This window comes from Blastopirellula marina, assembly GCF_002967715.1.
GTDB lineage: Bacteria > Planctomycetota > Planctomycetia > Pirellulales > Pirellulaceae > Bremerella > Bremerella marina_B.
Genome location: NZ_PUIA01000038.1, coordinates 230,687 through 288,357 on the forward strand (window position 1 = coordinate 230,687; position 57,671 = coordinate 288,357).

General features: G+C 54.3%; 44 protein-coding genes and 1 other RNA gene (2 of these 45 running past the window's edge). 16 read left to right on the forward strand and 29 right to left on the reverse strand.

All coding sequences use genetic code 11. From position 1 onward, the window contains the following. Nucleotides 1–3,135, reverse strand: the 5' end (the start) of a protein-coding gene (locus C5Y96_RS14750) for a tetratricopeptide repeat protein (RefSeq protein ID WP_105354725.1). It extends 5,103 nt beyond the left edge of the window; only the first 3,135 of its 8,238 coding nucleotides appear in the window; the start codon lies at nucleotides 3,133–3,135; its stop codon lies off the left edge, out of view. Between the two features lie 316 nt (nucleotides 3,136–3,451). Between C5Y96_RS14750 and C5Y96_RS14755 the strand changes: the two genes are divergently transcribed. The 3 genes from C5Y96_RS14755 (at nucleotide 3,452) to C5Y96_RS14765 (ending at nucleotide 8,394) form a co-directional block, all read left to right on the forward strand. After that, entirely contained in the window at nucleotides 3,452–5,242 is a 1,791-nt protein-coding gene (locus C5Y96_RS14755; RefSeq protein ID WP_158261245.1) for an alpha/beta hydrolase, read from the forward strand. Nucleotides 5,243–5,694: 452 nt separating this feature from the next. Beyond that, a complete protein-coding gene (gene ftsH, locus C5Y96_RS14760; protein WP_105354729.1) occupies nucleotides 5,695–7,758 on the forward strand; it encodes an ATP-dependent zinc metalloprotease FtsH in 2,064 nt (687 codons plus the stop codon). 141 nt (nucleotides 7,759–7,899) lie between these two features. Further along, the gene (locus C5Y96_RS14765) at nucleotides 7,900–8,394 is read left to right on the forward strand and encodes a hypothetical protein (RefSeq protein ID WP_105354731.1); all 495 of its coding nucleotides are present in this window, start codon (nucleotides 7,900–7,902) and stop codon (nucleotides 8,392–8,394) included. 8 nt (nucleotides 8,395–8,402) lie between these two features. Here C5Y96_RS14765 and C5Y96_RS14770 read toward each other — a convergent pair whose 3' ends face one another. Further along, nucleotides 8,403–8,804: a response regulator gene (locus tag C5Y96_RS14770; RefSeq protein ID WP_105354733.1), complete on the reverse strand. Its 402-nt coding sequence runs from the start codon at nucleotides 8,802–8,804 to the stop codon at nucleotides 8,403–8,405. A gap of 465 nt (nucleotides 8,805–9,269) precedes the next feature. Here C5Y96_RS14770 and C5Y96_RS14775 point away from each other — a divergent pair, with 465 nt between their 5' ends. The 4 genes from C5Y96_RS14775 (at nucleotide 9,270) to C5Y96_RS14790 (ending at nucleotide 14,043) form a co-directional block, all read left to right on the forward strand. After that, the gene (locus tag C5Y96_RS14775; protein WP_233198972.1) at nucleotides 9,270–10,115 is read left to right on the forward strand and encodes a succinate dehydrogenase cytochrome b558 subunit; all 846 of its coding nucleotides are present in this window, start codon (nucleotides 9,270–9,272) and stop codon (nucleotides 10,113–10,115) included. A 79-nt stretch (nucleotides 10,116–10,194) separates the two neighbouring features. Next, nucleotides 10,195–12,174 (forward strand): succinate dehydrogenase flavoprotein subunit, encoded by a 1,980-nt coding sequence (gene sdhA / locus C5Y96_RS14780; protein ID WP_105354737.1) that lies wholly within the window; start codon nucleotides 10,195–10,197, stop codon nucleotides 12,172–12,174. An 83-nt stretch (nucleotides 12,175–12,257) separates the two neighbouring features. Then, complete coding sequence (gene sdhB / locus C5Y96_RS14785) at nucleotides 12,258–13,115, forward strand: succinate dehydrogenase iron-sulfur subunit (RefSeq protein ID WP_105354739.1); 858 nt, start codon at nucleotides 12,258–12,260, stop codon at nucleotides 13,113–13,115. Between the two features lie 124 nt (nucleotides 13,116–13,239). Beyond that, complete coding sequence (locus C5Y96_RS14790) at nucleotides 13,240–14,043, forward strand: SDR family NAD(P)-dependent oxidoreductase (protein ID WP_105354741.1); 804 nt, start codon at nucleotides 13,240–13,242, stop codon at nucleotides 14,041–14,043. Here the strand turns inward: C5Y96_RS14790 and C5Y96_RS14795 are convergent. The 9 genes from C5Y96_RS14795 to C5Y96_RS14835 form a co-directional block, all read right to left on the reverse strand. After that, complete coding sequence (locus tag C5Y96_RS14795) at nucleotides 14,040–14,822, reverse strand: alpha/beta fold hydrolase (protein ID WP_105354877.1); 783 nt, start codon at nucleotides 14,820–14,822, stop codon at nucleotides 14,040–14,042. The two genes, C5Y96_RS14790 and C5Y96_RS14795, sit on opposite strands and share 4 nt — an antisense overlap. Nucleotides 14,823–14,927: 105 nt before the next feature. Further along, a complete protein-coding gene (locus C5Y96_RS14800) occupies nucleotides 14,928–16,082 on the reverse strand; it encodes an LLM class flavin-dependent oxidoreductase (protein ID WP_105354743.1) in 1,155 nt (384 codons plus the stop codon). 291 nt (nucleotides 16,083–16,373) lie between these two features. After that, nucleotides 16,374–18,467: an elongation factor G gene (gene fusA, locus C5Y96_RS14805; protein ID WP_105354746.1), complete on the reverse strand. Its 2,094-nt coding sequence runs from the start codon at nucleotides 18,465–18,467 to the stop codon at nucleotides 16,374–16,376. Between the two features lie 637 nt (nucleotides 18,468–19,104). Continuing rightward, a complete protein-coding gene (locus tag C5Y96_RS14810; protein WP_105354748.1) occupies nucleotides 19,105–20,163 on the reverse strand; it encodes a tetratricopeptide repeat protein in 1,059 nt (352 codons plus the stop codon). Nucleotides 20,164–20,289: 126 nt separating this feature from the next. Beyond that, nucleotides 20,290–20,745, reverse strand: a complete 456-nt coding sequence (locus C5Y96_RS14815; protein ID WP_105354751.1) for a hypothetical protein — start codon at nucleotides 20,743–20,745, stop codon at nucleotides 20,290–20,292. 89 nt (nucleotides 20,746–20,834) lie between these two features. Then, entirely contained in the window at nucleotides 20,835–22,259 is a 1,425-nt protein-coding gene (locus C5Y96_RS14820; RefSeq protein WP_105354760.1) for a class II fumarate hydratase, read from the reverse strand. A 98-nt stretch (nucleotides 22,260–22,357) separates the two neighbouring features. Next, a complete protein-coding gene (locus C5Y96_RS14825) occupies nucleotides 22,358–22,990 on the reverse strand; it encodes a SpoVG family protein (protein ID WP_105354763.1) in 633 nt (210 codons plus the stop codon). A 31-nt stretch (nucleotides 22,991–23,021) separates the two neighbouring features. Continuing rightward, nucleotides 23,022–23,978, reverse strand: coding sequence for a 4-(cytidine 5'-diphospho)-2-C-methyl-D-erythritol kinase (gene ispE / locus C5Y96_RS14830; protein WP_105354766.1), 957 nt, complete (start codon nucleotides 23,976–23,978; stop codon nucleotides 23,022–23,024). 304 nt (nucleotides 23,979–24,282) lie between these two features. Continuing rightward, nucleotides 24,283–25,959, reverse strand: a complete 1,677-nt coding sequence (locus C5Y96_RS14835) for a tetratricopeptide repeat protein (RefSeq protein WP_105354768.1) — start codon at nucleotides 25,957–25,959, stop codon at nucleotides 24,283–24,285. Between the two features lie 221 nt (nucleotides 25,960–26,180). Between C5Y96_RS14835 and C5Y96_RS14845 the strand changes: the two genes are divergently transcribed. Continuing rightward, nucleotides 26,181–27,137 (forward strand): DUF368 domain-containing protein, encoded by a 957-nt coding sequence (locus C5Y96_RS14845; protein ID WP_158261246.1) that lies wholly within the window; start codon nucleotides 26,181–26,183, stop codon nucleotides 27,135–27,137. Here the strand turns inward: C5Y96_RS14845 and C5Y96_RS14850 are convergent. Then, nucleotides 27,113–27,994 carry an MBL fold metallo-hydrolase gene (locus C5Y96_RS14850; protein WP_105354775.1) on the reverse strand — a complete coding sequence of 294 codons (882 nt, stop codon included), beginning with the start codon at nucleotides 27,992–27,994 and terminating at the stop codon, nucleotides 27,113–27,115. The genes C5Y96_RS14845 and C5Y96_RS14850 overlap by 25 nt on opposite strands. 309 nt (nucleotides 27,995–28,303) lie before the next feature. Between C5Y96_RS14850 and ssrA the strand changes: the two genes are divergently transcribed. After that, nucleotides 28,304–28,663, forward strand: a transfer-messenger RNA (tmRNA) gene (gene ssrA / locus C5Y96_RS14855). 439 nt (nucleotides 28,664–29,102) lie between these two features. On the opposite strand, the gene C5Y96_RS14860 is transcribed toward ssrA, so the two are convergent. From C5Y96_RS14860 to C5Y96_RS14875, 4 genes are all read right to left on the reverse strand, one after another. Continuing rightward, on the reverse strand, nucleotides 29,103–30,257 hold the full coding sequence (locus C5Y96_RS14860) for an HlyD family secretion protein (protein WP_146115666.1): 1,155 nt from the start codon (nucleotides 30,255–30,257) through the stop codon (nucleotides 29,103–29,105). 48 nt (nucleotides 30,258–30,305) lie between these two features. Next, nucleotides 30,306–30,569 carry a DUF3302 domain-containing protein gene (locus C5Y96_RS14865; RefSeq protein ID WP_105354779.1) on the reverse strand — a complete coding sequence of 88 codons (264 nt, stop codon included), beginning with the start codon at nucleotides 30,567–30,569 and terminating at the stop codon, nucleotides 30,306–30,308. Between the two features lie 956 nt (nucleotides 30,570–31,525). After that, nucleotides 31,526–32,275, reverse strand: a complete 750-nt coding sequence (locus tag C5Y96_RS14870; RefSeq protein ID WP_105354782.1) for a ZIP family metal transporter — start codon at nucleotides 32,273–32,275, stop codon at nucleotides 31,526–31,528. A gap of 308 nt (nucleotides 32,276–32,583) precedes the next feature. Continuing rightward, nucleotides 32,584–33,351: an acetolactate decarboxylase gene (locus C5Y96_RS14875; RefSeq protein ID WP_105354784.1), complete on the reverse strand. Its 768-nt coding sequence runs from the start codon at nucleotides 33,349–33,351 to the stop codon at nucleotides 32,584–32,586. Nucleotides 33,352–33,544: 193 nt separating this feature from the next. Here C5Y96_RS14875 and C5Y96_RS14885 point away from each other — a divergent pair, with 193 nt between their 5' ends. Beyond that, the gene (locus C5Y96_RS14885) at nucleotides 33,545–34,939 is read left to right on the forward strand and encodes a cytochrome B6 (RefSeq protein ID WP_105354789.1); all 1,395 of its coding nucleotides are present in this window, start codon (nucleotides 33,545–33,547) and stop codon (nucleotides 34,937–34,939) included. Nucleotides 34,940–35,062: 123 nt separating this feature from the next. Here the strand turns inward: C5Y96_RS14885 and C5Y96_RS14890 are convergent, their stop codons facing one another. The 3 genes from C5Y96_RS14890 to C5Y96_RS14900 are packed head-to-tail and all read right to left on the reverse strand — an operon-like array spanning nucleotide 35,063 to nucleotide 38,390. Beyond that, nucleotides 35,063–36,409, reverse strand: a complete 1,347-nt coding sequence (locus C5Y96_RS14890) for a rhamnogalacturonan acetylesterase (RefSeq protein ID WP_105354792.1) — start codon at nucleotides 36,407–36,409, stop codon at nucleotides 35,063–35,065. Nucleotides 36,410–36,456: 47 nt separating this feature from the next. Continuing rightward, the gene (locus C5Y96_RS14895) at nucleotides 36,457–37,851 is read right to left on the reverse strand and encodes a FecR domain-containing protein (protein ID WP_158261247.1); all 1,395 of its coding nucleotides are present in this window, start codon (nucleotides 37,849–37,851) and stop codon (nucleotides 36,457–36,459) included. A 5-nt stretch (nucleotides 37,852–37,856) separates the two neighbouring features. After that, nucleotides 37,857–38,390 carry a sigma-70 family RNA polymerase sigma factor gene (locus C5Y96_RS14900; protein WP_105354797.1) on the reverse strand — a complete coding sequence of 178 codons (534 nt, stop codon included), beginning with the start codon at nucleotides 38,388–38,390 and terminating at the stop codon, nucleotides 37,857–37,859. Nucleotides 38,391–38,772: 382 nt separating this feature from the next. Here C5Y96_RS14900 and C5Y96_RS14905 point away from each other — a divergent pair, with 382 nt between their 5' ends. Both C5Y96_RS14905 and C5Y96_RS14910 read left to right on the forward strand, forming a co-directional pair. Then, on the forward strand, nucleotides 38,773–39,753 hold the full coding sequence (locus C5Y96_RS14905) for a DUF1559 domain-containing protein (RefSeq protein WP_233198973.1): 981 nt from the start codon (nucleotides 38,773–38,775) through the stop codon (nucleotides 39,751–39,753). Nucleotides 39,754–39,854: 101 nt separating this feature from the next. Beyond that, nucleotides 39,855–40,244, forward strand: a complete 390-nt coding sequence (locus C5Y96_RS14910) for a hypothetical protein (protein ID WP_105354800.1) — start codon at nucleotides 39,855–39,857, stop codon at nucleotides 40,242–40,244. A 52-nt stretch (nucleotides 40,245–40,296) separates the two neighbouring features. On the opposite strand, the gene C5Y96_RS27090 is transcribed toward C5Y96_RS14910, so the two are convergent. Next, nucleotides 40,297–41,505 carry a hypothetical protein gene (locus C5Y96_RS27090; protein ID WP_146115667.1) on the reverse strand — a complete coding sequence of 403 codons (1,209 nt, stop codon included), beginning with the start codon at nucleotides 41,503–41,505 and terminating at the stop codon, nucleotides 40,297–40,299. 793 nt (nucleotides 41,506–42,298) lie between these two features. On the opposite strand from C5Y96_RS27090, the gene C5Y96_RS14920 reads away from it, so the two are divergent. From C5Y96_RS14920 to C5Y96_RS14930, 3 genes are all read left to right on the forward strand, one after another. Continuing rightward, complete coding sequence (locus tag C5Y96_RS14920) at nucleotides 42,299–42,619, forward strand: hypothetical protein (protein ID WP_105354805.1); 321 nt, start codon at nucleotides 42,299–42,301, stop codon at nucleotides 42,617–42,619. 808 nt (nucleotides 42,620–43,427) lie between these two features. After that, the gene (locus C5Y96_RS14925) at nucleotides 43,428–44,921 is read left to right on the forward strand and encodes a serine/threonine protein kinase (RefSeq protein ID WP_158261248.1); all 1,494 of its coding nucleotides are present in this window, start codon (nucleotides 43,428–43,430) and stop codon (nucleotides 44,919–44,921) included. 187 nt (nucleotides 44,922–45,108) lie between these two features. Continuing rightward, nucleotides 45,109–45,789 carry a PGN_0703 family putative restriction endonuclease gene (locus tag C5Y96_RS14930; protein WP_409994419.1) on the forward strand — a complete coding sequence of 227 codons (681 nt, stop codon included), beginning with the start codon at nucleotides 45,109–45,111 and terminating at the stop codon, nucleotides 45,787–45,789. A gap of 189 nt (nucleotides 45,790–45,978) precedes the next feature. Here C5Y96_RS14930 and C5Y96_RS14935 read toward each other — a convergent pair whose 3' ends face one another. From C5Y96_RS14935 to C5Y96_RS14960, 6 genes are all read right to left on the reverse strand, one after another. Further along, nucleotides 45,979–47,280 carry an MBL fold metallo-hydrolase gene (locus tag C5Y96_RS14935; protein WP_105354813.1) on the reverse strand — a complete coding sequence of 434 codons (1,302 nt, stop codon included), beginning with the start codon at nucleotides 47,278–47,280 and terminating at the stop codon, nucleotides 45,979–45,981. 32 nt (nucleotides 47,281–47,312) lie between these two features. After that, nucleotides 47,313–47,699, reverse strand: a complete 387-nt coding sequence (locus tag C5Y96_RS14940) for a hypothetical protein (RefSeq protein WP_105354816.1) — start codon at nucleotides 47,697–47,699, stop codon at nucleotides 47,313–47,315. Nucleotides 47,700–47,745: 46 nt separating this feature from the next. Then, nucleotides 47,746–48,144, reverse strand: coding sequence for a hypothetical protein (locus C5Y96_RS14945; protein WP_105354818.1), 399 nt, complete (start codon nucleotides 48,142–48,144; stop codon nucleotides 47,746–47,748). A gap of 77 nt (nucleotides 48,145–48,221) precedes the next feature. Further along, nucleotides 48,222–49,256 (reverse strand): helix-turn-helix transcriptional regulator, encoded by a 1,035-nt coding sequence (locus C5Y96_RS14950; RefSeq protein WP_105354820.1) that lies wholly within the window; start codon nucleotides 49,254–49,256, stop codon nucleotides 48,222–48,224. Between the two features lie 103 nt (nucleotides 49,257–49,359). Continuing rightward, nucleotides 49,360–50,025, reverse strand: coding sequence for a metallophosphoesterase (locus C5Y96_RS14955; protein ID WP_105354822.1), 666 nt, complete (start codon nucleotides 50,023–50,025; stop codon nucleotides 49,360–49,362). A 74-nt stretch (nucleotides 50,026–50,099) separates the two neighbouring features. Next, on the reverse strand, nucleotides 50,100–50,480 hold the full coding sequence (locus tag C5Y96_RS14960; protein WP_105354824.1) for a hypothetical protein: 381 nt from the start codon (nucleotides 50,478–50,480) through the stop codon (nucleotides 50,100–50,102). Nucleotides 50,481–50,838: 358 nt separating this feature from the next. Here C5Y96_RS14960 and C5Y96_RS14965 point away from each other — a divergent pair, with 358 nt between their 5' ends. Further along, a complete protein-coding gene (locus C5Y96_RS14965; RefSeq protein WP_105354827.1) occupies nucleotides 50,839–52,041 on the forward strand; it encodes a hypothetical protein in 1,203 nt (400 codons plus the stop codon). Nucleotides 52,042–52,342: 301 nt separating this feature from the next. On the opposite strand, the gene C5Y96_RS14970 is transcribed toward C5Y96_RS14965, so the two are convergent. From C5Y96_RS14970 to C5Y96_RS14980, 3 genes are all read right to left on the reverse strand, one after another. Then, the gene (locus C5Y96_RS14970) at nucleotides 52,343–53,782 is read right to left on the reverse strand and encodes a DUF1501 domain-containing protein (RefSeq protein ID WP_105354829.1); all 1,440 of its coding nucleotides are present in this window, start codon (nucleotides 53,780–53,782) and stop codon (nucleotides 52,343–52,345) included. 10 nt (nucleotides 53,783–53,792) lie between these two features. Continuing rightward, a complete protein-coding gene (locus C5Y96_RS14975; RefSeq protein WP_105354832.1) occupies nucleotides 53,793–56,315 on the reverse strand; it encodes a PSD1 and planctomycete cytochrome C domain-containing protein in 2,523 nt (840 codons plus the stop codon). A 384-nt stretch (nucleotides 56,316–56,699) separates the two neighbouring features. Then, a protein-coding gene (locus C5Y96_RS14980; protein ID WP_146115668.1) for an esterase/lipase family protein crosses the window boundary here: on the reverse strand, nucleotides 56,700–57,671 show its 3' portion. It continues 234 nt past the right edge of the window; the window shows 972 of its 1,206 coding nt (coding positions 235–1,206); its start codon lies off the right edge, out of view; it ends in the stop codon at nucleotides 56,700–56,702.

Below are 57,671 nucleotides of genomic sequence, written 5' to 3' on the forward strand. Positions count from 1 at the left end.
TGCCAGGATATGCAAACGAATCCGGTCGTTCTCGTCCGAGATATTCACCGATGTCTGGGCAGAGATATCGTGTTTGAAGCGATCGACGCCTGTGAAACGAAGGATATAGTTGCCACCCTTTTCAAGTGTCAACGTCTGTCGGGCTTCCCCTTTGGCGTTGGACTTGAGCTCATCCTTCGATACGAGAACCTCCTGTGCCTGCCCTGGCCCGTCGCTGGCTAGTCGCATCACGGAAAGAGTCAGATCGGTTTCCAGGGGCTCCCCTTCCAGGTCTTTTACGCTGGCGGAAACATCAAACGATTCACCACTCAAATAGGTATCGCGAACGATCGAAGCGTTGATCGTGAAGCCCACGGACGAAATAAAGACACTCTTCGCCGTCGAAGCATTCTCGCTGGGCATCCGGGCTTGAATCTGTACCACCTTGGAATCTCGCAGGTCGCGCGTCGGCAACTCGAATTCGACCTGCCCCTTGTTATTGGTCTGGGCATCGATTTGCTTGCCATCCAGGAAGTACTGTAAATTGCGATTGATAACCGGATCCCCATGATAGTACTTCGCGGTGATCGTTCCTTTGACGACCTCACCGCGATAATAAACGTCTTCTTCGGTTTCGATTTCGAGGAAGATTCGCGGTAGTTGGAATTCGGCGACCTGGAAGTTGCCGTAGTAGGCTTCTTCCTTGTTCTTGCTCGACTTCATCACCACCTGATACGAGCCAACCGGCGACTGGGCCGGCAACAGCAAGTGCCCGCCTGCTGAACCAAAGTTAGAAAGTTTGACCTCGCGATACAGCAGCGAACGCCCGCGTGGATCGAGCACTTCCAGTTGGTAGGTTTCTCCTGAGGGAACGGTATAGCGATCATCTTTCACATGGCGAATAATGCCGCGGACATGCACCAGCTGGCCAGGACGATACGCAGGGCGATCGGTATAAAGGTAGCCGCGTCGCTCGAGTCCCCGAGCTACATCGAGTCCGCTTAGGTTCACGATGTTCGCGGCTGAATGCCCCTCGATGACACCCAGCACCCGGATATCGCCGGAGCCGTGAAGCTCGTCACGACTCGCTCGATAGACACCATCCTCACCGGTCGTCGCTTCGGCGAAGACTTCGCTGCCGTTGGACATCAACAGACGAACATTCCCCCACGGCTTGCCCGTCTTCATGTTCTGGGCGTAGACGAACACCTCGTCGCGTGAGCTTTTGACGATCATGTCCAAGTCGCTCTGTAGCACGACTGTGGTGGCTTCTTTCGTGGCTCCGGTAACGGTGACGGCAACCACGCCGGCTTCCGCTACCTTATCCCCATCTTTGTCACCAGGCAGCGGGATGGGAATTTCGACGTCATGTGTGTCGAGACGGTACTTCTCGTATTTGGGTACCTCAAAGGTAAAGCTCTTGGCCGGGTCGATCAGAGCGATGTCGAGGCTCTCGATACCACCGGTGGTTTGCATCTTCCGGAAATAAGTTTCGAGATCAATTGGATAGATCTGTACGGTTACCTTTTCCAGGTTCCGTGTTTTCAGTTGAATCGAAGGCTTCTGATTCGAGCGAAATTTGCGGAGCGTCGCGAGTTCCAGTTGCTCGCCGGTTAGTCGTGTGATGCGCTCTTGGGCTTGCGATGCGAAAGGTGTTCCGGCGAGCTCTTTGTAAAGCTCGATCGATTCGGCAAGCTTCCCTAACTTCTGTTCGGTCGTCAGCGCGATGTGGTATTTCGCTTGAGCCGCGATCTGCGACCCGGGGAACTTACTGGCCAATTGCTGCCATGAAGAGATCGCTTCGGCCCAGTTTTCCTGCCGATGGAAGCTCTCTCCGATTTGAAACTGGATCTGCTGCGAACGCGAGTCGACCGGGTATTTCACCAGGAATTCTCGCCAGAGCTTGCGAGCCTCGTCATACTGCTTTTCGGAGTAGGCAAACTCGGCCTTCTGATACTGGGTGTTGATAATACGCTGCTGGGCCTCGCTCCACTTCGAGTGGGTCGGATGCTTCGAGAGGTATTCACTCCAGGCGGCAATCGCTTCGTCAAACTTGTTCTGCTGAGCATAGATAGCACCCAACAGAAATCGGGCTTCGGCATAGGCATCGGTGCTGGCAAATTGTTCGATCTTCAAAAATGACTGCAGCGCCTGAACGGCGTCATCGCCACGTCCGCGACTCGAGAATGCCCGGGCAAGTTGGAAGTGAGCCTCGGGAACGCTTTCATGCTCCGGGTAGTTGGCCAAATACTCTTCCAGGGCCGCGACTCCGAGTTCCAGGTCTTGCTCGGAGGGGGGATTGGGAAAGCTATACGTTTCGGCGAGACGAAATGCTGCCTTGGGCAGGAGCGGGGAGTCTTCCCCTTCGTGCAGGGCCAGCAGGTCTTCCCAGGTCTTCCGTGCTGCTGCCTGTTGTCCTGCGTGCAGGTAAAGGTCCCCTAGTTCGTAGCGGGCAATCAGCTTGATCGGCAGATCAGTACTGTTGGAAACCAAATTCGCATAGACATTGATTGCATCTCCCTGACGCCCCAGATGATTCTGGCTGCGAGCGATCTGAAGGTTGATTTTGTCCCGCGTCTTGGGTTTGGGGCCAACTTCCAGGGCCTTCTGATAGAACTGCAACGCCTTGGTGTATTCGTTGTTGTCCTTAGTTTCTTCACCGCACTCGTAGGCAACGCTTGCCAGGTTCAGGTAGATTTCCGCGACTTCTTCCTTGCGATCGAGCGAGAGAAGGTAGCGAGCCTGTTCGCGGTAGGCTGCTTCCGCACTGCGATAGTCCCCCCGCCGTGCATGAGCGATACCTATGGCGAATTTGGCTTTGCGCGACCATTTTGCGTCCGGGAACCGCTTCAGCTGCTCTTCAAACACCTTTACGGCTTCTTCGTATTTACCAGCGAAATGCAGGGCTCGCCCCTTGAGGTAAAGCAGTTGCTCCTTGTCCCCTCCATCTTTCGCCAGATCGGCGTCGATCAGCTGAATCGCTTCGTCGTATTTGCGATCTTGTAAGGCATCGCGAATAGGGGTTGGTGCCAGGACGTAAAGTGTGTTATCGACACTGGTTGCATCCTCGATGTCGCCTTCGGCAGCCGTCGCGATGAGAGGAAGGCAAACAGCAAAGACGAAACTCCACGCCAGCGGTCGAAATAGCGGCAACATCAGAGAGTCCCCGGGGCTAAAGGATAGAAGAGTGTCGCGACTAGGTTCGTTATCTCAGACATAGACGAATTGGGCCAGGAAATGGTTTTTGGTGCTTTCAACATTCCTTGTGCCTGGTTGTCTACTTCATTTTTAGGTCATAAGTGACCAACTGGCAATGTTTTAGCGAGATCTTCTCAGTCGCTTTTCAGCGGATGTAACCCTACGGGAAGTCTAGAAAATCGATCTTTTGTCCGTCCCCTTACGCCGTTAAGATTCACCCCCACTCTGACCAGACGGGGGTCTGGATGCATGGATGCGAATAAAGGTTTGGACCATGTCCAATAACGTGAAGTACGCTACGAACTCGCCATCAAATTCTCGCTACTGGGAAATGGTCTCGCTGAGCCTTTTCCTTTTGGCCATCTTCTTGGGATGTGCCCAGGACAAAGGAGAGCAAGAGGTCGCTTCCGTCGACCCGAACGATGCTCCCTACGCGGAGAGTGCTGCTCCTGTTGATGACGCTCCTGCAGAGCCTGTACTGATCCCCCAGCAACCAAAGTTGGCACCCGATGTGGCTACGCCTCAGATGGTTCCCCAGAGCAGCCAGGGGGAATTCTATCCTGACGGATCGAAATCGGCTTCCCAGCCGCAATATGCTCCCAGAAGCTTTGCCCCTGAGGCCCCTGCCACGTCCCCCAATCTTCAACGGAGCTCTGCTCCGAAGATGAGCCAGTACTCGCAGCCTCAGGCGATGCCGATGGAAGTGCAGCAGCCACAGGCCATGGAAGCTCCGCAGGCCGAGCCCCGCATGATGCAGGCACCGGCCGAGATGCAACCCATGTCCGCCGAACCGCAGCCTGAAGCCGTTCAAGTAGAAGAAGCAATTGAAGAACCATTTGATGTCGTAGAAGTGTTTTACGGTACCGACCGGGCACCGATGGTTTGGCCCGGAGGCGTTTTACCTCACAAGTTCCATGCGTTGTTGCCAGCAATCACTTGCGTGATCCTTGGAATCGCGGTCGCCCTGCTGTTCACAAAGTTCAAGCAGTACATCATTGCGGGACTGACCATGGTGGTTGCCGCCAGCGGAGCGGTTGTCGTTGGGCAGGAAGGTTGGATTCAGTACCACAAGTACGACCGATTTCTCTCGAATGACTCGGTCGTTTACGGTAAAGAGCAAGGGGAACTGCAGTTGGGGACGTGTAAGGTCAGTATTCCCAAATCGCATCAGGCAGGACAGCTCGAATCTCCTTCGGTCGTTCATTGGGAATTCAAGGAGAAGCCTGAAGACCATGTCATGTTGATGGAAGTGAAGTCGAAAGAGGAGCAAGAATTCTTCGACATGCTCAAGGTGCGCGTCGAAGAGTCGCCCGGTCGTGATCTCTTGATCTTCATTCACGGCTACAACGTTACCTTCGAGGACGCGGCTCGGCGTACGGCCCAGATCACCCACGACTTGGACTTTAAAGGGGCCCCGGTCTTCTTTAGCTGGCCTTCGCAAGGGGAACTACTTGGGTACGTTACCGATCGAGGCAATTCGTTCTGGACTGCGTCGCATCTGAAGGAATTCCTGTTGAAAGTGCATCAGCATAGCGGTGCCCAGTCGGTGCATCTGATCGCCCATAGCATGGGGAACCGCGCGTTTGGTGCCGCCGTGGAATCGCTGGCACAGGACCTCGAGCAGAATCAAAAGATCTTCAACGAAGTCATTTTGGCCGCTCCGGATGTCGATGCACGTGTTTTTCAAGAGAAGATCGCGCCAAGCCTGACCGGCCTGGCCCAGCACGTGACGCTATACGCTTCGCAAAACGACGTGGCCCTGATGGCCTCTCGCGCCGTCAACGGTTATCCCCGTGCCGGCGACGTCGGAGCGAATATCCTGATTCTTAACGGCATCGATACGATCGACGTGACGAAGATCGATACCAGTTTGATGGGGCATGCTTATTACGGCGACAACACGACCGTGATTAGTGATATTTACGCGTTGATGCAGAATGCCCGCATGCCGATACAGCGTCAGTGGCTGCGAGATATCTCCAGCCCAGGCGGCATGTATTGGTACTTCGATCCGCAGTACAACAATTCGGTAACGCGAACGCCAGCCAGCCCTCCTCTGCGGTAGTTGGCGGGGCAAAAGCAAGGGCCAGAAACGTAATGGGCAATACGCCTTTGGCCCTCACAGTGGCCGCCCCTGCGAGCAATTGGGCAGTTGCACCGTAGGAATTAGGGAAGTGTCCCTTCTGAGTTAAACGGGAAATCGATTACGTTCTTGCCACGTTCGACTTTACGAACGATTGTCGACTTCTTGTTATATGCCGCGGGAAGTGGCTCTTTGACGACCGCATTGTCGTAGTCTGGCTATCGCGCCAGGACCATCTCTTCGTAGCGGGGATCGTCCGAACGGTCCTCAAAACCGGAGCAACCCGCATCTTCCGGTCAAGAGCTCGCAGCTTGTCTTGTTTTGGCCGTTGGCGAAGATAGTCGTAGTGACATGCCCGGTATACTATGAAATTCCCACTAGGCAGCGCGAGTCGCCAGGCAGCCCGAAAAACTTCATAACCCAAGCGGAAGTCAATGGATAACAACGACGAATCTCCCAAACGGCGGGGCGATAAAGGAAGTTCCGGCAACTTGTGGTACATCTTGGTGGCCGGGGCCGTCGTGTTCCTGGTTGCGATGTATTTACTACAGTCGGGCTCCGAGGAACTCGCTCAGCCCGATCTGGAGAAGCTGATCGCTTCCGTCGACGATAAGCCTGCCGAAGGTGTCGAGCCGGGCGTAACCGTCAAGCGAAAAGACAGCGACGGCAAAGTTTCCAGTATCCGCTACTCAAATTTGCGAAATGTTGAAATCGGTCCCGGCTCGGTTATCGCCACCGTCGATCGGTACAACATGGACAGTAAAGACCCGAGCAAGGCCAAGACCGACGGGCAGAAGATTGTGACTTACTTAGTCCGGAGCGAAAACGCCGCCGGCAAGATTCAATCGATGCTCGATCAGGCAGGCTTCACCGACTACAAGGCGACCGGGCCTCCTAACTTCTTTGAAATCTACGGCGGTCCGCTGCTGATGATTGGCCTGGGGATCGCGTTCTGCTACTTCATGATTCGCCGGATCGGCGGGACAGGCAGTGCGATCGCCTTCGGTCGCAGTCGCGGCAAGCTGCACATGCAAGACGACCTGAATATCAGCTTTGAAGATGTTGCCGGCATCGAAGAAGCGGTGGATGAAGTGAAGGAAATCGTCGACTTCCTCCGCTCGCCAGAGAAGTATCAGGAACTCGGCGGCCGCATTCCGAAAGGGGTACTGCTGGTTGGCCCTCCTGGAACAGGTAAAACGCTGCTGGCCAAGGCCATCGCCGGCGAGGCTGGCGTCTCGTTCTTCAGCATGAGTGGTAGCGACTTTGTAGAAATGTTTGTCGGCGTGGGTGCGGCCCGCGTACGTGATCTGTTCCAGCAAGCCGCCGCGAAAAGCCCCTGCATCATCTTCATCGACGAGCTCGACGCCCTGGGGAAGGCCCGCGGCGGCGGTATTGTGGGTGGACATGACGAACGCGAGCAAACGCTCAACGCATTGCTGGTCGAGATGGATGGTTTCGAGGCCAATGCCGGAATCATCATCATCGCCGCGACCAATCGTCCGGAAATGCTCGACCCTGCCCTGCTCCGCCCTGGTCGTTTCGATCGCCAGGTGTTGGTCGATCGACCCGATGCAGGCGGTCGCGAAGATATCCTCCGAGTTCATGTTCGCAGCGTGAAGCTCGATGATACGGTCAACCTGAAAAGCGTTGCCGCGATTACGACCGGCTTTTCCGGTGCGGACCTGGCCAACCTGGTCAACGAGGCTGCCCTGCTGGCGGCTCGTAAAGGGAAAGCGGCCGTTGGGATGGAAGAGTTCGACGAAGGGGTCGAACGCGTCACGGCGGGTCTCGAAAAGAAGCAACGTGTGATGCACGAAGACGAAAAGCTTCGTGTCGCCTATCACGAAAGCGGTCACGCCCTGGTGGCGTACTGTCTGCCTAATACCGATCCTGTGCACAAGGTTTCGATCATTCCTCGCGGCCTGGCGGCCTTGGGTTACACGATGCAGCGTCCAACGGAAGACCGCTTCCTGATGACGCAAAGTGAATTGGAAAGCCGCATTCAGGTGCTGCTGGCCGGAACGCTGGCCGAGGAAATGATCTACCAAGAGATCTCGACTGGTGCCCAGAACGACCTGGAACGAGCCACTGAGATCGCCCGCAGCATGGTAACCGACTACGGCATGAGCCGCTTAGGCAGGGTCAATTTCCGCGCCAGCGGTCGTTCGGCCTTCATTCCTGAGCAGTCGGAAGAGCGAGCCCGGTCGCACAGCGAAGAAACCTATCGCGAGATCGACCTGGAAATCAAACGCATCATCGACGAACTGCTCAAACGCACTAAAGAGATGATGGAAGACCGTCGCTCCGCGCTGGTTGCCCTGACGGAACGTTTGATGGAACTCGAAGTGGTTGATGCCGAAGAGTTGAAACGCGTGATCGAAGAAACCTCCGACGGCCCACGCATTGTGCCAGGTACCGAAGTCAAGCGGCACGGTACGCCGAAAGAGATCAACTCCGACGACATTCCACCAGCAGGTGCGGTCGATCAAGGAACCTAACAAACGTTGGTTCAAAAGAAGTGATCAAAAGAAAAAGCCAAGGCAGTAGTCCTTGGCTTTTTCTTTGTGTATGGTCAGACCCAGCGATTGTTTTCTTATCGACATTGTTCTTGTTTTGTCGCAAGTTCTCGGAGGTATGCCATGTGGAGGGTGTTTGGAGCCGTTGCGACTATATTCTTCGGAGCGGCAGTTACCTATTGGCAGATGAATCCTGGACCAACTCCCCCCTACGATACTTGGTCCATTTCAGACGAAGAAGCGCTGGACGTTGCAGAGGCAATACTGCGATATCAGATCGAGAACGAGGTTTCAGGACGTAAGGCCAAAAGGGGGCAGTGGCTGTTTATGGTCTTCGGTGACGTACCCTCGGCCGAGTTTACTGCCCGGTTCCACGAATTTCCGCAAGTCATTAAATCGTATAGCGAAGTCGATCCGGGTGGTGATACCGTTATCTTCATGGTCAAGTCGGCCAAACGATTTGACGATACGACGATCCTGGCAATCGGCAAAGTCTATGGTGGGAATGACTCGCAGGATAAACCACTTATTGGCTTAGCTGGAGATGAAGATCTAAATGGATACCGAGTCGAACAGAATGATGGAGTCTGGGAAGTTGCCGCGGTGATAAGCAGTTAGCTGGTGACTTACCGCCCTGCTTCGTACCAGGGGTAATGACTGGCCATCGCATCTTTCACCACGCCGGTCACAATCTGGATGCTCACCGGCTTCTCGAGCAAGGAGAAAACCTCCACGCTTTCGGCCTGGGTGGCGATTGTCTGGTCGAGGCCGCCGGTCAGAAGAATGTATGGGATGTTGATTCCCAGGCTGCGACAGGCCGTAATCGATTCGAGACCCGTTCGCTCAGGCATATGGAAATCGAATAGCGCGACGTGAACCGTAGTTCCCTGGGCTACGTGAATTGCCTCGTCACCGTTAGCTGCCAGGATTGGCTCAAACCCACGACGCGCAAACACCTCGGCCATCGTCTCGCGGAAGGCGCGATCGTCGTCGGTGATCAGCATGATGGGATGTTCAGAATTTCGCATGGCTCAAAATCGCGACACACGCGTAACGTGTTGGCAGGACAAAAGCTTCGACGCATCAACATGCAAATGTAGTTCCCATTTTTTGCCATAAAGCCTGACAGGTGCAATACCGATCGATCGGATGCGGTAAATACGAGAGAAATCGGGTTTTTCAGGCCGTTTTCGTGTTCTTCAGATGAAGGTTTCCTGCCTGTCCCCTGCCAATATGACATGAACTTCAAAGAAAGTTGCCCACTTTATCAGCAATGTTGATGGTAATTGCGATTTTCGGTCACTTAATGCAGGGGTACTTATAACTAAGTCGTGATTCCGCTATAACTTGTGACATGCGAGCGGCCCCTTTCGATGGATGGTCGGAGTAGCGGCCGAAGGGCGCTGATTGCGTCAAAAAGCGATCTGAAGACAACACTTGTAAGCGAGATTTTGCCCCTACCAGCACGATCTCGATTTCGGAAAGGGTCTGTGGTGAGCTCGGCACCTAGTTTTTTACAACGCAACGAGTTCCTGTTGCGTCGCCTGCATTCTTTAACCGGCCTGATTCCTATCGGAGCCTACATGGTGGTTCACCTTTCGGTGAATGCCAGTGTGTTCGGCTCGCCGCGATTGTTTCAGCGGTTGGTGTTCCACATTCACTCTCTGGGGCCACTGCTGCCACTGGTCGAATGGGCACTCATCTTTCTGCCGATCATATTCCACGCCGTGTACGGTTTGATCATCACGAAAGATGGCAATCCCAACACGCAAAGCTACCCCTATAACAGCAACTTCCGCTACACGATGCAGCGGGCAACAGGGCTGATTGCATTCCTGTTTATTGCCTGGCACGTGTTCCATATGCATGGCTGGATTCACGCCGAATTCTGGGTGAACAACATTGCTCATCCGCTGTTTGGTGCCCAGTTCTCGCCGTACAACGCGGCAAGTAGCGGTGCTGAGGCGATGCAGGCCTCGATCATCGTGCCAATCCTGTACGCCATCGGCGTGTTGGCGGCTACGTTCCACTTCACCAATGGCCTGTTCACGTTTGGCATTACCTGGGGCCTTTGGATCAGTGCCAAAGCTCAAGAGAAAGCCAAGATGGCGGCTAACGTGCTGTTCGTGCTGTTGGCCGTCGTCGGTATGACTTCCATTGTTGGGCTGTACTCGATGAGCCAAGAGAAGATCGCGGAAGTCCGAGTCGAAGAAGACAAGGCTTACGAACTGCTGGTCGAAACAGGCGACGTTATGCCCAGCGATCACAAGCATTCCAAAGAGTCGAAATACTACCACGCGGAAGAAGACGACGCCGCCCAGGCCGAGTCGAAGCGTTAAAGCCACGCGACTCCTTTCGGGTAAGCCGTTAGGGGGTAACGCCGCCAATTGAAAACCCAAGAGCCAAAGGTGGACGGGAATGGCAGAGAAGCGAGTTCTAGTTGTCGGTGGTGGTTTGGCCGGTCTGGCTGCCACCATGAAGCTGGCCGAATTGGGCATCAAGGTCGACTTGATGAGCCTTACGCCGGTCAAACGCTCGCACAGTGTGTGTGCTCAGGGGGGCATCAACAGCGTCAACGATGCCACGCGCCAACTGGGTGACGACGAATACAAGCACTTCGACGATACCGTCTACGGTGGTGACTTCCTCAACCACCAGCCGCCGGTTTACGAGATGGCCATGTGGGCCCCGAAGGTGATCGACCTGATGGATCGCCTGGGCGTTCCGTTCAATCGAACGACCGAAGGTTTCATCGATCGTCGTCGTTTCGGCGGTACACTCTACAAGCGAACGGCCTTTGCCGGTGCAACCACCGGCCAGCAGCTGCTTTACGCGCTCGACGAACAGGTTCGCCGCTGGGAAGTGGAAGGCCTGGTCAAGAAGTACGAGATGTGGGACTTCCTGGGCCCGGTTCTCAACGACGATGGTAAGTGCGTCGGGGCGGTCGCTCAAGATCTCTACAGCATGGAGATTCGCTCGTTCAAGGCCGACGCCGTCGTCGTCGCCACGGGTGGCTGCGGTTTGATCTACGGCCGCAGCACAATGAGCATGACCTGTAACGGTTCGGCGGCTAGCCGCTGTGTTCAGGCGGGGGCCAAGTACGGCAACGGCGAATGCATCCAGGTCCATCCGACCGCCATTCCAGGTGCCGATAAGCTACGTCTGATGAGCGAATCGGCTCGTGGTGAAGGGGGACGCGTTTGGGTTCCTCGTACGCCTCACGACCCGCGTGCTCCGAAGGACATTCCTGAATCGGAACGTTACTACTTCCTGGAAGAACGCTATCCGGAATACGGTAACCTGGTTCCTCGCGACATCGCCACGCGCGAGATCTTCGACGTCTGCGTGAACGGTGGACTCAGTGTCGAAACCGATCGCCAATGCGTTTACCTAGACCTGACGCATATCGAAGCAAGCGAACTCAATCGTAAGCTGGGGGGGATTCTCGATATCTACCGCAAGTTCCAAGGTGTCGATCCGTGCTACACGCCGATGCGTATTTTCCCGGCGGTTCACTACAGCATGGGTGGCTTGTGGACCGATTACGCGAAGAAGGAAAGTGGCGGTTTGGTTGCCGGTTCGCCGATCAATCAACAGACGAACATTCCGAACCTGTACGCCATCGGCGAAGTCGATTACCACTACCACGGTGCCAACCGTCTGGGTGCGAACTCGCTGTTGTCCTGCATCTTCTCGGGGCTGTTCTTGGCACCTGGTCTGGAAACCTTGCTCGGCAGCATGGGCCCAGGCACCTCAGCCGCCGATCAGCCAGCTTCACTGTACGAAGCCGCCGTGAAGAAGCACCAGGATCGCCACAACACGTTGCTCAAGCAGAAGGGGAGCGAAAACCCTTACCTGATTCACCAGGAACTGGGCAACCTGATGACCAACATCGCCACGGTCGTGCGACAGAACTCGCAACTCAAAGAGGGTATCGGCAAGCTGGCCGACCTGAAGGAGCGAGCTTGGAAGTGTGCCCTGAGCGACACCGGCAACTGGTCGAACCAGAACGTGTTGTTCACCAAGGCCCTGCAGGATATGTTCCCGATCGCCGAAGCGATCCTCAAAGGAGCATTGCAGCGTGACGAATGCCGTGGCGCTCACTACAAACCTGAGTTTGAACTACCTGGCCTCACCGCGACCGATCCTGCCGAGCACCGCCGTCAGGCCGAACAGTGGTGCGACAAGTTTGAAGCGAACATCGAAAAGTTCCTCAAGAGCACCATCGCTACCTACGATGGGAAAGACGTCACCATTTCGTACGAGGATGTCGATACCAGCATCGAGCCGCCGCGGCCTCGCCTGTATGGCCTCGTCGGAGCGGAACAGATCAGTGAAGTTTGGAAGGAACGGAAAGCTCAGAAGAAAGCAGCCGCCCAGGCCGCTGCCGCCAACTAGCTTCCCCCTTCGGATGTGTAAGAGATTGCCTGACTTCGGCCAGGCGTACGGCACAGAAAACGAGAACCTGAAAAGCTAAGAATATGATTGCCCATTCGCAAAATAAGCCCAAAACGTTCTACGTGAAAGTCCTTCGCCAGGATGGACCGGGGAAACCAAGCTATTGGCAGCGGTTCGAGCTCGATTACGAAGCGGAGCTGAATGTCATCAGCGTGCTGCAGAAGATCGCCGCCAAGGCGAAGACTTCCAACGGCGAGAAGACCACGCCCGTTTGCTGGGATTGCGGCTGCTTGGAAGAAGTTTGCGGTGCTTGCACGATGGTAATCAACGGCAAGGTTCGCCAGTCGTGCTCGTGCCTGGTCGATAAGCTGCTGGAAGATAGCAACGAAATCGAATTGCGTCCGATGACCAAGTTCCCGGTTGTGCGTGACTTGTTCGTCGACCGCAGCCGCATGTTCAATGCCCTGAAGAAGGTCAAAGGTTGGATTCCTGCCGACGGCTACTACGACCTGGGCCCCGGCCCGAAGCAGTCGCGTGCCAACCAGGAAATGGCCTACCCGCTGAGCGAATGCATGACCTGCGGTTGCTGCGTGGAAGCTTGCCCACAGTACTCCAAGATCGAACTGCTGCCTCATTCCGGCGAGTCGAGCGGCGACTTCGAGCAACGTAAGCTCGATGCCTACAGCCACGGGTTTGTTGGCCCCGCTGCGATCAGCCAGGTAGTGCTATTCAACCTGCACCCGACCGGCAAGATGATGGCCAGCGAACGCCTTGATGCGTTGACCGAAGAAGGGGGCATCCAGATTTGCGGTAACGCTCAGAACTGCGTGGCTGTCTGTCCGAAGAAGATCCCACTGACGATGAGCATCGGCAAGATCGGACGCGACACGACGTTCAACACGCTCCGCAAGTGGTTTGATCGTCCCGCCAGCAAGCACTAAGGGAATTCTGCCGGTCCCCTCGCCGCTACGGGGAGAGGGCTAGGGTGAGGGGGCGAAGAGCGTGCCCGGTTCCCATCTCTCACCTTTGGGAAGCAAGAGGGGACGGGACACGAGACCGCCGCGCATGACTGACGCTTCCAATACTCTAAGATTCAACGGCAAGGTTGCCCTGATCACCGGGGCCAGCGATCGCGGTATTGGCGGAGCGATCGTCGAGCGTCTCTCGAAGGAAGGGGCCTCGATCGTCGTCGCGAATCGCCACGAGCCCAAACGCGTGCTCAAGCGTCTCGAGCGGCAAGGCACGTCGTTTCTCTACCAAGACTGCGATGTCACCAGCGACGAGCAGATCGCCGATCTGAAGACCGCCGCCCAGGAGAAGTTCGGCAAGGTCGACTACCTGATCAATAACGCCGGGATCGAGCTGTGCCAGAACCTGGAAGACTACGCCGAAGGGCAGTGGCAACAACTGCTTGATATCAATCTGAACGGTGCGATTCGCATGACGCGGGCCTTCCTGCCGCTATTGCCATCGCCAGGGGGTGTCATCCTGAACGTAGCCTCGGCGCTGGGATTAGGCGGGTGCGTGGGCTTCTCGGTCTATAGCGCCAGCAAGGCAGGCCTTACCGGCTTCACCCAGTCACTGGCCTGGGAACTGGGCCCGAAGAAGATCCGCGTTGTCGCCGTCGCCCCTGGTATTGTCACCACACCGATGGCCATGCGTTTCGCCGAAGAGTGCGAAACTCGTGAGGAAGTCGAACAGCTACGCCAGGATATCGAAGCCTGTCATCCGCTGGGCGTTGGTGTACCGCACGACGTAGCCAACGCCGTCGCGTTTCTCGTCTCGGAAGAAGCGAGCTGGATCACCGGCGTCACGCTACCGCTAGGCTGGGCCCCGCACTACGACCTGCCGATGCATCGGTATGTTTAAGTTGAACCCAAGAAATCCAACGCAATCGCTGCGGCTTCGTCGGTCTTCTCGTAGGGGACCATATGCCCGCATTCTTCCAGAACGGTCAGCTTGGCGTTGGGCAAGTGCTGCGTGTAGTACTCGCCGTGGGCCAATGGGATGAGCTTGTCATGACGGCCCCAGATCACTTGCACGGGGCTGTCCAGGCGATGCAGATGACCTGCCAGTTTGGGATCGTGCAGGTAGGGGTTCCAGCCGACGCGGGCCGTTGCCTCGCGGGCACGTAGCCACATGAGGATGCGTGGATCGTTGGTATCGGCTGGGAAGTAGTCGATCGCTTGCTTACTGCTGGGATCGAAGAAGAGGAGTTCGCGGAGCTTGTCGAAGCTGTCGATGAACAGTTCTTCCATCGGCGAGCCGTCCACGTGCAGACCGGCCGCGGCGATCATCACCATTGGGCCGATCAGATTGGGTCGAATCAGTTTCACTTCCGCCGCCGTCCAGGCACCCAGCGAGTAGCTGACAACCGGAACGTTCTCCAGGTTCAGTTCACCCAAGAGGTCGACGTAGTGCCAGGCCAGATCGTGGATGTCGTCGATGTGGTCCAGCCCTTCACTGAGGGCGAAGCCTGGGTGAGCTGGTAGGTAAACGGTGTACTTCTCGGCCAGCTTGTGATGAAACGCGATCGGTTCGGTCTCGCCCCCGGCCGAGTGGAGGTAAAGCAGCGGAGGGCCTTCACCCAGGATTGTGAGCTGCGTCTTCTTGCCGGCGATGTTGAGGGTTTTGTTTTCGATTTTCATGGATCGCGTTTTGCGCGGGGTTTTGTTGATGGATAGCCTGTGCATTGTTCGCCCCTCTCCCTAACCCGCTCCCCTGAGGGGCGAGGGAACAGGAAAGGAGATGCGTTAGCTTGTCAGGGCGGCGTTCATTTCTTCGCGGAGGCCGGGCATCACCTTTTCGGCGAAGAGCTTCATGCTCTTGCAGGTCATGTCGTGCGGCAGCGTGCCGAGTTGGAACAAGCCGAGCAGGTTGCCCACGCCCAGCTTCTTGATGCGTTCGGATAGCTTCTGGCGAACGGTATCGGGGCTGCCGACGATCGCGTAGCCCCCTGCTTCGATGTCGTTGCGTGTCTCGCAGGTGCTCATGAACTGCTGCAGGCCCTTCTGAATGCCTGCGATCGATCGAGCCGAGGTGTAGCCAGGCGGGAAGACGACCAGCCCTTTGAGGAGCTTCTTCACGAAGTACCAGAGATGAGCTTCGTACTCGGCCCAGGCCTGTTCGTCTGTCTCGGCGCAGTAGATCGGCAGCAGCCAGCCGAGTTGTTCTGGATCGGCCGTATAGTCGCACTTCTCGCATTCGTCGCGGAACATATCGAAGTTGCGTTGGAAGAAGTCCATATGGAAGTAAGGGATGCCCATGTAGGCGAAGCGACGCTGGGCCACGAACTGAATCGTTTCGCGGCTGCCTGCTCCGGGGATCCAGATCGGCGGATGAGGCTGCTGGATCGGTCGCGGCCAGGGGTTTACATACTTCAGCTTCCAATGCTTTCCGTAGTGCTCGAACGGCCCTGGTTCGGTCCAGGCTCGAATGATCAAGTCGAATGCTTCGCGGTACATCTCGCGGGCGAAAGTGGGATTCTTCGAGAAGCTGTAGTATTCAGGACCGCCGCCGACAACCAGGCCTGCGATCAAGCGACCGCCGCTGATGCAGTCGATCATCGAGAACTCTTCGGCGCAGCGGGTTGGTGGATCGTAGAAGGGGATCGCATTCCCGACGACGGCTATTTTGCAGTTCTTGGTCTGCCGGGCCAGGATCGAGGCCATCAGGTTTGGGCTGGGCATCGTGCCGTAGGCATTCTGATGATGCTCGTTGACGCATACACCGTCGAAGCCCAACTGGTCGGCGAGAACCAGTTGATCGAGATAGTTGTTGTACAGTTCGCCACCATGCACTGGGTCGAAGATCTCGTTCGGGAGCCAGGTCCAGGCAGTGTCGTACTTTTCGGCGAAGTCGTCCGGAAGTCGGTCCCAGGGCATCAAATGGAAGGCGAAGAATTTCATGCGTGATTCTCTTGTCCCCTCGCCCCTATGGGGAGAGGGTTAGGGTGAGGGGCTGAAGCGAGTACCAGGTTCGCCCCCTCATCCTATCCCTCTCCCCCCGAAGACGGTGGAGAGGGACCAGATGAAAGAGCTTTTTCATTGCCCCAATAGGTTTCTAATAAAGTCGCCAAAATGCGCATCTGTGGCAACCCGAGAAGTTGGTTTCTCTTGCCCATAGGCGCAAAAAAACACCCCAGAGAGGTGTAAGACCTAGCCGGGGTGTTTCGTATGTCAAAACAGCGGAAGTAATACTTACTTCGCCATTTCCAATTCTTTGCGGCGTTCGGCAACCACTTCTTCCTGGATGTGGGAAGGAGTGGGCTTGTAGCTGCCCAGTTCCATGCTGAACGTGCCTTGACCTTGGGTCATGCTACGAAGTTCCGTGGCGTAACCGAACATGGCAGCCAATGGAATTTCGGCGCTGATGACTGTGGTGTCACCGTTCATGTCGGTCTGGTTGACCATGCCGCGGCGAACGATGATATCGCCGGTGACAGGACCCTGGAACGCTTCTGGAATTTCGACTTCCACGTTCATGATTGGCTCCAGCAAGGTTGGCTTCATCTTCATGAAGTTCTCGCGGAAGCAGCCTTGGGCGGCAATCTTGAACGCCATTTCGGACGAGTCGACGTCGTGATACGAACCGTCGTTCAGGATGACCTTTACGCCCACCACAGGGAACTCAGCCAGAGGACCCTTGCTCATGCAGTCTTCAAAGCCACGTTGAACGGCTGGGATGTATTCCTTCGGAATGCGGCCCTGGCTGATCTTGTCTTCAAAGACGAAGTTTTCGGCACCTTCGGTGTCTTGTGGAATCGGTTCGATGCTACCCACGATGTGAGCGAACTGACCGGAACCACCCGTCTGCTTCTTGTGCTTGTAGTTGTACTCGACCGGTTGAGTTGGGCTTTCGCGGTACGAAACCTTCGGTGGGCCGGTGACGACTTCCACCTTGTATTCGCGGCGAATACGCTCAACGTAAACGTCCAGGTGCAACTCACCCATGCCCGCGATGATCGTTTCGTTCGTCTCGGGATCGGTGAACACGTGGAAGGTTGGGTCTTCCTTACGGAAACGCTGCAAAGCCTTGCTCAGCTTGTCACTGTCGTCGCGGCTCTTTGGTGCGACCGAGATCTTGATAACCGGAATCGGCACGAAGATATTTTCCAGCGAGCAGAACTCACGGTCCTTGGCATACGTATCACCGGAAGCACAGTCAATACCGGTCACGGCAACAATGTCACCGGCACCAGCGGAATCGATTTCTTCACGCTTGTTCGAGTGCATTCGCACAATACGGGCAAAGCGTTCGGTCTTACCGGTACGTTGGTTCACGTAAGGCTGACCCTTCTCGATCGAACCTTGGTAAATCCGCATGAAGGTCAACTGACCGTAAGGATCTTCGACGATCTTGAACGCCATGCCGACAAACGGAGCCTTAGGATCACAAGCCAGCGGAACCTTTTCGTCCGATTCCTTAAAGGTGTTGGCGGAGTACTTCACTTCCAGTGGCGACGGCAGATAACGCACGATCGCGTCCAGAAGGGTCTGTACGCCCTTGTTCTTGAAGGCGGTACCCATGAAGACCGGGGTGATCTGCAGACCGACGACGGCGTCGTGGGTGGTCTTGTAGATCAGGTCGTTGGGGACTTCTTCTTCGGACAGCAGCAGTTCCATGATCTCGTCGCTGTAGTTCGACAACGCTTCGAGCATGTCGTGACGAGCTTCTTGGGCCTTGTCTTGCAGGTCGGCCGGAATGGCTTCCTTGCGGACCTTTTCGCCCTGGTCGCCGTCGTAGTAGATGGCTTCCATTTCGATCAGGTCGACCACGCCTTGGAAGTTATCTTCCTTGCCGATCGGAATCTGGTAAGCGATCGCATCAACGCCCAGCTTGTCGCGCATCTGCTTGATGACGCTATCGGGGTTGGCACCGGTGCGGTCCATCTTGTTGATGAACGCCAGGCGCGGAACCTTGTAACGCTTCATCTGGCGGTCCACGGTGAGCGACTGAGCCTGAACACCACCGACCGAGCAGAGAACGAGGATCGCACCATCGAGCACGCGGAGCGAGCGTTCCACTTCCACGGTAAAGTCAACGTGGCCCGGTGTGTCGATCAGGTTGATCGGGTGACTATTCCAAGAGACGCTGGTTGCGGCCGAGGTAATGGTGATACCACGTTCCTTTTCCAGTTCCATATGGTCCATGGTCGCGCCATCGCCACCACCGCGGACTTCTTCGATTTTGTGGATACGTCCACTGTAAAACAGAATGCGTTCGCTCAGCGTCGTTTTACCGGAGTCGATATGAGCCGAAATACCGATGTTTCGTAGTTTCTTCAGGTCCATAATGTCACGATTGAAATGAAAAACAGGTGTAAGGGTGTGAAAGGATTCGGGGCGTCTCGGTGGGTATAAGGAGAGATGACCCGAACCGTTAATCGGAAACAGATTCCGGTAAAACCGCTACTGAAGCGTCTCGGACATCGGGCCCAGTCTGCCCTAATAAGGGCTCGCGGAGCCTGTGTATATTGATCCAGCATCTTACTGGTTTTGGCATTTCTCGCTAGGTCACTTGCGAGAAGCCTGCGCACATGTCCAGAGGGGAACGTCAGCTTAAGCGGCAGCTGGAATTCCTGGTCCCACAACTATGGGACGACGCGACGGAAGAGTAAGAAGATAGGTAGTCTTCATAAATGTGCGGGACGAATTCCCTGTAAAGGCTTTAGTGGCCAATAGTTAACACCGCCAAGTGCCCCTCAAATGCATCTCTGCATCCCTTATCAGGAATGACAAAGTGTTAAGGGATGGCAAAACGCCCTAGCCACTTGACACCCTATTTGTATACCAAGACCCTCAAATGGGGAAGGCGAAAATTTCACCGTTTTTTATCAAAGCGGTCATCCGCCTGAAGCTGGAATCACCGCAGTTCAACCAACCAGCGATCAGTGCGACATAACCCCTGGGCACATTTTAGAGGGTACGGTTACCGTTTGGGTTCGCGGTAAGCTTGACGTTTTTCGTAGAGTGCCAGGCGATGCTGTAGGAATGGCTTCTCCGAGGTTGGAGCCTTTTTGATCGCTTCACCGACCCGCTGCTTGGCGACGTCGAACTGACCGGTGGCGGCTTCGGCGGCGGCGAGTGTGTCGAAGTAGCGGAAGTCGAGCCCGTCCGACTGGGTGACGGCTGCTTTGGCGAATCGCAGGGCCAACTCTGGATTGCGGTAGGTGTCATCGGGGCAGGTAGCCAGAATCCAGGCTAGGCCTTGCTGGGCTCGCGGCAGGTCCTTTTCCAGCGTCAACGCTTTCTTGTAATCGAGGATTGCCTCTTTGAAGTAACCCAGGTCGCTATAGGCATCCGCCCGGTTAGCCAGCACAGACGGGTTTTCAGGGGCGAGCTTCACGGCCTGGTTGTAGGCCATCATCGCTGCTTCGTAGTTTTCCAGGCGATAGAAGCAATGGGCCTGACCGGTCATCGCACCCACGTCTTTCGGGTTCAGCTTCAAGACGGTCTGGTACTGCTGAAGTGCTACCGCGAACTGGCTGGCTTCGTAAAGCAGTTCGGCTTTGTTGTAGATGGCTGTTTCAAACTTGGGGTTTAGCTTGATGGCCGTATCCAAGTCGGCCAGGGCCTGCTCGGTTTGGCCGAGCATCGCGTACGAGAGGGCTCGGTTATGAATGGCTTGCCAGTGCTTGGGGTTCTTCTTGATGGCCAGTGAAAAGTCTTTCAGCGCGGCCGCTTCCAGCTTCTGGATCTTCTCGGGGTCATCCGTCATGAGGGACGTTTCGGCGTAGATTTCGCCCCGCTTGTTGCGTGCCCAGGCTTCGAGCTTGGTGAAGTATTCGACCTGCGGCTGGGCCAGATCGAGTTGGCTGGCCTCTTCACAGATATCGAGCAGACGCGTAAGTTCGTCCTGGTTTTCGGCCGTATCGCTCAGCTTGGCCGCCTCAGTAATCATGGCCTTGATATCTTGGCCATAACCCCAGGGAACACAAGCAAAAAGAACAAACCATGCCCAACCGGCTTGCCAGAACATCTTCCGCATGACAACAAATCTCGCCACTAAAAACCGAGCCACCTGCCCGTAAGTTTAAGGGTACCGGCGGCGACTTTAGCGAGTTCACCGAAAGAGGGATAGAGCGATTCGGCGTGGTGATAGCACGGGGTGCCGCTATCGTTGGCGATCTTCTTCCTGTAGTAGTTCGATCTCGGCTGCGATCCGCCGCGATTTCCCCTGCAGGTGCTCGCCGGCGGGAAGTTGGCCAGACTGCGTGTAGGCGTAAAGTTTCTTCTCTTGCTCCTTGAGAAGCTTCACGCGGGCCTGATGTAGTTCCATCCGTTCTTCGGGCGATTCCGCCAAATCGAGCTTCGCTGACATGAGGTTCGACTCGGCATCGTAGACTTCCACGATGGCAATCTGCCCGGCCAGATACTTCGCGTACACTACTTTGTAATACTCATTCAACGCGTCGCGTTTCTGAACCATCAGCTCGCGGATCTTGTCGGCGTTGGGGGATTTCACGGGAGCGACTGGCTCGGTCGCAGGGGGGAGGGTTTCTTGAGCGACGACCAAGGTGCTGGCACTAATAACAATTGCCAAGAGAACGGCAGACAAGATGGTTCGCATTCTACGGGATCCTTCGACGGTAGAAATAAAAAAGGCCTCTGCAAATTGCGGAGGCCATTGTAACCGTCGACGTTTGAATCTGTCAGCGCTTACTCGTGCGGGTAGGTCATCTTCCAAGGGTCGAGGGCATCTTTCAAAGCTGCCGGTTCGATCTCCCCCTGCTCTTCGGCCAGTTCGCGAATGGTCTTGCCGCTGGCAAACGCGTCTTTGGCCATTTTGGCCGCTTTGTCGTAGCCGATCAGAGGGTTCAGGCTGGTACACATCGACAGGCTTTGTTCCACGGCGGCGTTGCACTGCTCTTCGTTCGCTTCCATGCCTTCGACACAGAACTCGACAAATGCATTGCACGAGTTGGCCAGCAGGTGGATGCTTTCCAAAACGGTGTGCCCCATGACTGGCATCATGATGTTGAGTTGGAAGTTACCCCCAGCGGCACCCGAGATGGCCATGCAGCCATCGTTGCCGATCACCTTGGCGGTGACCTGCATCATGCTTTCGCTCATCACGGGGTTGACCTTGCCGGGCATGATGCTGCTGCCGGGCTGACGCGATGGAAGGGTCACTTCAAAGAAGCCACAACGCGGACCGCTACCCAGCCAGCGAATGTTGTTGGCGAAGTTGAACAGCGTCGTGGCGATGGTCTTCAGTTCGCTATGGCACTGCACCAGCCCGTCACGATTGGCAGCTGCCTCGAAGTGATCGACTGCTTCGATAAACGGAATATCCAAACCTTCGGCCAGGGCGGCACAAACCTTTTCCGCGAACTGCGGATGCGTGTTGATACCGGTACCCACGGCCGTACCTCCGACAGGAAGTTCGAGAACCGACTCCAGGGCGATGTTGGCACGCTTGATCGAAAGTTCGATTTGACGCGCGAAGCCGCCGAATTCCTGACCCAGGCGAAGTGGGGTCGCGTCCATCAAGTGGGTGCGACCGATCTTGATGATCTTATCCCAGGCTTCGGCTTTCTTCTTCAGTGAAGCGTGCAGGCTCTCCAGGGCTGGAATCAAGCTCGACTTGATCTGCATCGCGGCGGCAACGTGGATGGCCGTCGGGAAGGTGTCGTTGGTGCTTTGACCCATGTTGACGTGATCGTTCGGGTGAATTGGCTTGGCCACGGCCAGGCGATCGCCACCGATCAGTTCGATAGCGCGGTTGCTGATCACTTCGTTCACGTTCATATTGCTGGAGGTGCCGCTACCCGTCTGGAAGACGTCGATCGGAAACTCGCCATCCAGCTTACCTTCGCGAACTTCGACACACGCATCCAGCAGTGCTTTGACCTGGTCGTCGTTGAGCGGGTTCTTGCCGGTGCCGGTGAGCTTGCCCAGGTCGCGATTGGCGATCGCACAGGCATACTTCACCCAGCCCATCGCATGGATCAGTGCCGGGGGCAAGGTCCAACCACTGATCGGAAAGTTCTCGACGGCTCGCTGAGTTTGAGCGCTGTAATAAGCATTGGCGGGAACCTGAACTTCCCCCATCGAGTCTTTTTCGGTGCGATATTGTGACATTGGTTGAGCCTCTTTCCGGTGATTTTTGCAATCAGTAGTACCAGAGGCGTATTTTAAGACGGTTCGTTCCGAGGCGAAAGAAGAGGGCCCCGGGGAGGTTAGTCGTCGAAGATACCTTCCCCGAACTTTTGGGGGCGTGAGGAATTCGACGGGCTCGATTTGTCGCCCGGGGGCGTGTGAGGTCCCTTCAACTCGGAAGATTCCTCGCTCCGCTCGATCGCATCGGTCGGCTCTTGGGGGGGTGATACACTCTTGGGTGGTGCTGGGCTGGACGACGGTTGGTCTTCGTCGTCATGGTCGTAGTCTTCGCCCGCGTCGCTGAAATAGTCGTCGTATTTCGAGCGGTAACCGGGCCGTTTGGCCTCTTCGATTTCGTTGATGTACTCGTCAATAACGCGGGTCTGGATTTGCTCGCGGCACTCCGAGTTGATCGGGTGGGCGATGTCTGCATAGAGCTTCGCCCGCTGATCCGAGCCACGTTCGATGTGGGGCTGCTTGAGTCTCATACCGCACTGGTTGCAATATGCGGCACGCAGGTGGTTCTTGCAGCCGCAGCCTGGGCAGTGTCCGGTCAGCTTACGGCTGGGCATGGCAACGAACGGACCGTTAGCGCCTTCGATGATCTTCAAGTCGCGAATCACGAAGGCATCGTCGAACGTGATGGAGCAGAATCCACGCAACCGATCGCTGGAATCTTCCATCAGCTTGATGCGGACTTCGGTGATCTTCACGGTTGCTTACTCCTGGACGTTAAATGCGGCGTCAGTTTCGCAGCGATTGGAGCCCGCACGTGGTCACGGGAAAAACCATGCCAACGTTTTGGGCTTGCAGCCTGGCGGCAACGCGCCTGGCATGAGCGTGGCTGCGACATATGGCGAAGTAGCCAGAGCCGCTGCCAGACATCTGATGAGCTACTACGTCTAATTGTTCGCAAATCTTAGCGAGTTGATCGATTCGGGTCGAAATTTCTCGAGCCGGCTGAATCAAACGATTGGTCAATTGACGTGGCATCGACGTGCGTTGATGTGACTTCAGGCTGGCAACAAGCTCGCTGGAAGAATCAGGCACTTCCGGTAATTGGCAACGCCGGTAAGCCTCGGCGGTTGAAACACCACCAGCCGGGCGGATCAACACCAGGTCGAGGCGTCTGCCAGCGAATGTTTCGATCTTTTCCCCGCGACCTGTGGCAATCGCCTGGCCGCTGCCGAGTTGGCCGGCGTAAAAGAAGAACGGTATGTCACTTCCCAGTTGGGCGGCCAACTCGCTCAAGCGATCGATCGAGAGATTCAAATTCCAGGCTTCGCTGGCCGCAAACAACACGGCCGCGGCATCGCTGGAAGCACCACCAAATCCGGATGCGGACGGAATACGTTTACGCAGAACGATCCGTGCTCCGTGTGGGACATTTTCTTCCGACTGCAGCAATTTCACGGCCCGATAAACCAAGTTGCTTTCCTGAGGAGGAAGATCGCCAAGGAGTTGACCACTATCGCCTAGCCGCGTGGCTTGCGCAAGTTGCCCTGAATCCCACGCACAATCGAGAACGATATCGGGCTGCTGGGTTGGCGTGACTTCGAGTCGATCGAACAGCGACACGGCCACCATGACTGTTTCCAGTTCATGGAAGCCATCGGGGCGCTTCCCCAGCAGTTCCAGGAAGAGGTTAATCTTCGCCGGAGCAAGTGCGGATACCTTGGAAGCCAATCGCTGAAACAACATCCGTGCAACCCTGCCGATGCGTTCGGAAACTCTGACTTACCAATCTCGGCGTTGACCTGGTACGCGTCCCAGAAGAGCCAAGGAGGGAAGAGTTACGCGAAGCAAATTCTCTGTTTCGATCAATGCGCACACTTCGACCAACCTAGGTGAGTGTTAACGCAATTTATCCCCCCCTCACTGCTCGGTCAAGGTAATTCGCTAGCGTTTCACAATGTGTTCGAAATGCGTGGGTTTTCGCTACCAAAGGGGTACTGTCGAGGCACCAAAGAAGAGGAAAATCGCCCGCAAGTTGCCCACGAGATGGCTACTGCGACAACTGTTTGAGTAGTTGCTGGGCTTCGCTGTTCTCGGGATCGTGCTTGATCGCCATTTGTAAGAGGACGATCGATTGTTGTGGGTTTTGATGCTGCAGCAGATTGGCCAGCAGGTAGTAGGCTTCAGAGTCTTTCGGATTCATTTTGATCGATAAGTCGAGCAATCGCACGGCCAGTTCTAGGTCTCTTATTTCGATAGCTTTCTTGGCACCGATGAGGAACGTGTCTCCGTAGCCTTCGCTGAAATTGTACTCGGGATGCAGTTCAATCGTTTTCTCAAGGTAGGGAATGGCTTTCACCCAGTCTCCCTGCGTGATGTACGCGTGAGCGATGCCATGATAGGCCCGCGCGTTGTTCGGGTTCTTCGCCACCACGTCACGCCACATCGATTCGTCCGTTCGATAAACTTCGTTTCGGGCAATCGACACACCACCGTAAACCACTACTAAGATAACCAGCACAACCGATAGCAATTGGACCGCCGATAGATGGGTTGAGCCAGGCGACTTTTCGGGTTCCATGCGCCTTAGCCCTTCGTAAATTCCAAAGACAATCAGTGTCAGCACCGATGCCAACGGAAGATACATGCGATGCTCGAAGACGATATCTTGAATCGGAAGAATACTGGAGGTCGGCGCGAGGATCAGGAAGAAGCTTCCGCCAACAAAGCTCCATCGTGGCGCACGAAAAATGCACCAGATGGTTAGCCCCAGAGCGGCGACCACCAACACGCCAGGCCAGATCGCTTCTACTAGGGAATAGGTAACCCGCCAGCCATGATCGAGCGACTGTCCCATCGGCAAGACGGTTAGCTGCCAATAGAACGGAATCGCGTGGGCCTGGCTGTAGAGATATTCTTTCGGGCCGACAAACCTGCGAATGGTCTCGTCGGCGGTGAAGTCAAATTCATGCACGAGCACGGTCCCGTGCTCGTTGTGGTGCTTGATGGGAACGAGAGCAAGCTGAGCGGGAATCAACCACGAAGCGAACAAGCCGAGGTAAACCAGCCACCTGCTGCCAATCAGTTCACGCCACGACGCGGCCAGGAAAGCACGATCGTACCAGAGAACGACCAATGGGATCGCAATTGCCACTTCCTTGCAAAGTGCCGAAGCGGTGCAAGCCAGTACGCTGCCGAGGTACCACGCAGAATGGTATTTAGAAGTAAAGCCGCGGACGAAGCAGAACAGCGAAAGGAGAAAGAACATCCCCATCAGCGATTCGTATCGCTGAGCGATATAAGTAACCGATTGGGTCTGCAGCGGATGCACAGCCCATAGCAAAGCGACCGCACCAGCCAGCAGCGCTGCGTGATCGCGATAACTCTCGGCGGTCTTTGGTAATCGCAGCGTCAGATAGATGAATCCAAGCAGCAGCAGGCTGCCCGTGATATGGATCGCGATATTCACCGTGTGGTAGCCAACCAGAGTCCCGCCGTCGACCAGGTAGTTCAGTCGCCAGGTAAGCGCCACCAGCGATCGAGGGCCACGGGGGAAGTGATTCCAATCGAGTTTTTGATAAGATTCGTTTGCCTGAATCTTGACCTGGCCATCGAAATGGAATGGGTACGTGAAAGTGCGATGGTAGACTGCCAAGACGAGAAGTGGGATTGCTACCACAAACAGCAGCAAGGTTCGTCGAGAGCTTCGATCGGGGACGTCAGGCATGAAAGGCAGAAAACAGCGGGAAAATAGCGTAAGTCGGTACCAGACAATTCATTCTATCGAAGACCTTCCACCTATCCGAGGAACCGCTTCGGCCAGCGAACCCCTTTTCTTCAAACCTTAACGCCCCAAACCTCTCCAGATTGCCCTGCCCTTGTTTGCCAAGGTTCTCTAGAATCCTGTCTTTCAATACGAAATCACTACGGACCAGTGGGATGGGACCCTTGAAGATCAACGCAATTCGACATTTCCTCTGCGGTATCGCCATGGGGGCTGCTGACGCGGTCCCCGGGATTTCTGGGGGGACGGTTGCCCTGGTGCTAGGTATCTATCGCCGCCTGGTCGATGCAGTCAGTCAGGTGAACGTCGAAGCTTTTCGCCTGTTGATGAAGCGTCAATGGCGAACGCTGGCCGAGCGATTCGATTTCTGGTTTCTGCTGGTCCTGTTGTGCGGGATTGCGTGCGGCCTGCTTACGTTTGTCGTGGTTTTGCATGAACTGATCGGTGAAGCTGACCACCCTGCCTCGACGCGGCCGTTTGTGTACGCCGTGTTCTTCGGGGCGATCGTCGCTTCAGGCTTCCTGGTGGCGAAGATGGTTCGTGCCGTAAGCACAGGGCACTTGATTCTGTGTACCCTCGGCTCCGTCGGTGGAGCCGCGTTTGCCTGGTGGCTGACGGGGCTGCCGGCGCTGGAAGCGTTTGACTCGGCTCCCAACCCGATCGTCTCGTTTTTGCTAGGGTCGATTGCCATTTGTGCGATGATCTTGCCAGGCATCAGCGGTTCGTACTTGCTGCTGGTTTTCGGCGCGTACCACTATTTCAGCGGTGTGCCCAAGGCTTTGGCCAAAGGAGAGATCGTTCTGGGAGACTTGTTCGCGTTTGCCTGCTTCGCACTGGGGTGCCTGGTCGGGCTGCTTTCTTTCAGCAAGGTTCTCAAGTGGTTGCTGCATCAGCACGAAGCGCTCACGCTATCGATCATGGGAGGCTTTATGATCGGAGCACTCCGAAAGCTGTGGCCATGGCAAGGAGATGAAGTCGAAACGCCATTTGCCAACGAGGCACCGATTTGTTTTGGGCTCATGGTGTTAGCCGCGATCGTGGTGCTGGTCATCGACTACCTGGCCCGGCCTAATTTGGACGAAGAAATCGAAGCCGATCATTCCAGCCAACGGGCATCGTGACCACGGCTCTTCAGCTCTTCGACAAAGCTCTTAGGCCCATGCGTGCAGAAAACAGTCTTCGCATTTACCTGTTCGACCGCGCTGATCAGTTGATCGAAGTCGGCATGGTCGGAAAGGGGAATCCAGTGTTCGTTGGGGGCGTTGCGTTTTCTTCGTGGATCGAAGGCCCAACCGGTGACGCGGAACTTCTCGACATGAACCGCACCTGGTAGAACGCCGGGTGTGATCGGTTTTGGAGGGACGATGACCACGCAGCCCGGGATAGGCCGCCCTGTGTAGGGCCGGTAGTCCCCCAGTTCGCAGCCAGCTTCTTCGTACACCTGGCTGATCGCGTAGATATCCGGGTGTTGCAGAACCGGGATTCCGTGCGACGTCAGAATCTTGGTCACCTCTTGCGACTTCCCCAGCACGTAGGCCGAGATGACCGGCGTCGCCCCGCAACGGAACGCAGCACGTATCTTCTCCAACAACATTTCGATCACCGTATCGCGTGGTGGCAGTCGATAGTGTGGATGGCCGAAGGTGCATTCCATGATCAGATAGTCGGCCTGTCGTAGCTGGGCCTGTTCCGCCGTCGCCGAGGGGCCCAGGCGAAAGTCGCCCGTGTAAAGGAGCGATCCTTTTTCGTGCTCGGCATAGATCATCGCTGAGCCGAAGATATGCCCCGCCGGTAGTGCTGTCAGCTGCACGCCGGCGACCTCCAGCGACTTTTCCAGCGGCATGATCTTGGTGGCGACATTCCCCAGTCGATGGCGAACGAGCCTGGCTGTGGGCTCGGTGCATAGGGCCATCGCGTGGTGGGCGGTGTGGTCCATATGGGCATGCGAAATGAACCCAATGGCCTGCCGGCGTGTCACATCAAGGCCAATCCGGGAGGGGAGCAGGAAGAGTCCTCGATCGACGGCAAAAAGTCCAGAAACATGCCCCGGCCTGCGTGGTAATGGGGCATAATCAGGCGAAAGCAGCAACTGTTTGGTGCTTTCCGACGAGTTGGTCGCTTTTCTTCCGGACAAGGACAGCCTAAGATAAAGAAACAAGTGAGGTGGATGTTTGAATTTTAATGTCCCCCTCTTTGTACTCAATTCTTCAAGCTTGCGTGATCAACTGCCGATAGGTAGAGGACGAAATCTCAGAAATGAGAACGTAATTTTGAGGAAGCTTACGCCGGGGGCGAACTGGTATCGACCGGATAGTCTGAAGTGTAAGTTGCGTGTCGTGGTTGGTCAGCAGGCCACGTAAAAAGCAGACCAAACAATAACTGCAAACGATAACTTTGCACTGGCTGCCTAATTAGTTGTAGCCCCAACTGAGGGTCTTTGTCGGAGAGACCTGAAAGTTGGATGCCAATTCCGACTCGCCAAAGGTCACGTGGAGCACGCCTGAGGTTAAAAACTGTTCTCCTCTAGTTTCCTGGGAATCCTGCCGGTTGGAGGCCCAGGTTACGAAACTTAAATAACCGAATACACACGTAGACGCTTGCATGGAAATATCGCGGCACGCGGGTTCAATTCCCGCCGCCTCCACTTGAGCCGAGTTGTGAGAAATCATAACTCGGCTTTTTCTTTGGGTTTGCATCATTTCTCTGCGTAGTCTGCGATTTGTTATCTATCCCTTAATTGCAAACGATAACGTCTGTTTGTCATTTTGCTCAGCCAAAATGAGAGACCCTAATATCTTGAATTCAGACCGGCTAAACGAGGCAGGTGAGTGTCGCTTAGCGGACTGACTACCGCGGGTGAAAGAAGTAAGGCAGTGTTCGTACAGATCGAGCAAATTGTTTGAAAGAGCTGGCGCAGGGGACCGCTCGAACTAAGAGACTGCTGCCTGATGCCGAACTCGAAAAGACGTTCGTGAAGGAGCCCGCTTCGGGAGTCTTTCAAGCCTGATCCGCACAGGTGGTCGCGAACTGTTTCCTTAGTTGGAAAGCGAAATTCGTCAGAGGTACCGAGTCTACTCTGACAGGGCCTACATCAAATTTAGGTAATACATACAAGCCTTGATTCGAACGGTTACCTTGCTGATGATTTGAAATGGCTTTCCACTGTCGGTATAGATCGTAACCATGCCTGCAGTACCCATGGGCAGACTCTTAACAAGTGCTTCATCATCGAGTTCGATTTTGACCGCAAACTTGCCGCTGGAGTGAATACTGCTCGCGTCAATAAGCTTACCACTGGTGACGAACTGCCCCTCGCCGGATGCTTCGATGATGTTCGCAACTTTGCCTGAAAACACTTGGCCTGGGTGATTCTTTAAGGCGACCTCAACCTTGTTTCCCGGTTCGACATTCTTCAACACGTTTTGGCCAAACACAGCAACGACATCGATTTGTGAGGTATCGATGAAGGTCCCGACGGGGGCAATCGCAAATGTAATTGCCATGGTTCCCTCGCGTGCTTGCCAGTTCGTTACAAAGCCATCACTCGGAGCGGTATAGGTACACTGATCGAGATTGAACTGCGCGGTATCGACGTTCGCCTTCGCCAGTCTCACTTGCTGATCGGCAACCTCCAGAGCAAGCTTGGATTCCTCTAGAGCCGCTTTCGTTTTCTCGACCACGGCCTGTGACGCGGCGTATTGGGCTCTCAGTTCTGCCAAGTTCAACGCGCTGACCGTACCAGGCGAACGCTTATTGACATCTTCTTTGAAATCGAGATCCGCTTTGGCGACTTCCATTTTCGATTGGGACTCCGAGACATTCGCCTCGGCAACCTTGATGCCGGCTCTGAGCTGTTCGACGGTTTTTTGGGCAACACCTAAGGAAGCCGTAGTCTCGTTGAGGGCATATTGGAAAGGCGCTTTCTCGATCTCAAAGAGCACGTCACCCTTCTTCACGGGTACGTTCGCCTCAGCGACAATCTTCGAGATATGCCCTTTGACTTGAGGCACGATTTGAACCGTATAACGGCTGACGACGACCTGACTAGAGGTCGGCGACGAGAACTGCCAGAAAATGACAATTCCTCCAATGACTATGACGCCTATCGCAGCAAATATGCCTAGATTAACTGGCCTCGGCTTGATCTTCAGAACAGCATAGACCAGCCAGATAGTTAAGACATAGAAGATCGCGCACAAAATAATCATGGATAGACTTTCTCTGGAGGACTCGTTGGACAAGTTGGAGAGATTGCTATTTCAAAGAAGCGATCTTTCACGCCAATCTGGCTACTTTCCGACGACGGGATTTTCGTCGGAATTCATGGATGAGTCTTGGCCAAAAGGAATAAAGGCCCAGATAAAGGCAATCGGCCAAATCGCACCTCCCAAGGCGAGTCCAATCCAACTGGCAGCGTTAATGGCATCCACGTGAGGGTGATTACGCTTGCGGGCAATATTGCCAGGAAGCGATCCCAGCACGATGACCACTGCCACGAACACGCAAAATATCAATGCGATGACAAACCAAGCAAAGATAAAGATTAAATCCATTACGTCTATGTCTCACGTGTTGCAACAGTTGAAAATACCTGGACTACCGGCTGGGCTAATATTGGGTTGATCCCGATGAAGGCGGGTATGCTTTGGCAGTGACCTGCTCCCACGGATGGGGATGCGTCTGTGCATCTACACGACACCGTTTTCTGGCAGAGCCTAGATTTATCGTAGCACAACTTTCCAATATAAATGCCAATAGGTTGATTGTCATCATTCGGTCTACGGCGACGGTTTCGTGGTAATTGCAAACAAAGATGAGTGGAACACTGGGGTATTGTTCTCGCAAGACATCCACCACCGTCTGAGCTCCTGGGACCCTGACGACTGATTCGAAGAAAGATCCACACCCCGTTAAGCATCGGGAAGTGACGTTGGCAATCAGTACGGTCCCCTGTTTTAAAGATTCACGACTCCAACAAGTCGCAGTATGGGCATACTGGCCTATGTGAACCAGGCGAAACGCCGTCGGCGACATGGTGCTGACTCCAGACAAGGAGATCGCGACAACAAGCCGACAGTCGTTTAGAGAGATCATTGACACCTCATTATTTTGCAGTCCCGCATCCCGAAGAGTCCATGAGTATAAATACTCAACCTGGACAGGCATACGGACGAGGAAGCCCCGTCGCCGAACTGGAAATACTGTTCACTTCAACCACTAGCGTAAAACCTTAGGCTTAAGCGTCAGATGACCGCCCTGGGGATAACTTATCGCGGCCTGCTCGCTCGCCTTTGAAAGTAGGAATGTGTGTGGCTGGAAATATGGTATCGCCCAATTTTTCCCAAGAGGTCGTACCATGGGTGAGCTTACGACGATTGGCAACTTCGATCACCATGTGAATCGTTTTCTAATTCCCGTAGGGAAGAAGTGGTGGGGCGTTTGGCGTCGGAGGCAGAAGACCACAGATCCCCAATCCAGTTCGAGGCCCTGACCTGCCCCCTTCAATCGCTCAGGCGTCATGCGTCATCCAGAGGCGGATGGTTAGAAGGACGGCAAGTCCTGCGGCGAAAGCGGAGAAGTGGATGACGTTGATCCTTAATGTACTTCCCTTCTTAATCTCGGGAATCAAGTCGGCCGCCCCAATGTAGAGGAAATTTCCCGCCGCGAAAGCAACAAGGAAGTCGACATTGATGGAGTGCGAGACGCCATACGCAACCAGCCCGCCGAACAAGAACGTCAAACCAGAAAGGAAGTTGTAGAGCAATGCCCCTGATTTCGACCACCCACCATGTACTAGCACGGCAAAGTCCCCCAGTTCCTGCGGAACCTCGTGCGCTGCAGCTGCAAGCCATGCGGTAAGTCCCAGGCGGAAGTCGATCAGAAAGCTGGCGGCGACGAATAGCCCGCCAATAAAGTTGTGTAGCCCATCTGCAACCAGGATGAGGTAAGTTAGAGGTTCGCGTTTTTGGGCTTCGATTTGGTGGCTGTGGTGCCAGTTGAGAAACTGTTCGAGAGCCAGGAAAGTCAGAAAACCTGTCACGATCCAGACGTAGACAGAGATATCGTTGCCCATTTGTTGAACCGACGCCGGAATCATGTGAAACAGGGCACCGCCGATGAGCGATCCTGCCGCGAATGCGACCAGAGGGAGCAATATCTTGTCAAGCGTAGCTTGCTTCAATGCGAGCGTGAGGCTACCGATGAGAGCAATTAGGCTCATGGCGATGCCCGAACAAATGATCCACAGAAGTGTGTTCATATCGTGTGATTCGCAAAGTAGTATTGCTGCTTGTTCGGGTGAACAATAGCGAAGAGTTTATCGCAGGCGCGATAAGAGAGTCCAATCCTTTGGCTGCGTTGTCGCGATTTGCCAAGGGTGGTAGTCGTGAACAGCAACTCAGGCCGACCGTGAAAATACACTTTCGATGAAAAGTGCCACGCGATAGGCAGCGATCCGAGGGATCAAAAGATTCAGCATATAATTTTTCTGAGGATCAAGTTTCGCCGGACAAAAATCATGTGCGATATTGACACATTAATTGTGACAACATCGCACATGCTTGAGGCTTAATTCTCAGGCAGACGCAGCACTGCTCCCTTCTGCAATCCGATTTTTTCGATATGCCCCGTAACGGTCTTTCCTGTCTTCGGATCGCTATACAACAGGTGAATATGGGTCGATGTCGCTGGATGTGTCAGTTTACCGACCGCGTCTTTGGCGAATATTCCCACTAGCTTGCCGTCTATCGCTGGTATTTCTGCCTCGAACGGTTGCCGATCCTTGGGAAGTTCGATCTTTTTCATGCGTGCATGGATGGGACACGCGCCGTTAATGACATGCAGGTCAACATTGCTGAAGTCACCCTCGATAGTAAATACGAACGGCTCATTCATTTTCAGGCCTGCCTGGTTCGCCGCGTTTTCGATGTATCTGTCGAACTCACTGGGGGGAACCTCTTGTGTCACTTCATGTTGAGTCCATGAAGGGATGTAAGATCCGACGAGCATCGTGGCTTGAGCGTCTGGCGATTTACCTGTGTTCGATTGTAGGTTGCCGGACTCGTCGACGGTTGTGATGGTAACTTTCCCGTCATAGATCGTTCCTTCGCCATGCAGTCCTTCCAACGCCGCGACACCATAGAAATGTGGACGTCTGGTCAATTCGCTGAACCGTACCCGCCCTTCGGCTTGCTGCTGCCCGATGGCCTCGTGCATTGTTCCATACTGGACCAATGAGTCTACTTGGGTATCGTTCTCACCCGCAGAAGCAGGAACTCCCAAGAGCAATACAGAGAGTAGTGTGACCTGGCTTACAAAGACATGAGGAATCTTCATGGCGTTTCTCCTTTGTGTTAGCGGATTGCCCACATACAATCAGACCCATGGGCGTTTGCATGCTGCGATCGCGTTTCGTTCCCAACAACTCTATAAGCGAATTCTGTACCGAATTGCGTTAGTCGGTTTCGGCTTGGCAGGGCAAAACGGTGTGCAAGTTTTCCCTTGGGCTTCAAGCTTGGAGATCTAAAAAATGAGCTATCAGGCAAGAATCTACGTTGTGGTTGGCATGGCGTGTAGCGTCAGTCTTTCGGCAGTCGGCGGCTTTGCCCAGGACAAGAAGCCGACGAGCTATGCGCCGGTTGTCATTGCTGAGGAGTTTCAGGAGACGGTCGCACGTATGTCGGCCGCGAAACCCGCAGTGATGCAGAAGCATATGGACTTGCTGGCAGAGCGTTATGATCTGAGCGATCGTCCCGCCGAAGGCGTCACCATGGACCGCGGAAAGCCCGTTCAGTCTGGCGTGCGTGTGAAGTTGCCAAACGGAGTATCGTGGCAGCAACTAAGTGCCATGTCTCCTGCCGAGATTCGTAACAAGGGACTTTGGCCGAAAGGTTTTTTGCCCCTTCCGCACCCCAATCATCCTGAAGGTGGAATGGTCTTTCCGAAGTTTCACATTGACGAAATCAAGGAACAGGAAGCACGCGACTTGACACGTTTCGATCTTGACTACGATCTGCCTGACCATTTTCTACCAGAATTCCCGGCACCGATTTATCTGACAACTCGTCCCGATCTTGGTGACGTATCTCAAGGCAAATTGGTCACCATCGACAACTACTTCAAGTTATTCAACAGCATATTGAATCCCAAACAACTGGAAGGTTTACGATTGCTGGTAACCCCATTCCCACAACAGCAGTTCAACCAGACGGACGACCGCCGAAGTCTTAAAGCGCATCGAGGCGTCACCTGCTTCGATTGTCATGCCAACGGGCATACCAATGCTGCGACCCATCTTGTTGGTGATATCCGCCCCCAAGAGTTTCGCCATCGGATTGACACGCCAACGTTGCGTGGAGTGAATGTCCAGCGGCTTTTTGGTTCGCAACGTGCATTGAAGAGCGTTGAGGATTTTACCGAATTCGAACAGCGAGCTGCGTATTTCGATGGCGATCCGGTGATCGCCACGAAGAAGGGGGTGAATGTTCTGGAGCGAGGTAGTCAGGTACACTTCATGGCCGAGTTTCAGGCCCTGCTCGACTTCCCGCCTGCACCGAAGTTGGACGTGTTTGGAAAGCTTAATCTCAAGAAGGCAAACGAGTCCGAACGACGGGGGGAAGCTTTGTTCTTCGAGAAGGCTCGTTGCGGAGAATGCCACCCGGCACCCTACTACTCGGATAACCTGATGCACAACCTGAAGACCGAACGGTTCTTCGAACCACAAATGATAAACGGTCGGATGGCTTCTGCGGATGGCCCCATCAAGACCTTTCCGCTGCGAGGCATCAAGCACTCTCCACCCTATATGCACGATGGAAGGCTGTTGACCTTGGAGGATACCGTTGAGTTTCACAATCTAGTACTGGAAACCCAATTGACGGAACAAGAGAAAGCGGATCTCGTTGCATTTCTGCGTTGTCTCTGATCATGAGCATAGGGTTCGCCACCTCAAGCTAAACTAGGGCGTTTCCCCCCTCCGTCTCCACATTCAACGCACTTCACCGGTTTGGGTGATGTGCGTTTTTGAGGGTTGGACGAAGCGTCGAGGCTAGTGTCCTTCCGGAGGCGTCAAATCAATGTGGGGGCTGGGCGGAATGTTCCAGGCAGGGAAGGGGTCTGGTTCGGCTGGGTTGAAGGTAGGAAGATTCGACCTTAGGTGCCTTGCCAGTTCAGGCAGTTGTTCTTGGATTCCATGGATCACACAGCGGGCAATCTCATAGCTGCCATATGAGTTGTGATGCGATCCATCTTGAAACGCCTTATCGAGATCATCCCCCAATCCACGATAAAGTTGCACACTCATCGCATTCAGATCAATCAGTGCAACGTCCTTATCCGCAGCCACCTCGCGAACGGTTTGCGGGTACATTCCTAGCGTTGCTTTCTTCTGCCCCCCTTTGCGTTCCATTGAAGTCACGAGAACGGGGTTCGCTTGACGCTGCCGAATCTCGTCAACAAGCCATGCCAGGTTGGCTTTGTAGTTTGCCAGCGCGTCTTCGCCTTGGATCTTTTGATCGTTGTGGCCGAATTGAATGAACACATAGTCATTCGGCCGCAACGACGACAAGACCTTCTCGACGCGAAGCTCGCCAAGCGAACTCAGCAGCGATTCGCCTGACTCGGCGAAGTTGGCAACGGCGATTTCGGTATCGAAGAAACGTGGGACCATTTGCCCCCAACTGTTCCATGGTTCGTTCGACTGATCGGTGACGGTCGAGTCACCAAGGAGGAAAATGGTCGTTACTTTGCGTGTTGGGTGAATCTCTAAGCCACAAACCGACGGTCGGGAACCGTTGAACTCGATGGTCAGCTTATCGTCCCAGTGGAACTTGTCTTTCTCGCGTGGTTTCAAGCGGACCCAGCTTCCATCGGGAAGTACGGCTGATCGCAAGTTGACCGTGAAGTGGTCGATCGCAAATTCACCGGGCCGGGTCTCGACATGCTCGAGCATGAGACGCCGTGATTCCACTTTAACGGTGTTCGAGGAAGCAGAGTACGAGTCGCCCAAGACAACACGTACTCGATAGTTTCCTTCCGGTAGCCGCACGGAAAAGTAAAAGGGCGTTTTACTTGTTAGCGCGTCACGCTGCAGTGCGTCCCCTTTCGCGCGATCCACCGCTTCCGGCAGCGAACCTAAATCGATTCCATAACCGGTGTCGGCAGCGTAGATACTATCGGGCGTGACTTGGATCCAGCCTGGCTTAACGGGGCCAGAGCCGAAATCAAATCGCATTGGTTCCGGCAATTCGGTATCTGGTTGTTGTTCACTTTTCGCCAGTTGTGCGTCGGCCTGCCGTGGTGTAATCAGGAAGCCACCCACAATCATCAACGCGAAGATTGCGAAGTGAATTGTATTGGCTTTGGGGCGAAATATCGAAATTGCAGGCGGCAACATAGTCAAAGCTCCGAATCCAAAAACCAGCAGCGGACCATAAGCCGCGGTCAGTCGAGCACTGGCACGGCGACGACGCCATACATCGAAATCTCTTCCGCCGTCGTGATGGTCGTTTCAGGCTTATCAGCCCAAAGGCCGCCAAGCACGATATCCCCCTTGAGCGGTTCATGACTCTTCCATACCGAAAACACCGCGTCAATCGAGACACCACTGCCGATCGTGGTCCGCTTGTGAGTTTTGAAGCCTGGCACTTCTCCCCCTTCGTCCTGCCCGGCTTCTTCGCCCGTGTCTACGAAGCGATCGCTCAGCCATTTCGGAATCTCAGCACGTTTGTCGAACAGCACATATAGGTTGGCTGCCCGCGAAAGGGTGATCGTGACTTCGATTTCCTTTTCGACTTTGTCATTGTTGAACGGCATGACGTAGTCACCGCCCAGGAGTTCTCTTGGAAGTCCATCGGCCGTGACACCGTTCCACTGGTGCCCCCGGTCGACGTAGGCAGGCTGCTCTTCGCCGAAGCCATTGGGCACGATCCGGTAGTAGCCAAAGACATCGCTCGAATGGATATTGTCTTGAACCGACGAGATGGTCGATTCTTTCGAGTCCTCTGAAACGTTCGACGCTTCAAAGGTGTCGATTCTGACGAGCTGCATTCGCGACATGGAACCATCGGTTGCGATGGTGGCGGCACGCCCTACTTCGAGTCGTTTTTCCGCACTTTGCGAAGCAAGATCAACGCGTCCCTCGAACACGGCAACATCCGTCCCCGTTTCTGGGTTCACCGCTACTCCGAATCGCGTCCCCTGGTCAACAATGTCGGCATGATCGGTAACGACTCGGAACCCCTTGGCTCCTACTGGCACACTCACCGTCATCTTACCTTGCCAAACGCGGCATTGGTTCGCTGTCTCGATTACGAAAGATGCGGGGGCGGCGATGGAAAAGCTTACGTCGTTCAGCAAACGAACTTCGCTGGAACCGCTTTCAATTGATACACGCTTTCCCATAATTAAGGCGACCGGCTTGGTTTGCTCGATGCCGATTTCGCTCAGCATCTCGCCGACGACTTCCGACTGGGCGACATTAACGACGTTGTCTCGGGTATTCCACTGCGAGTAGCTTCCGATGAAAACGATCAATACCGATGCCGCGATCGCGATGATCCAGCCGGATATCATGTGACGGTTAGATTGCGGCCGCTCGATTGTCGGAAGCTCAGGCTTGATATCCTGAACATTTTTCGAGTACGTTAGCAACTGGCTGACCATGGTGCACTGGGCGATGTAGTAATCGCACGCCTCCTGCGACTCGACAATCAGTTTGCTCAGTTGGTCGCGTTGCTCTTCGGTGGCGACGCTGCTGAGACATGCGTCGACCAGGTCTCGCGTTTTCTTGTCTGCAATAAAGTTGCCGAAGGGTTCCGGCGGTTTCTTCTCGTTCACAATATCTATAATTCCTCCGCTGCCATCTTTCGGTCGATGCATTCGTGCAGTGCTTCACGAATTCGTTTCAGCCGCGAATAGAGCGAGTTTGAGGTAAGTTCGAGCGTATCGGCGATGTCTTTGATTTTTTCGATTCCGGCATAACATCGTTCGACGAGCGAACGCTGGTCATGCGGTAACTTCAACATGCAGTCCCGCAGCGCGGCCATGCGATCGCCAACCTCGTCGGCCACTTGCAAGGTTCGGGCTTCGACGGCTTTGATCGCATCGATATCGATGATTTCACGTCGGCGTCTGACATCGGACATGTGTTTGAGGACCTCGAGCCGTGCCACACCTAAAGCCCAGCCCTGAAATTCCTTTTCCTGATCGTACTCGTCCCACTTCCGCCATAAGACAACGCTCACCCGCTGAAAGATGTCCTCGGCCTCGTTCCAACCGGGGGCAAGTGAAACCACGAACGCAAAGATCCGCTGCTGGTTGGCAGCGAATTTCTCGACAAAGGCGTTACGGGCGATATCTACTTCTGGACTATCCATTCGGTGATTGCTTTCGAGTAGCAGGAACGCTGGGCAAATTACCGACCAGACGATCCAGCTCAACAGGTATCCCCTTGGGAAGGAAAAATTGGGCGGTGATTCCTGTCAATTTATTGATATTCGAGCATCTTAATCCCGCTTGATGCGGTCGCTACGGCTGCCCACAAGCAAAAAAAGTTTTTCTTGGGAAAACGACCGACAGATTTTTGTACCTGGTCAGGATACTCGGTGAAGGAGAGGAATTGCCCTCTTCGCGAAAAGCTTTTCCTAAAAAATAGCGTTTGCCTGCAGTGCGCTTGGTCGTGACGACCACCTGATAGTGCTTGCTGTTGGCCTGAATAAATCGCCTCTTCTTATCCACATTCGTTTTATGAGTTCCGCTATGAATCAAAGTCAGATGCCCGTTCGCACGCACGTCTCACCGTCTCCGCGAGGAGGCTTTACGTTGGTCGAACTGCTGGTTGTTATTGCCATTATTGGCGTGTTGATCGCGTTGCTGCTACCAGCTGTTCAGCAAGCTCGCGAAGCCGCACGTCGTATGCAGTGTGCCAATAACCTTCGTCAACTCGGCCTGGGGCTTCACAACTTTCACGATACCTACGGTCATTTTCCTCCCGGCGGAACCAAGGCCGGTTATGGCGGCTATACCTGGGGTACGTTCATTCTCCCTTACATCGAACAGAACAACGTATGGGAAGGCATTGCCCAGGAAGGTGGAAGTTATCCACCAGATCCGACCGGCCAGCGGGACTCGATCTTCTGCAACTGCTCGGACGGTGGAAATGGAAACTGGGGCGACCCAGGGTACGAGCAAACCGTGATCGATGCATTTATGTGTCCTTCCGATGTGCTACCGGGGCAACGCCCTCACTCAGACGAACAAGTCAAGTGCGGCAAGAGCAACTATGCTGCGAACTACGGTACTAATGGTGACGGCTTCACCGATCGATTCCGCACAGGGCAACTTGTTGACATGGCTGCGATCACTGACGGCACTTCCAACACGATCGCACTGGGAGAGTGTGGCGGCAGCAAGAGCGGTATCGCACCTAACGGCGACAACGAAGCCTATCCGATCTGGGCCGGTTATGCTCGCCGAGGGGGCGTCTCGTATTACACCCAATGGTCTAACAAACGTCAGGCCAGCAGTAGTGCCCCAATCAACCTCAACAATGGGGGTGGCGTCGATGGCAGCGGAGCGACCTCTTGGAGCTTGAACTCAGGCTTTGGCAGTCTTCACCCAGGCGGATGTCAGTTTATCTTCGCCGATGCATCGGTTCACTTCATCGCGGAAACGATTGACCTGACCGCGTACGACGATCTCGGTACCCGCAACGATGGCCACATCGTCAGCGGATACTAACCCGATATTCACCCGATCTCCGAAACGGTGTGGATTGTTCTGCGGCAGGAGCGAGGCAGCATTCCTGTCGCAGAACGCCATACCAACCAGCGAGGAAAATCATGCACACGAAATCTATTGGGTTGATCGCCGTCATGCTTCTGTTAGGTTCCGTCGGCTGCTCTCAGCAGGCCACGGTAACGGGAGTCGTTACAGGCAATGGCAAGCATGTCGACAACGGTCAAATTGTGTTTCGACCCATCGACGGTGCGGGAAAGGTTAAGCCTGCCGCCGGAACGATCCAGGGAGATGGTACCTACCAGATGCGTACGGCCGGCAACGAACCCCTTTCGCCCGGAACGTACCAGGTTTTGTACTGCCCGCCAGATACCTTAGAGGATGAACGAGGCCGAGCGGTGAAGGTCAGCCCTTGGAAAAGTTATAAAGCTCCGGTCGACCCCATCACAGTGGAAGAGGGTGAAAACTACATCACGATTGAACTTTCCAAGTAGGAATCAATCAGATGTCGTGCCTGCCGCGGCAAGTCGATTAAGTGCTGTTCATTTAGGAGGTGTCGAGACCGCTGAGGACGACCATGTCGTTGGTGACGAATACCGTGATGCCTACGTTCCCGTCGCGGCATCTGTAAACGAAGTATCGGTCGCTTCCCGGTAGTCCTATATTCTTATCTGGCTCGCCAATTCGATCTTGAAATGCATAGTTTTCAAAAATCGCATACGTGACCGTGTCATCGATCCGTCCTCGGGTGAACGTGTTCCGAAGTTCTTGAATAAACTCCGACTTGGTGAGCTGGCTTGCTCTTACCCTTGTCCGTTGATTCTTCGACCGAAACTCTGCCAATTCAGCAGCGTCCTTCTGTTGCTGCTCGTTTACCAACCGCTGTCTCTCTTCGGCTTGACGACGGCGTATTTGTTCAAGCACTTTCTGACCCTCTTCGCTTGTCGGGTCGACCGTTATCGACTTGTCATCACAGTAATCCAACAACCTCTCCGCCTCTTCGTTGCGACTCTCTGCGACGTAAGTATCGAAGCATCGTCCCCACAAGCTGGGATATTCATTCGCGAATCTCCACCACATTTGTTGAGCAGTTGGATCGAGTAAAAAGGTAGCCAAGTGCCGACGAGCGTCCGACCACTTTCGCTGTTCAAAGAGGGAGAGTCCATTCGTGCGAAGAAGTTCGAGACCTTCCAGAGCTTCGACGTTCCATATCTTGCCGTCGAAACTAACGAAGTCGCCTGAGGGAGAGAACCAGTCTTCCTTGGGTAGCCCAGCGGCTCGTCCCGAGAAATCGAAATCGATCTTGCCACTGGCCACGTTGATTCGTAAGAGTCGCCAACTGGATTCGCTGCGGTTGTTATCGTTTACCCATTCTTCATCTAGCGTCACTAGAGCGAGAATTGCCTGCTGGTCCTTTGTAAACCGTAGGTCTCTTAGTTCTCCATCAACGTTTCGTTCTACTGGTACCTTTCCATCTCGCGTATCAACCACAACGATTGTGCTCGCATATTCTTTCCCGCTGCCAGTCCTGAGGCTTTGGATATTGAATCCCGCAAACAACCTTCCGTCACTTGACGAGCGCAGGAAGCCACCGCGATAGTCACGATTGTTCTTGTCGCCACTCAGGCTCGAAGGTAGCCGCATAGGTGTGGTCGAATTCCACGACTTTGTATTGAATACCACCAACATCGACGTGCCGTTCAAGTCGTATGCTGCGGCAAGGCTATCTCCTTCGGCACAGAGCATTGAAGTCATGGCATCTACATGAGGAGCACATGACGTTCTGAAGAGACTCTGCCAGGCTGATTTCTCTGAACTGAATCGAAATGTTCGAGTACCTGTTGTCGCCCCAGAGGCCAATAGGTCAATGCCTGCCGGCACTTCAGTGGATTCGATGGCCTTGGTCTTTTGGGTTGGATCGTAAAATGGGTGCCCTGGTTTGAACATCGTCCGGACCACGGTCTTCTCTTCTGTCCCCTGTCTCACCGCAAACGCAAGTTGCTTTGTCTTGGGTAAGAAAGACATGGGAACGCCATTTAAACGATCACTTCTAAATTCGCTAGAATTCAACCCGAGAATCAACGAGCCACGTTCTTGTTTCGCGGCCAGGTGGAATTCTGCAACATGATAACCCCCAAGAGATTGGTCATTCTCAGCGAATACATGGTTGTCGTCTCCCCACATGAGACGTAGCCACTTGGCACCTCGATCTGGTTGCGGGAATCTTGGCGATGCGACCAAGCGTGCCGATTTGCCTTCAAGTTGCCAAACTCGGAGTACTTCGCCATCAATGCATGCCAGGTAACGACCACTCGGAGAAAAAAGAGCAGGCGTGGTGAATGAATAATCTCTGTCAGAGACAGGAATGACTTCCTCATCGAGTTCAACGTTCCATAGCCTGGCTTTGTTTTCTCCATCAAGTCGAAATGCGAGATGCGAGGCCTTGTCGGCGAAGGTAATCACTTGCCTTTTCATGGACTCCCTTGGCCCAAGTTTCTCCTTGATCAAGTTGTGGAGATTAGGAACAGGGTAAGTCCAAGACGTTGCGATGGGTGTGAAGTCAGATGGCAATTCACGTGTTTGTGGCTTGCTTTCCGTCGGTTCCGTTGCCTGGTTTGTCGCTGGAGGAAAACTCGGCTTTCTCGTATCACTCTCTGGTGTCGTTGAACTCGCGGTATCGGTAACCGAAGGAGCACTGTCAGTAGCTCGAAATCCCGGAGAAGGCGTTTGCGCTAATATTGGTAACAGCAACAACGGCAAGCACGCCACCGCCTTTCCAGAGAGTGGTAACGAATTCCATCGTTGTTTGATACTGCCTGACGGTGTGGCTGTCGTCACATACCAGATCGGAATCCAGACAAAACCATAGATGATCCAAAGTGGTAGCTGGATGTACCAACTCAACTTCGATGGCCAGCGTTCACTGTACCATTCGTCGAATGACATTGCTGAGGGAGGAATGTCTTGCTGTGATGCGGCTTTGCTGGCTTGAACCTCTATTGTTGGGGCCGCCTGGTCAAAATGAAAAGCTTCCGACGCCAGTCGCCAAGCAGGTTCATTCTGACTTCTAACATGGTCGCTAGGTCGAAGGCGTCCAATAGTTGCCCACTTCTCTAATGTCGCCTGAGCAATGGGGCCAACCTCACGGTCACCACGCTTTGCGTACCATGCTTCTCCCATTCGCCGCTTCCCCTGCGCATCGTTGATGATCAATCGCTACATCGATGTCGAACTGGTATTTCGTACACCGAGAAGCGAGAGGTCAGACGTAGAACATTTACAACCGAATCACGTATCTGACCAACACCGAAATCTAAACAGGTTCTGTGAAGACAGAATGAAGGATTGATGAATGCGGAGCATCTAAATCGCGGCTGTTCGATTGCGTTTACGCGAGAGGTGTATAAGAGGACTCGGTAGAATATTCTGATTCAGAATAGGCGTGTGGGAATGATCGGCAACGGCAAGGTGCGATTCAGATGGTAAGCGGAGCAGAAGGTCATAAGAAATGTGAGACGATCCCAGGCAATGGGGTCGGCCAAGGCAGTTTAGTTGGTGGTAGATTTCGGATTGTGCGATGTGTCTCGCCGCTGTTGTATCACGCTCACGATCAGAAGAGGGACCGCCCCGTTTGGCTACGATTGTGTCACGGCTCTCGGGTTCTCAATGAATCTAAAGTGGATGGCGGTCAACAGCTAAAGCAGGCAAAGGTGATGGGAGACAGGGCTTCCCAAGTCCTTAAGGTTGGCAAGGTCGCGGCGAACTGTTTTGTCGCATCCGAATTCGTGGAAGGACAGTTTCTCGACGAGGTGCTCAATCATCGCCTGTTCTCAACAGAAGAAGCCGTGACGCTGGTTCGATCGCTTTTGCCCATCTTGCAGTTTGGACACCAGCAAGGGCTCATTCATCGCGGCATCAGTCCTGAGTCGATCATTCTAACCGTCCAAAAGCGGCTTCTGCTTATGGAATATGGTGTCGATTCTCGTTGGAAAATTGGTTCCGGAAATCGCTCGCTTCACGCCTATCACGCCCCTGAGCAAGTCAAAGAAGACGAGTCGGGGATTGGTCCGGCCACAGATGTTTATTGCATTGGTGTGCTGCTTTATGAACTATTGACGGGCACGGTGCCATTCAAATGTGCGCACGATGAAGTGCTCGATGAATTGATCGTTACTCGAAATCCAACGCCTGTTCGTCTGCTTGCACCGGAAGTGCCACCCGGACTGGAGAGAATTGTTAATCGGTGTCTTGCAAAGGACCCTCATCAGCGATTCTCGTCGTTGGCAGACTTGCGTAAATCATTGGAGGAGTATGCGGCTGAAAAGTCGCAGCAATCCACGGTCGTTTCCAATCAAGAGAAACCCAAGAAGCGTTCCCTACGGATCGTCATTTCAAGTGTACTCCTCCTGGCGGTTATGCCCATCGCTTACTTTGTCATCAAGGATCGGGGCATGGGACCAATTAACTTCGATTCGATGAGTGAGGAGACAGAAGAGGAATCAAGTGGATTCAAGGCATTCGCAAAGCAGGAGTCCGCGAGGGTTACTGAGGATGAGCTTGATGTCGAGCCTGAACTGCCTGCTGTCGGCGAGATGCGTGAAGGGGGAATCGACCTGATGGCTCGCATTGAGTTGCCTAAGCATGTTCTCTCGGAACCCTGGAGATGGGCCGGTAAAAGCCTGGTCTGCGAGCCTCGTACGGATCAGAACTCGATTCTTCGGATTCCTTATGACGCACCAGCGGAATACACGATCGAGTTCAAAGTTCGCTCACTTGGGGCCGACAACGGCGGCGCGTTATTACTCGGATTGGCAAATGACCGAGTTGGCTTTGGCGCACATTTAAAGGGTTATGCAGCGCAAAGTTGGCTTTTAGAATACGGCTCCGAACCAGCATCGCCCGAAAATGGGATGCATCAACGCAGGATGCCTGCCAAATTCTTTCAGTCAGAACAGCCGGTCGTCATTCGTTGTACCGTCGATGCGGATTCCGTCCGTGTCGAAGAAAACGGTCGGCTCAAACTCGAATGGAAAGGAGACTTTGATAAGCTCTCGCGAGAACGTTGCTGGGCAACGGAGAATGTGCCCAATCAGCGAGTCATGTTTATTTGTACCTGGGGGGCGTTTGAGTTTTCAGAAATCCGAGTCCATCCTGCGACTGGCAAAAGCTGATCCCCTCCGAGGTTGAGCCGCTTGGGAATTCAAATAAGGATTGGTAGCGAAGCGGCATACTTGGTGAATTCTGATCGACCCTCTCAATGGTCGGGCACAAAACCGATTGAGTCGTGTGACCCACCTCCGTCCATGGCCCTGTCGATAACATTGTCAAACAACACCGTTGTGGGAGGATGTTATCGGAATGGAGCGAGCGTTCTTGGATCGCCTTCGTCATTGGTTTCATGACGTCTCTTTAAAAGAGATTCGTTCACGTGATGAGTGGGAATGTGCTTTGAGATGCCCTTCTGGAAAATCACTAGGGCAATATGCGTGGGAGACAGCAAGAAGTCGACAAGGAATTCTGATGAACCTGTTCTGCTCGAATAGATTTCGGGAGGCGGACGAAGTCAAAGATCTGCTCCAATGTCGGAATCTTTGGCCTAGGTTCTTTGTGCCCGCCCCGATTGAAAAAAGAGATGGCAATGGCGACCCGACGACGATAGACGTGGTTATTGACGACACATTCGTTCAAGCGTCTCTGTCCGAAATCAACTTTACGAAGCAGCGCTTGGAAGTTGTCGAGAATTACTTGCGGTTCCATGAAGTGTTTCAGGATACCGGGTTGCCGCAGCATAACGGAAGTTACTTGAACTTTCGGGTAATTCGGAACCTGCTGGCCGCTTCACAGAATAACAAGCGACACATTTTGCTTGGCGATCAGAAGAGGCCTGACCTGGCCGAGTCTTACCTGCGAACCGTTGCAGCCCTCAAGGATAAGGCTTTTCGTTCTCGGTGCCGTATCGTGTACTGGCAGGAGCTGCTGCGAGTTATTGATCCCAACTTACGTCGCTTCGTTGAAACACGATTCAATCTTGTGTCTTAGTGGCGTTAGAATCAATCGTCCTCATCCCCAAAGATGTCACTCAAATTGATCAGCGTGAATTCCATTCCATGCTGCTCCTCTGCGCTTTTCGCATATTTCTTTAGGAAAGCTGCTCGGCGCGTATCGCCTTGTTCGAGATTGGGCACGGCGTGTTGTTCTTGGTGTGAATGATGGATAGCAAGATAAGGATTACGTGATCTCGACTGGTCGCCCGTCTTCCGCCAAAACAGCGTTGGGAAAGTGTTCTCGGAACTGAGTTGGTTCGAACGTATGGATAGGGATCACGGCTTGGGGAGCGATCTTTCTTACAAAGGTGACAATGTCTTTCGCGTGCATGTGACCGCTCGTGTGGGCCTCAACGAGGTGGCCGCCGTTCTTGGTGAGTGATTGCCGGGTTCGCTTCCAGTCGGGTTTTTCTAGATAGCCCTTCCAACTTGAGTAGAGGCAAAGGGTGTTATCGGGATAGCTGCCTGGGAAGTCGACTTCCAGAGAAGGTCGAAAGACCATGAGGAACTTGCTGGGGGATTCGACAATCTCGCTCATTTCAATTTGTTTCGAGCGAAATTGATCGACGAGCTTGCTCAGGTTTCTTTCCTTGATGGTGCCAGCAAAGTTGTTGGGAAAGTAGACTCGAATGGAGTCGTCTCGTTGAGGCGAAGGAACTTTGGTTTCGCTACTTAGAAAATGAAGTATCGCTGCGGTGTATACGTCGGCGACAAATTTCCGGTTCGTCTTCTTCGCTGCCCGGATGAATGCAACCAGTCGATCGACGTGCTGTGGGGAAAAAGCAGCAAGCACAAGGCTGGTTGCGTCTTGGATGTAGCCAACGATTTCGCGTTCTAGATCGTATTCCGAAACTCCGTGACCATCCGGCAACCCGAAGTGAGTCCCTTCCATCAGCATCGCATCGACCTGGCGATCGGCGAGAGTGTCGATCAGGCTTCTGGCCATCCCAGGTTTCCGGCCATGGAGGCGGAGGTCCCCAGTGTAGAGCAGGCTCTTTCCATCAGCTTCAATCAAATATGCCAGGCAGCCAAAGGTGGAATGATCGACCGAATAGCCTGTGATCGCAAACGGTCCAATCTGAAAGGAAGTGCCAGGCAGCACTTCGCGAAAGCGTGCGCGAGGCAACTCGACTTGGTTTGCGAACAGCTTTCCGACAAGCATGATCTTGCTTGTTCCGCTGGTGGCATAGACGGGGATTTGCTCGTTGGTGTGATCCAGTAGGCCTGTATGGTCCAAGTGGGCATGAGACAAGAGGATCGCGTCAGGGGACCGCGCATCATCAAATAACCCGGAAACCGCCGGGAGGATGCCACGCGATTGAAGATTCTCTTTTGTCATTCGACGAAGGGAAAAGGTATCCAGCGCCTCTCGGTTGTCGTTGAACAAGGGGAGACCGACATCAAGGACAATTCGACAGTCTTGAGCCTGGACTTCGATGCAGGACCCTCCGACTTCCTGGCTTCCTCGGTGAATGGTAACGTTCAAAGTGTTCGTTCTCGGGTGTTAATGTTGTTTAGCTAATCGTCTTCGGGTTGGTAATTGTAAAATATCCGGCGGCGGCTCTCGGTGAACTGGCTTCGCGTTTGGAGAGCCTTCCATTCACGTCCTAGTGTTATTCGCAGGTCAAACCAGGCAACATCTTCTGGTGTGACCGGACCATCTCTCTCTGGAATCCACCAATCTCCGTGATTCGCAGTAAAGAGGGCTACCGGGAAGTTGGAACCAAAGTAAACGAATTCGTCACCAATTTGTCCCCAAATCCCCGGAGGAGTCTGATCCTTCCTGCTTTGGGGATAGGCGACGCTCCGCATGTCTTCACGGAGAAGAACATCTAGAATCGTCGTTCGAATCAGCTCGCTTTCTTCGTCTGTCATGATGCGGTTGAACAAGTGAGGGGAGCACATCCATGAAATCTGTAAGTGTCATAAGATACCACTTCCGTCACGCCTATCATAATTCTTCGTGGACGTACCACTTCTTCTCCACGGGGCTCCATGTCAGTGTGTAGACCGTGACCTTTTCCAAGGGCCGATTGGCCTGTGAGATCCATTCGATAACGACGTTGCATCGGTAGCCAGGCCACGACTTCTGGTCTTTGGGGCAAGGTTTCGACAAATCGTATGCCAGGATATGGGCCTTGCAGGGAGAGATATTTCGGATGTTGAAAGAGATCGGATCGCGAAGCGTTGCTGCCAGAAGTGTCTCTGCTTCGCTGTCTTCACCGGCGATCCATTTGTTGAGTTCCGAGGATAAGTAAGCTTCCGCTCCCTCCTGAGAGCCTTCCGTCGAAGGTGCGCATCCGGACAGGAGAATGAGTGATAGAAAAAGGGTCGTCGAGAGCGTTTTCATGGGCTGTTCCTTCGTGGGGGTAAGTAGCTGTGGGACTACTATTTACCCGAAGGAATCGGCAAAGGTGGGTCACGCATCTATTCCGTTCGCGAATTCATCTTCAGAGCCTTAGTCAGGGTCTGGTTCAATTTCTGGCGAAGGGCATCCGGTTTGATCACGGTGACTTTCCCTGCCCACGCTAGAACCCAGTGCAGAATTTCATCGAGACCATCTACCTGGAAAGAGAGCAATACACGATCACCTTTGGTTTTCTTCGCCTTTTGGGTGTGATGCCAGATTGTCTCCGTCACGATCTTGGCAGCTTCTGCTTCAAACTCAAGTTCAATATCGTAGCGTTGTTTGCCACGAAAGACGGACCAGGCATTGCCAAAGTGGTTTCGCAAGTCAAAGTCCGCAGGGACCTCTGCCGGTTTCTGTGTGGCGCGAAGGCTCTTGAAACGGGCCACTCGAAAAGTCTTGGCCTCTGTTTCGCCAGCCATGTGACCGACGACATACCAGGCCTGTTTGACAAGGCATAGTCGATAGGGGTGAATGGTCAGCTTGACTTGCTGCGTTTCATAGGGAGATTTGTAGACCCCGGTAATCTGCGTCTGGTTGAGCAGGGCACATTGAATTGCCTGGACCGTCTCGTGATGTTTGCTATGGTCCGCTAGTTTTAGATCGAAGACCTCGATCAGGCGAAGCGCATCGGCGATGATGGTTTTCAGGTGCTCCTGCGAGGATGCCGCAAGTTTCCTGGTCGTCGGTTTGGCACCTGGTCCGATGTTCAGTCCCGGGGCTTGCGAGAAGGCGGTCGCGAGGGCTTGCCCCCAAGCTTCATCCGCAGTCAGTGCCAGAGCCGGAAACTTGTAGTCAGGCCGTACCCGAAAACAATGCTCACGTTCGTCAAAATAATAGGGAACCCCGGCGAACTCGAGAACTTCCAGGTCTCTGCGGACTGTTCGCTCCGAGCATTCCAGTTCGTCGGCGATGGCCTTGAGGTCCCAGCGCCCTCGCGACTGGATCAGGTTCAGCACACCCAATACCCGTGCGATACGTGCATTTTGACGCACGCGTCGATCTCGATCGGGGCGGCGTGGTAGGGAAGAATCAGGAGGGGCAGATTTCGGCATTAAGCAGACCTACGTTGTTAGATGAGAAGATTCGGGCGTGATCCAGGGACAACGATCAGACTTGGCAGGTTCGGGGCTTGGTGCTACTTGGTTTGTCTGATCGTTAGACATGCCGCATGACGGGAATGCCAGCTTCGGTAACTTGCCATATCTGTCGTGAAGTTACGTCCATCGCCGTTAGGACTCCTCCCAGGCCACAGCCAGTATCGAGGCAACGACAGAATCCCAGGTCGCGAATTTCGCCGGGTGAATGCCCGACGATAAATGTTTTTCCGCTGACGTGTGCCTGCGGCGGTTCCTCCTCAATCGCGGTCCAACGCAGCAATCGGGACGGTTGTTCGGAGAGTTGCGAATACCAGCAGTAGTTGGCATGTGTGAAGATGAACTGATCGGTCTCGAAGATTGGCAGGCAGGCTGCCAGGAAGTCCCAATGGTGATCAGGCACATCCGTAATAGCAGCTTGCAGAGCATACGATTCGAGCGTGAAATCTCCTCCCTGGTACATCCATCTGCCTTCGGCATGAGGGTCGTTTCGACTTTCGAGCATCATGTCATCGTGATTTCCCAAGATGGCAATGTGGCGATAGGCCTGATCGAGGCTGGAAAGGATTTCCAGGACCTGGCCGCTTTTCGGGCCGCGGTTAACATAATCGCCAAGCGTTACGATCGTATCCTCAGTCGTGGGCTGAATCAGTTCGAGAAGGCTCAGGAGTGCAGCGGCGTGGCCGTGGATATCTCCAATCGCAATAAGTCGTTCTGGAGGTGGCATAAATACCTGAGGGTTATTGAAGTCGGCGGTGCGTCATGACCAGAGGCAGTGGTTTCGATTCTAACATTCTAAATTCAGAAATCCTCGAAATCGGGCATAGGGGGAGCCTTGAGATTCAATTCAATTTTCAAGTCAGACTCCATCGCACGTAGGTGTTCTGAGATCATCACTTCGTGCTCGTCGAAGAATACCTTGGTCCCACTTGTCGGAAGATTAAATCGGCGGCGGACAATTTCCAACGCCATTCCAGGCGGTGCGTCATCACCATGAGCAATTCCCCAACGCTGTTTGGCCAAACTAACGACGCGTCCCCGAGGCAGCGCGTAGGGATTACCACCCATTCGACGAACAAGTTTCTCCGGATCTTTGCCCCACTTCTCGCCAATTACGCGAAGAACTTCCGGCCAGATATGGACGTGTCCAATCTCACGTCCGACGGGCCTCTCCTCGAACACGATCAACTCCCAACTGTCATTGGGAAGAGGAATCCAATAGTACGGCCCTGTGAAGGGGGCTTGGCAAGTGTTTTCAGGTGTTGGCAAGTCCTACCTACTTAAATCGGGAATGAATGCTCTATGAACAGGATGGCGAAGCCCAACGGAAAAGTTGGGTCCAGCTCATTAAAAATAGTCGATAGTCACGGCAAGGGTGGGTCACGCTGTAATGGCATTTCCAGATTTGTACTGAAAATGTGTAGCAATTCATCGTCCACGAGGTTATCAACACGATGCTTGTATGATTGGTATGGCCGCCTGAATCCTCGTCGATTGGGCATATTTCATTCGCTAGGGTCTGTTCATTGAGGGGTTTGATATGCCTGTGAAGGTATCGTGGTACGGTGAACGCGGTATTGTGAATGCTGTCGTTGCAGGGCTCATCAATGCCGAAGTGGCCGGTGTGATTGCATTTCTAAATCAGGTTGAATGGGGAGGTGAGCCTCCGCATTTAGAGGAAATTACATCTGTTGAGTTGATTGTGGAGATTGGCTGCGGAGAGTTCGGCGATCCCGACCTGATCATTATCTGCAAATCGGGAGAAGAAGTACGATTGGTAACGTTCGTAGAAGCAAAAGTCATTTCGTACGAAGTTAGCGCTGGCTCGAATCAACTAGGCATGCGTGTCAAAGGTTACAACAGTACGATCAATGGGCAATTATCACTGAAGTACCGCTTGGCCATCGCGCTCTCGCAATGGAACAACCCTGACGACGACCTACGCGAATCGAAAGAAATCTACGATGCCTACCATCGCCCGGGGGCTCGAAGCGGCCTAGGAGACACGATGCAACGGGCGCGTCACCTGAAGAAGCCGACCGTTCTTCAGATGCTACATAACGCCGGTTTGGCACAACTGCCGCTGGAGAAATTTCGCTTCGTTGCTTGGACCTGGGATCACCAGGCTTTCTTCTGTCAGAATGATTTTCACGATTCGGATCACCGACCGCTGTTTCTGGATCAGAAAGGTGAGGAGCAGTGGAACAACACCCGGTCTTTGCTTGGCTGGATTGGATTCCAGCAAATTGCGGGTTTAGCTCCTTTCATAGAGCCCTTAGGCGAGGAGTTTCACAGAGCTTTCGCAACAATGAGGGACACGCTTCAACCGGCTCCGATCGTAATTGATGACTTCGAACCGATTAAAACCTACAACATTAAGCAGAACAGCAGCCAAAGCACCATCGATCAGCTTCAGACACTGGAAGAACTGGCGGAGGAATACTTCTCTGTCATACGGGGAAATGGTAGCTATAGCATCACGTACGCCGGGAAAGTGATTCTCAAACTTGTTCCTATAAAGGACGCGCCGGAGGAGTATCTGCTGCTGGGGGTTTCAACCTCGCTAGGGCGAAATGAATGGGGAGGTCACATACTGAATGGGCAGAAACAGATCGGCGTGGGAAAAAATGCTCAAGCGTTTTTCACAATTAATTTGCCGAGTACGGACGAGGCTTTCGTAATCGCAAATGACATTATCCAGGATGTTGCCGAGGTCCTTGGAATCAAGGCTGATGGTGGATAGCTGGGTTTCTGGATAGTGAACCCCCGCGAGGGCATTCCGATGGGCCCTCTACATGTTCCGATAAGTGATACGTTCAGCGAAAAGGTATTGCCGTGAGGTAACCTGGCTAAGGTGCTTACGCAACTGGGTAACGTCGCGGCCCATGCTTGTTTCCCTCAGGAAATGGCGTCAATTGGCTGAGTTCTAAAGACGGTAGAAGGGCACGTTCCATTCGTACAAAGGGCTGGCGTGGCGTGTTATCGATGTGAGGGAAACGTTAGGCCATCCGTTACCATAGCGTTCCAGCTTTCATGACGCCGCTCTAGGCGATAATGTCGTTCACGACGTGCCCTTTCACGTCGGTCAGACGCATGTCGCGACCGGCGTAGCGGTAGGTCAGACGCTCGTGGTCGAGGCCTAGCAGATGCAGAATGGTGGCATGCCAGTCGTGGATGTGAACTCGCCCATCGACCGCTTCATAGCCGTATTCGTCGGTCGCTCCATGAACGTAGCCACCCTTGATTCCACCTCCGGCCATCCACATCGAGAAGCCTTTGTTGTTGTGATCGCGGCCATCCCCCTGTGCGTACGGCGAGCGACCGAACTCGCCTCCCCACAGGACAAGCGTGTCCTTCAACAGTCCTCGCTGTTGGAGATCGGCCAGTAATCCGGCAATGGGGCGATCCACCGAGCCGCAACTGCCGCGCAGCGACTCTTCTAAATTCAAATGATGGTCCCACCCGCCCATGGTCACTTCCACAAAGCGGACCCCTGCCTCGACCATTCGTCGAGCCAAGAGACATTGGCGTCCAAACGTATCCGTTCCACCAGCCGATGGGCCCGCACCTCCGCCACCGAACATGCCTGGTCGCCGACCTTGTCCGCCTGCTTGCTGTTCGATTCCGTACATCTTCAACGTCGAGGCGGTCTCGTTGCTGATGTCCAAGACTTCCGGCATTTCGCTTTGCATTCGGAAGGCAAGTTCGTAAGACGAGATCAATCCGTCGATTTCCGGGCTGCCGCCAAGCGACTCTGCGGTCGAGCGATTAAGTGTCTGGATGAAGTCCAGTTGAGCGCGTTGGGCATCGGAGCTACGACGCTCGTTCTTCAGATTGCTGATCGTCTCGCCGGCTCTGAATCCTCGTCGACTGATTCGGGTTCCCTGGTACATTGCCGGTAAGAACGAGGCACCATAGTTCGCGGCACCACCGTTGTTTCTCGGTGGATTGATGGAGACGAACCCTGGCAAGTCAGTGTTTTCGGTCCCCAGTCCGTAGAGGACCCATGCACCGAGACTGGGACGTGAAAACTGAAAAATACCACAGTGCAGTTGCAGGAAGGCCTGGGCATGGGCAGGCAAGTTTGTATGCATCCCGTTGAGCACACACAACTTGTCCGCATGGGTCGCTACATCCGAGAACAACTCGCTTACCCAAAGCCCACTTTCTCCGTGCTGCTTGAACCGAAATGGTGAGCCGAGCAACTTCCCACCTCGCCCACCTCCTTGGTTGCGAGGGGTTGGCTTGCCGTCATCGGCAAGAAGTTGAGGCTTGTAGTCGAACGTATCAAGGTGGCTAGGGCCCCCTTCCATGCACAAAAAGATGACACGCTTTGCCCGCGGTTCGAAGTGTGTTTCCTTCGAGGCGAGCGGATTGGTAACGGCATCTGCGGCATGAGCCGCCTGCTGGTGCGCTAGTGCCGCGAACGCCAGGTAGCCGAAGCCGGAAACGGACGAACGAAGAAATGCTCTGCGAGAATGCATGTTTTGTGTCTCACCGTCGATATTGGAATTCGGCACTGGCAAACAACGCTTGACAAAACGCGCTCCAGCGAGCGTGTTCGTTGTTTGGCCGGCCGGGACGAAATCGCAGCGGAGTTTCCGTGGGGTAGGAAGTGAGAAAACGATTTGCCTGGTCATGTTCAGTCGCCGTCGCTTTACGGCCGAAGAACCGAACAAACGCCGCGTCGATTCGTTTGTCTTGACCTGACAATGTCAATAATTGCCTGGCCGCCTCATCAGAAGCCCGCAGGACGAATTCGTTGTTCAGCAGGTATAGTCCTTGCGCCGGAACGGTGGTCTGCTGTCGATGTGCGGTGATCAATGAGGGATCGGCCGCATCGAACAAGGCAAGCGATTCAGGCAAACTGTCTCGAATAACAGGCAAATAGATCGAACGATGAACGTTGTCTGGATCGTCGATCGATCGCGTGATAGAAGCACCGCCGAACCGATTGACCGGGCCTTCACTTTGTCTGGCAACGGCTGAGCCAATGGGCCGTTTCTCGTCCAGGCGTCCGCTAACGGCCAGCATCGCGTCACGTAGACTTTCGGCATCGAGACGTCGCAGCGACATACGCCACAACAGGACGTTGTCAGGATCAATGGCCAACGCCTGGTCTTCGGCAGTCGAACTCAATTGATAAACCTGACTGGTGACGATTCGACGAATTAGCCGCTTAACACTCCAGCCATCGTCCATGAAGCCGATCGCGAGATGATCGAGTAGTTCCGGATGCGAGGGTACCTGGCCGGCAAGCCCAAAGTCATCGGCGGTGGGCACCAGTCCGCGTCCAAACAATTGAAGCCAAACGCGATTGACCATCACACGTGCGGTTAGCGGATTGTTGGGGGTGGCGATCCATTCCGCCAATTCCAGCCGGCCACTGTGACTTCGCGGAATTTCAAGGGGTGTGCTGGTGAGTACCTGCAATGTTCCACGTGGCACGAGTTCCTTTTCCGGTGAATCGTGCTCGCCGCGAATATAGACGGGGCTATTGGCAATCAAGCGTGTGCTGTCGTACGTATAGCGGTTGGCTCCTTGACCGAATCCAAACGAGCGGCGATTTCCGAACTGGGGACCGGAACGCTTGTCATGTACCCCCATCGCCAGCGACTTGGGATCGCCGTTGCTTTCATAAGCATCCAATTGGGCCTGAAGCAGCGATACTTGGCCGGAAGTCAGGAATCGTTGGACAGGCTCTCGCAGATTGCGAATCTGCTCTTGAACGCGATCCATCTGACTTTCGATACGATCGCGCTCGCTGTCGGAAAGTGCCGAAATCGCCACATCCACTTCCGCGTCCGCTGGGAGAGTAAGAAGCTCGCTGGGACGCTGTGCGTTGATAAAACGGATGGTTCCATAGCACGTTTCCGTGCTGCGGAATATTCCCGCCATCGCGTAATAGTCGGCCTGAGGAATTGGATCGAACTTGTGGTCGTGACAACGTGCGCAGGCCACGGTGATTCCTAAAAATGCCTGGGTTGTCACATCGATCTGCTCGTCGGCTACGTCCAGTTCATACTTCAGCCCGCTTCGCTCGTTGAGTGTTTTCGTACCGAGGGCGAGGAAACCAGTGGCGATCATTCTCTCGGCTTGCTGCTTGGAATTCTCGGACCGCATCAGGTCACCAGCAAGCTGCTCTTTCACGAACTGATCGTACGGCTTGTCGTGATTGAATGCGTCGATAACGTAATCGCGATACCTCCACGCTTGAGGATAGAAGAAGTTCACCGTGCTGCCGGTACTCTCGGCATACCTTGCAACGTCTAGCCAATGGCGAGCCCATTTCTCTCCGAAGTGTGGTGAGGCAAGTAGTCGATCGACCGCTGCTTCGTAGGCGTCCGCCGAATCGTCGGTGACGAATGCCTCGACTTCCATTTCGGTTGGCGGCAGACCAATAAGATCAAAGCTAAGGCGACGCAGCAGCGTTCTCTTGTCCGCCTGGTCTACCGGCGAGATCCCCTGGGCTTGCAACTTGGCAAGGACAAAGCGGTCTATGTTCGTAATGGGCCAGTCACTTTGTTGAACGTCAGGAATCTCTGGGGCTTGGGGAACTTGAAAAGCCCAGTGCTTCCGGCCAGCTTCGATATCGACCTCGTATCGATGAGCGACGATCGCCTCCCCTTCACGAGGATCAACAGCTCCGAGCGAAATCCACTTCTCGAAGTCAGCAATGACCTCGGGGGAAAGCTTCTTGTCAGGGGGCATCTGTAAATCATCGGTGGCGTGCCGGATCGCTTTGATCAACAGGCTCTTTTCCAGATTTCTCGGCACCACCGCCGCCCCTCGCTCACCCCCCCGCCGGATTCCCGTACGCGTATCGAGCGCGAGGCCACCTTCCATTTCATCCGCTTCGGCAGAGTGGCACGAATAACACTCGCTAATCAATACGGGGCGAATCTTCTTCTCGAAGAACTGCTGCGATTCCGTGTCGGAACTGTCGTCGGCAGCGAGACTACCAAGTGGAAATAAAGCGGCGAAGGTCGCTATGGCGAAGAGAAATGGAAGACGCATCGAAAGGTGAACCCCTAACCAATCGCTGTGAGTTACGAGTCATTCATATTGAGTGCTCGGATACGTTTGCCCACGTAGGTCCGGCGGCCATTCTTTCTAAACCCCATCGTTATCGATTGGTTTCGCGAAATTCACGTGACATCGTTTTCGGCCAGGGATGCTTCGGAAGGGTCCGCTCGCTTGGTGTAATCCGACACTCAGGGGGGCACCGCGGTGGGGGTGTGCTTGTGTGATTGTCTTGATCTTGGAGGGGGTAGTCGTTGGTTTTCTCGGTAACGCCGAGAGAAAGCCTGGTAAATTCCGAATGTCAGGCAATATGGGCCAACACACCCTGTCCGAGGTCCATTTTCGTCGCGATTAGGGGACCCGCAAACGTCGGAACGACTAGTTCTGCGGCACACCGAGTTGTATGAGAACCCATTGGGTGTATTCACGCTGCTCCGGCGTTTCCGTCGAGAAATCAAGCAATTGCAGGTGTGTGCGGGAAAACTGGCGGACTTCATCGGCGGCGGCGAGGGTGGCGTTGGCGATCGTCACGGCCCCGTCCCCTTGGCCGTGGCATAGTTCTGAAGACGCAGCGAAGCGAAGGATTGCATCACGTTTCTTTTCCGGCACGCGGCGTCGGGCAAGTATCGCTGTGAGCTCTGCGAGCGATTCGGCCTGTTGGGGCTTGGTCAGGTAGGCCTTGGTGCCAACGGCACAGGCGTAGTGGACCTTAGCTGGCTTGCTTGTCTGGCTCAGTTGTGTGAGTAAGGGACTGCCTGGCGTCAGGTCAACGGCCGCTTCTCCCTGGCCGTCGTTGACGATCGTCCACTTGCGGTCCAAGAGCACCCCCACGGAATTCGCCAGTTCCAACCATTTCTGTCCCTTGGCCAGGTTGGACCCGCTGTGCGGTGTACCCAGCATTACCACCCGATCGACGCAGCCAGGACCTTGGCCGGGCATTTCCAGGCAATACCGCGCGACCAGGCCACCCATGCTGTGCGCGAGGATCGAAACACGCGTTTGCGGGTACGACGCTTTCAACGCTTTGAGTTGCTCGCTCAGACGAATCGCCGAAGCGGCTACCGGGCCGTCGTTGGGATACTCGAACAGGATCACTTGCACGTCGTGTGACTCAAGAAAGCGTTCTGCTTTGCGGACATCTTTCACGGTCGACTCAAGCCCATGAATGAGCACGACGGTTGGACGTTTAGGATCGAAATCTTCCGGAATGACGAGCCCCCACTGAACCTTGAGCAGCTTGGCCACATCATCCGGACTTAACTGCTGCGGTAGTTTCAGCTCCAGTCGGTCTGCCAGGAACTTCACTTCCAGCAAGCCTGCCAGGTCGGCGGCCAGAAGAGCCGCTCTTTC

What these genes read in the sequence shown, in the direction of transcription:
- C5Y96_RS14820 (WP_105354760.1), bottom strand. Translation starts at nt 22,259, where the DNA reads ATGTCACAATATCGCACCGAAAAAGACTCGATGGGGGAAGTTCAGGTT.
- C5Y96_RS14790 (WP_105354741.1), top strand. Translation starts at nt 13,240, where the DNA reads ATGACTGACGCTTCCAATACTCTAAGATTCAACGGCAAGGTTGCCCTG.
- sdhA (WP_105354737.1), top strand. Translation starts at nt 10,195, where the DNA reads ATGGCAGAGAAGCGAGTTCTAGTTGTCGGTGGTGGTTTGGCCGGTCTG.
- C5Y96_RS14765 (WP_105354731.1), top strand. Translation starts at nt 7,900, where the DNA reads ATGTGGAGGGTGTTTGGAGCCGTTGCGACTATATTCTTCGGAGCGGCA.
- fusA (WP_105354746.1), bottom strand. Translation starts at nt 18,467, where the DNA reads ATGGACCTGAAGAAACTACGAAACATCGGTATTTCGGCTCATATCGAC.
- C5Y96_RS14865 (WP_105354779.1), bottom strand. Translation starts at nt 30,569, where the DNA reads ATGGATTTAATCTTTATCTTTGCTTGGTTTGTCATCGCATTGATATTT.
- C5Y96_RS14965 (WP_105354827.1), top strand. Translation starts at nt 50,839, where the DNA reads ATGCCTGTGAAGGTATCGTGGTACGGTGAACGCGGTATTGTGAATGCT.
- C5Y96_RS14950 (WP_105354820.1), bottom strand. Translation starts at nt 49,256, where the DNA reads ATGCCGAAATCTGCCCCTCCTGATTCTTCCCTACCACGCCGCCCCGAT.
- C5Y96_RS14795 (WP_105354877.1), bottom strand. Translation starts at nt 14,822, where the DNA reads ATGAAAATCGAAAACAAAACCCTCAACATCGCCGGCAAGAAGACGCAG.
- C5Y96_RS14910 (WP_105354800.1), top strand. Translation starts at nt 39,855, where the DNA reads ATGCACACGAAATCTATTGGGTTGATCGCCGTCATGCTTCTGTTAGGT.
- C5Y96_RS14945 (WP_105354818.1), bottom strand. Translation starts at nt 48,144, where the DNA reads ATGAAAACGCTCTCGACGACCCTTTTTCTATCACTCATTCTCCTGTCC.
- C5Y96_RS14900 (WP_105354797.1), bottom strand. Translation starts at nt 38,390, where the DNA reads ATGGATAGTCCAGAAGTAGATATCGCCCGTAACGCCTTTGTCGAGAAA.
- C5Y96_RS27090 (WP_146115667.1), bottom strand. Translation starts at nt 41,505, where the DNA reads ATGACTTCAATGCTCTGTGCCGAAGGAGATAGCCTTGCCGCAGCATAC.
- C5Y96_RS14930 (WP_409994419.1), top strand. Translation starts at nt 45,109, where the DNA reads ATGGAGCGAGCGTTCTTGGATCGCCTTCGTCATTGGTTTCATGACGTC.
- sdhB (WP_105354739.1), top strand. Translation starts at nt 12,258, where the DNA reads ATGATTGCCCATTCGCAAAATAAGCCCAAAACGTTCTACGTGAAAGTC.
- C5Y96_RS14810 (WP_105354748.1), bottom strand. Translation starts at nt 20,163, where the DNA reads ATGCGGAAGATGTTCTGGCAAGCCGGTTGGGCATGGTTTGTTCTTTTT.
- C5Y96_RS14870 (WP_105354782.1), bottom strand. Translation starts at nt 32,275, where the DNA reads ATGAACACACTTCTGTGGATCATTTGTTCGGGCATCGCCATGAGCCTA.
- C5Y96_RS14975 (WP_105354832.1), bottom strand. Translation starts at nt 56,315, where the DNA reads ATGCGTCTTCCATTTCTCTTCGCCATAGCGACCTTCGCCGCTTTATTT.
- C5Y96_RS14755 (WP_158261245.1), top strand. Translation starts at nt 3,452, where the DNA reads ATGTCCAATAACGTGAAGTACGCTACGAACTCGCCATCAAATTCTCGC.
- C5Y96_RS14890 (WP_105354792.1), bottom strand. Translation starts at nt 36,409, where the DNA reads ATGTTGCCGCCTGCAATTTCGATATTTCGCCCCAAAGCCAATACAATT.
- C5Y96_RS14815 (WP_105354751.1), bottom strand. Translation starts at nt 20,745, where the DNA reads ATGCGAACCATCTTGTCTGCCGTTCTCTTGGCAATTGTTATTAGTGCC.
- C5Y96_RS14905 (WP_233198973.1), top strand. Translation starts at nt 38,773, where the DNA reads ATGAATCAAAGTCAGATGCCCGTTCGCACGCACGTCTCACCGTCTCCG.
- C5Y96_RS14955 (WP_105354822.1), bottom strand. Translation starts at nt 50,025, where the DNA reads ATGCCACCTCCAGAACGACTTATTGCGATTGGAGATATCCACGGCCAC.
- C5Y96_RS14835 (WP_105354768.1), bottom strand. Translation starts at nt 25,959, where the DNA reads ATGCCTGACGTCCCCGATCGAAGCTCTCGACGAACCTTGCTGCTGTTT.
- C5Y96_RS14940 (WP_105354816.1), bottom strand. Translation starts at nt 47,699, where the DNA reads ATGTGCTCCCCTCACTTGTTCAACCGCATCATGACAGACGAAGAAAGC.
- C5Y96_RS14875 (WP_105354784.1), bottom strand. Translation starts at nt 33,351, where the DNA reads ATGAAGATTCCTCATGTCTTTGTAAGCCAGGTCACACTACTCTCTGTA.
- ispE (WP_105354766.1), bottom strand. Translation starts at nt 23,978, where the DNA reads ATGTTGTTTCAGCGATTGGCTTCCAAGGTATCCGCACTTGCTCCGGCG.
- C5Y96_RS14885 (WP_105354789.1), top strand. Translation starts at nt 33,545, where the DNA reads ATGAGCTATCAGGCAAGAATCTACGTTGTGGTTGGCATGGCGTGTAGC.
- C5Y96_RS14800 (WP_105354743.1), bottom strand. Translation starts at nt 16,082, where the DNA reads ATGAAATTCTTCGCCTTCCATTTGATGCCCTGGGACCGACTTCCGGAC.
- ftsH (WP_105354729.1), top strand. Translation starts at nt 5,695, where the DNA reads ATGGATAACAACGACGAATCTCCCAAACGGCGGGGCGATAAAGGAAGT.
- C5Y96_RS14770 (WP_105354733.1), bottom strand. Translation starts at nt 8,804, where the DNA reads ATGCGAAATTCTGAACATCCCATCATGCTGATCACCGACGACGATCGC.
- C5Y96_RS14920 (WP_105354805.1), top strand. Translation starts at nt 42,299, where the DNA reads ATGGGTGTGAAGTCAGATGGCAATTCACGTGTTTGTGGCTTGCTTTCC.
- C5Y96_RS14970 (WP_105354829.1), bottom strand. Translation starts at nt 53,782, where the DNA reads ATGCATTCTCGCAGAGCATTTCTTCGTTCGTCCGTTTCCGGCTTCGGC.